This is a genomic window from Corallococcus caeni (genome assembly GCF_036245865.1).
Classification (GTDB): Bacteria; Myxococcota; Myxococcia; order Myxococcales; family Myxococcaceae; genus Corallococcus; species Corallococcus caeni.
In genome coordinates this window covers 1,543,965-1,601,635 of sequence record NZ_BTTW01000001.1, presented here as the reverse complement: position 1 = coordinate 1,601,635, position 57,671 = coordinate 1,543,965, and the positions used below count along the sequence as shown (strand labels likewise).

Below are 57,671 nucleotides of genomic sequence, written 5' to 3'. Positions count from 1 at the left end.
GGTGAGCGCGGTGGCCGGGCGCGGCTCGATGAGCGACAGCCCGAAGCCCGCGAGGCTGCCGATGAGGAAGCCCGCCAGCGACGTGTGCAGCGTGGGCAGCAGCACGCGGGCAATCACCTGCTTCTGGAGCATCTTCACCGCCAGCAGCGTGGGCACCAGGTAGCCGAAGCCGAACAGGTCCGTGACCTTCAGGCCCGGGATGCGGGCGCCCATGGCCCAGCCCACGGTCCACTTCACGAGGAAGCCCAGGCAGAAGACGAGCACCGTCTTGCGAGGGCCCTCCAGGTTGAGCGTGCGCAGCCCCGGCACCGACAGCACCGCCTTCGCGGCCAGCACCAGCAGCAGCACCTCCGCCATCGTGGCCACGAGCTTCAGGGGCTCCAGCCACGTGAGCGCCAGCAGCGCGGGCACGAGGATGCCGTTGAAGTCCCAGCCGTACTTGAGGTTGAAGCGCGCGGCGAGGAACGCCGTCGTCAGCAGGATGATGTAGGCCTTGGGGCTGGACAGGAAGTCCTGCGCCACGTCCTCGTACATCAGCTCCAGGCTGGAGAAGGACAGGTTGGTGCCGGGCAGCAGCACGAAGCGCAGAATCACGTACGTGAGCGCCACCGGCACGAACACCTGCCACAGCCCGCGGCGCAGCTTCAGCTTCCAGAAGGCGTTCGCGGTGAGCGGCACCAGCACCAGGCCGATGCTGTGCAGGCTGCGGTCGACGATGAAGGACGTGCCCCACCGCTCGTCCATCCAGTGGCCCAGGACGGGCAGGAGCCACGTCTCGCTCACCGCGCGCACCACCACGCTGGCCAGCACCACGGCGAAGAAGCGGTCTCGGCCGAAGAACTCGCTCCAGGCCCCCGTGCGGGACAGTCCGCTGGAGAACGCCAGCGCCAGGCCATAGGTGAGCAGCGACTCCGCCACCACCGTGCAGCCCGCCTCCGGGTGGATGACGAACACCGAGGCCAGGTAGCCGGGAACGACGAGGCCCACGAAGACCCACCCGAGCGTCTCCGTGAGGAGCGCCAGGATGAGCACGCCCACGAGCACCGCCACCAGGATGGAGGTGTCGAGGGAGTAAGCCGGAAAGAGTGTCAGGGTCGAAAGGAGCGGCATTGGTGGCCGCTCGAATCTAGGGAGGCGCCCGTCCCCGACCAGGGCCGCCCCTCTCAGCGGGTGAGAAGCGTCCGCTGTCCAACCGATGATCCGGGCCTCCAGTCCCGCTGAATGCCCAGCTGCGGACACTGGAAGTGACCTCTTGGACCGGATCAGCCCGTGCGCTTCACGCGAGGCAAAGCCGGACTGGACCCTGGGTACGGACTGCCTGCGGCGTGCTGCGTCACGGCCCCTACGGACAGTCCTGCGCGGCCACCACGGCCTGACAGCCCAGGCCGGAGCCGGTGAGCGTGCAGGGCACGGTGTCCGCGAGCGCCTGGATGACGGCCTTGGACGACGCGCCGGTGCCGCGCAGCGTGGCGGACTGCTCCAGGTGGACGAAGCGGTCCGAGGCGGCGGCGGCCTCCGTGAAGCACGCGTCCGCGGCGCCGTTGTCGATGCGGCCCTGCACGTTGCTGGTGCCGCACAGGGCGCGGTGCTTGCCCGAGTCCTCCGCCGCGTTGCAGGAGAACGCCTTCTTCGTGCCCACCAGGTGGGTGTTGAGCGCGTCGCGCAGGCGGTTGGAGAGCGCCTGCGGCCGCAGCGCGCTGGTGCCGTCGCTCACCACGGCGGCCTCGGGGCCGTCGCCCGCGTCCATGCCGTGGATGCTGGCGGCGATGGCGTCCGGCCAGGTGGCGCGCAGCGCGCGGTGCGCGGCGGTGAAGAAGGTGTTGCCGTAGTGCGCGGCGTCGGAGATGCGCAGGCCCTTGGTGCCGCACACGCTGGTGGTGCCGCTGCACGGGCTGGCGGTGGTGACGGCGCAGCGGTTGCTGCCGGTGATGAGCAGCGCGCGCGCGCCCAGCGTCACCAGCTGCGTGGCCGTCTGGCGCAGCGTGCCTTCGTCGGAGTCCGCGTGCGGCGCCTCCAGCCACAGGTCGCGCGCGGGGAACAGGTTGATGATGAACGTGCCGCCGCCGCGCGAAAACAGCCCCTGCTCGCGTACCACCAGCCACCCGCCGCCCGTGGCGTTGCGGAAGGTGGACACGCCGTAGCCCATCCCCGCCAGGTCCCGCACCACCTGCGCGGTGGGGCCTTCGGTGAGCAGCGTGCGGAAGGCGCCCTCGAACGCGGCCAGCTCCGTGCCGCCCGGCTCTTTGAAGCCGCCGCTGTTGGCCGCGGTGATGGGCGCCGTCAAAAGCCACTTCGTCAGGTCGCCCGTCAGGCTGGCCAGCGAGCCGAGCGGCGCGCACACGCTCGTCGACGGGTCCGGCGTGCTGGCGACCGGCGTCTCGGCCGCGGGCGTCTCCCCAGGTGTCACCGTGTCGGTGGGCGTCGGCGTGGTGGGCACCTGGCCCACGTCCTCGACGGGGTCGGTGGGCGAGGCGGGTGCCTGGCCCACGCTCCCGGGAGCGCTGATGGAAGAGTTCTCCGCCACGGCATCGCTCGGTCCAGCGACGGCATTGCTGCAAGCGGCTGCGAGGAGCAGGAGGCAGGAAAGGGACGCGCGCAGGGGGGACAAAGACATGGTCCTGTCCCGAACAGCATGCCCTGCGCATGCATTCGCATCCCGTCAATCCGGGATGACAGCCGGAGCGGCGCTCGCACGCCCGTCCGCCCTATGTGCCTGCCTGGCTAGGGCAGGGTCTGCAGCAGGCCCTCCGCGCTCGGCGCGCCCCAGCCGGTGGGGATGTCCCAGCCCGGTCCGGCTTCGTACTGCCGGTCGGTGACCCCCACGGTGATGTCGCGGAAGCTCTTCTGCACGTTCGGCAGCGTGTAGAGCTGCGAGTTGAGCCAGCCCACCGGCGGCTTGGCTTCCTCCGCCCGCGCGCCGTTCACAACCGCGATGAGGCCCGCGAAGATGGGCGACGCGAAGGACGTGCCGGTGTTGGGCGTGGTGACGCCCAGCCACGTGTACCAGTAGCCGGTGTCCGCGTTGAGCGCGACGTCCACCACCGCGCGCTTGGCGGGCAGCGGGACGATGCCCTTCTGCCACTCCGGGGTGGTGAAGGAGCGGCTGATGCCGGAGCCGGAGTAGTACCAGGCCGTCTCGCCCGTCACCGTCATGCCGTTCATCTTCAGTTGCGTGCCGCCCACGGCGGTGACGTAGGGGCTGGAGCCCGGCGTGTCCACGCCCGCGGAGTCGCCGCTCGCGGCGGCCACGGTGATGCCCAGCGCGGCGGCCATCATCCCGGAGGCGCTGTACTGCTCATGCACCGCGCGCGGCTCGGAGTCCTCGCGGTGCGCGAAGGACGTGGTGATGACGGACACCTCGCCGCGGCCAATGGCCTCGTTGAAGGTGTAGAGCATGGACGAGTTGCGCGCGTCCGGGCCCATGTAGACGATGACGTCCGACTTGGGCGCCATCGCCGCGGCCCACTCCACGTCCAGCGTGCCCTCGCGGTAACGCGTGACGGGCGGCTCCATGGTCTGGACGACCTTGGGGTCCTCGCGCTGGATGTCCCACATCTTCCAGAAGGCGCGCACGTCCTTCCACCGGAAGCCGGCGCCAATCACCACGCCCAGCTTCGTGCCCTGGCCGTGGTGGCCCTGCGCGTAGAGCGTGTCCGCGCCGTACGCGCGCGCCACCTGCTGCGGCGTGAGGCCCTTGTTGATGGGGTCCGGCTTGTCCGTGGACGGCTGGCCGAACTCGCCGGGCATCGTGCCCGTCTCCGCCGGCAGGTCCAGCGCGACGATGGCGTGGATGCGCTGCTGCACGAACGTGGGGGCCTTGATGCCCTCCGTGAGGCCGTAGACGTCGTGCGGATCATTGCCGCCCTGCGGCGACTTGCGCTCCAGGACGCGCAGCTTCACGCCGAACGCCTTGTTGAACTGGGCCACCGTCCCCACGAACTGCACCAGGAGGCGGTTGGTGGCGACGTAGGGCACCTGCATGCCCTCGGACTTCAGCCAGTCCGTGACGATGGTGACGTCCTTCTGCGTCGGGGCGTGCTTCGCCATCCACTCGGCCTGCGTCATGTACTTGCGGAAGCCGGAGCCGCCGGGCTTGTAGATGTCGTGGATGCGCTCCTCGAGCGCGTCCTCGTCGCGGATGGGGAAGGACACGAGCCCGCGGATGAGGTCCGTCTCCGGCGCCTCGCCCTTGTCCGTGTAGACGCCGGGCAGCGGCCCGGGGACGCCGTCCGTCGTCGGGATGGGGGTGGGATCCAACACCTCCTCCTCCGGATCCGGCGGCGGCGGGTCCACCACCTCCGGCACCGGTGGTGGCTTGCCGGGCGGCGGCTGGGAGTTTTCGGAGTCGGGAAGGGTGGGCGTGGACTCCACCGGAGTCGGCCCGGGAGGCCGCGGCTTGCCCACCGACGTCAGACGGTCCGAGTCACGGCAACCGCTCAACCACCCTGCCAGCAGCAGAACACCCGTCAGGATGACTCCGCGTTTCATTGCGCCCCCAGCCCGCGGTGACCCGCCTCGGGTCCCCCGCACCCCAGCCGTCCTCCCCCTGTGGAGGACGTCGCCCATTGTGCGCCTGCAAGGTGTGCGCGATTGCCCTGAGAGGCAACTGTCATGGACAGGTAAATCGCGGCTACACTGTTGGCACTTCTTTGCCCATCCCATGCGGCTGCCGACAGCACTCCTGCTCTTCTTCTTCCTGCTGCCGAGCGCTGCGCTGGCGCAGGGAGACACGCGCATCACCTTCCTGGGTCGTCAGTTGGAGAAGGGAAGGGATCCGCGTGCTCGCTCACAAGCCGCGCTCGTGTTGGGGGCCACCGAGGACCCGGAGGCGGTGACGCCGCTCTGCGGCGCCCTCAAGGACCCCAGCGAGCTGGTGCGCGCCGCGGTGGCCAAGGGTCTGGGCGCCCTGCTGGAGCCGGGCGGGCTCGACTGCCTCCAGGCGGTGAAGGGGGAGGCGGACGCCACGGTGCAGGCGGCGGTGGCGGAGTCCATCAAGGCCATCAAGGCGTACCAGGCGCGCCGGCCGCGCTTCTACCTGTCGCTGGACGCGGTGAAGGACAAGACAGGCAGCGTGCCCGCGGACCTGGTGAAGGTGACGGAGGCGCGCCTTCGCTCCAAGCTGGTGCGCCGGGGCGCGCTGATGGCGCCGGAGAAGGAGTCGAAGGCGGCGGCGAAGGGCGCGCTCAAGAAGCTGGGCGTGCACGGCTACCGCATCACGGCGGAGATCCAAGCCACGGACAGCGGAGGGCTGCGGCTGGCCATCCTGTGCATGACGTACCCGGAGCAGTCCCTGATGGGGCAGGTGGAAGTGAACGCCGCGGGGGCTCCGCCCGCGGACCTGTTGAAGGCCCTCATCCCCCGAGCCATCGAGGAAGCCGCCGCGACCTTCGACTGGAGCAGCGAGACATGACGACGACCACGGCCCCGGCCCCGACGACGAAGCGCCGCTGGCGCAACTTCCTGCTCGACGCGCCCTTCCAGCTGAAGCTCACCGCGTACATCGTCGGCGTGTCGCTGGTGCTGGCGGCGCTCTTGGGCATCTTCCTGGTGCGCGCGGCGAACTCGCTGATGCACGAGACGGCGACGGCGGTGGACGCCCGCTCGCGCGCGGCGGAGGTGAGCCGCGAATTGTCCGGGGCCACGCTCTCCAACGAGCTGATGGCCCACATGAACGACCCGGCGTTCGAGAAGCAGTTCCGGGAGCAGGCGCAGGCCATCGACGCCAGCTACGAGGCGGAGCGCACGGCCATCGTCGCGCAGCGCGCGGAGCTGGAGCGCCACCAGCACCTGACGTGGTGGGTGCTGGGCGGCTGCCTGGTGACGTTCATCGTCGTGGTGGCGCTGTCGACCATCGTGGTGACGCACCGGATGGCGGGTCCGCTCTTCCGCATCAAGCGCATGATGCGCGAGGTGGCCGAAGGCCGCCTGCGTCCGCCGCAGCACGGCCTGCGCGAGGGCGACGAGCTGCAGGACGTCTTCGAGGCCGCGCGGGACATGACGCAGCGGCTGCGCACGCAGCAGGAGGAGGACGCGCGCGTGGTGGCGGAGGCCCTGGCCCAGGCGCGCACGAGCGGCGCCACGGGTCCCTGGGTGGATGAACTCAGCGCCCTGGAAGCGCGCTACCGCGAGCGGCTGGCGCGGTAGGGCAGGGCCGGGGGCTCACACCCGCGCGGTGTCGGCGGTGAGCCCCATCTGCATCAGCTCCGAGTGCAAGAGCAGCCGCGCCTGCGCCCACGGCAGCGCGACGACGCGGTAGCCCGCGAGCGCCTGGAGCAACATGGGCCGGTAGCTGGCGTGCCCGGGGTCGGCGACCACGACGATGCCCCGGTCCGTGGTGGAGCGGATGAGCCGCCCGACGCCCTGGCGCAACAGCAGCAACGCGCGCGGCAGCCGGTACTGGAGGAAGCCCAGGTACTCGTTGCCCGCCTTCGCCAGCGGCTCCTCGCGCGCGGCCACCAGCGGCCGTGACGCCGGCTCCAGCGGCAGCTTGTCGATGAAGACACACCCCACGCCGCGCCCGGGGATGTCCACGCCCTGCCAGAAGCTCTTGGTGCCCAGGAGCACCGTGCCCGTGTCGCGCTCCTGCCGCGCCGCCAAGGAGCGCCCGTGCCCGCGCGACTGGCGCAGCACTTCAATGCCGTGCGGCTCCAGCCGCGCCTGCACCTCGCGCGACACGCGCTCCAGCCGCCGCGTGGAGGCGAAAAGGCCCAGCACCCGGCCGCCCATCACCTGCGCCAGCCCGGAGATGCGCCCGGAGGCCCAGTCGATGAACGGCTCCTCGTGCGCGCGCGGCGCGTCGGTGACGAGCACCACCAGCGCCTGCTGTCCCAGGTGGAAGGGCGACGGCGCACGCAGGATGGGCGGCCTCAGCCCCAGCCGCTTCAGCACGAAGGGCACGCCGTCCCCGGTGCCCAGCGTGGCGGACGCCATCACCAGCGCGCGCTTGTTCGCGGCGAAGTCCTTCGCCACGGCCTCGGACACGTCCACCGGCTGCGCGCCCACGCTCCAGCGGCCCTTGCGAGGCTCCGACCGCGCCGAGTAGCAGCGCTTCGCGTCCGGCTCTCCGGCCAGCTCTCCCGCGAGCACCGACAGCTCGCCCAGCTCCGTGGTGGCCCCGGCCAGCTCCCGCTCCAGCGAGGGCTGCTTCACCGCCAGCTCCGGCAGCGCCGCCAGCACGCGCACCGCCAGCAGCGTGTGCACCCGCTGCAGCGCCGTGCGCACCGCCACCAGCCCCTCGCGCACGGGCTCCCAGGCGGGCAGGGCGCGCACCGCGTCCGTCACCCGCAGCTCCGGCGCGTAGGCCGCGTCGTCCGCGTCCTCACCGGGCATCGCGGACGCGGGCTCGCACAGGGCCGTCACCTGCTCGCCCAGCATGCGCGCCTCCTGGAGCAGCGTGCGCAGGGCGTCGTCCACCTCGGACATCAGCACGCGGGACTCATCCCGGCGCGTGGCCGCGAGCGCGCGGCGCAGCTCCGCGAAGAGGCCCCGTCGCCCGTCGCGCCCGTGCAGCCGCTCCGTGAGGCGCAGGAAGGCCAGGTCCGACAGCTCCACCGTGAGCGCGGTGGTGGCCACGTCCTCCAGCTCGTGCGCCTCGTCCAGCACCAGGTGGTCCAGGCGCCCGTAGCGCGCGGGCCACGCGAACGCGAGCGACTGGTTGATGACCAGCACGTCCGCCTCGCGCGCCTGCGCCACCGCCGAGTGGTAGAAGCACTTGTGGTGATGCGGGCAGCGCTCGCCCAGCGTCGTCGCCGCCTCGGAGCGCACCGACGGCACCAGCCCGTGCATCTGCGGGAAGCGCTCGCGGAACCAGTGGCTCAGCCGGTCCAGGTCCCCGTCCAGGCTGCGGCGCAGGTACGCGCGCACGTAGGCCCGGGGCGCTCGCGCCGAATGGTTCATCCCCGGCTCCACGCGCGTGGCCTCCAGAGCGCGGCGGCGGCACAGGTAGTTCGTCTGTCCCTTGAGCAGCGCGTAGCCGAACGCGCCGCCCGTGGCCTGGTGCAGCCGGGGCAGGTCCTTCTCCAGCAACTGGTCCTGGAGCGTCTTCGTGTGCGGCGCCACGCCGACCTTCAGCCCGTTGCGCGCGGCGAACAGCGCCGCGGGCGTGAGGTACGCCAGCGACTTGCCCGTGCCCGTGCCGGCCTCCACCGCCACCTGCCCGCCGTCCGACAGCGTGCGCGCCACCGCCTGCGCCATCTCCAGCTGCGCGGGCCGGGACAGGAACCCGCCCCCACGCTCCAGCGCGCCGCCGGGCCCCAGCACCTGCGACACCTCCTCCGGCCGCACCGGCAGCGGCGTCGCGTCCAGCTCCGGCTCCGGGGGAGGCCTTCCACCGTTCGCGCGCTTGCGCTCCGGCCGCGCGCGAAGGAAGCCACCCGTCGTCTCCAGGCTCAGCGGTACCGGCGAGGCCCGGCACGCCTCCCACAGCCGCGACAGCAGTCCCAGCAGGGGCCGCGCCTCCGCGTCCGCCGCCAGGTCGCGAGCGTCCTCTTCCGAGAGGGCGTCCAGCAGCGGCGTGGGCCCCAGCGCCGCGCGGGCCCTGGGGTCCATCGTGGCCAGCAGGTCCGCCACGTCCTCCGCGCGCCCGTCGCGCACGCAGCCGTCCAGCGCGTGCACCAGCACCGCGTGCACCGCCACGCAGTCATGGAGCGCGCGGTGCGGCTGCTGCGAGCCCAGCTTCGCCCACCGCATCAGCGACTCCAGCGAGTGGCTGGGCAGCTCCGGGTGCAGGTAGTGCATGAGCTCGCATGAGTCGAGCACCGGCACGCCACCGAGCACGTCCGGCAGGAAGCCCTTCTCGAACGGGGCGTTGTGCGCCACCACCGTCCAGCCCTTCAGCCGCTCCCGCAGCTCCGCGCGCTCCGCGTCGAAGCGGGGCTGCCCGGCGAGCTGCGCGTCGGAGAGGCCGGTGAGCCGGCGGATGGTGAGGTTCAGCGGGCGCGACGCGGAGTACAGGCGGGAGAAGCGGTCCACCTCCCGGCCGTCCTCGAAGAAGAGGCAGCCCACCTCGATGACCTCATCCACGCGGGGGTCGAGCCCCGTCGTTTCGAGGTCCAGGAAGACGTGCCGGGTGAAGAGCTCCGAGCTGCCCATGCAGGGCGTCGAGCCTACCCGGCCGGGGGGACATCGCCAGTTAACGGGCGGCTCCCCCCCGCGTGGGCTTCAGTCCACGACGAAGGTGCCGGCAATCATCTTCCCCATCGCGCAGCCGTACTTGAGCGTCCCGGACTGGTTGGGCGTGAAGGTGATGTCCACGGGCGTGTTCAGGGGCAGCTTCGTGTCGATTTTGTACTCGTCCATCACCAGCTCGGTGGCGCACGTCAGGTCCGTCTTGCGCGTCACCACCAGCTTCACCGGCTCGCCCTTCTTGAGCTGCACCGGCGAGGGCTCGAAGCCCTTCTCCGTGACGGCCAGGTCCACCACGTGCACGCCGTTCTCCCGCCGCCCCACCTCCTGTGCACCAGGCGCGCCCGGCTCCTTCGCGGAGGACTCCTTGGAGCATGCCTGCTGCGACGCGCCCGCGAGGACCGCCGCCGCGGTGAGCGCGAGCCAGGGCTTGATGATGCGGGAGAAGAAGGGGCGCATGGATGGGGCTCCTGGAGGAGGAGGGGAAGAACACGGGCGGCCCGCCCGTGAAGGCAGGGGCCGCCCGGAGGTAACAGCACCGCGCGCGGTTTTCAGCTCGCGGCGTCGGGCTTCGAAGCTTCCGAGTCGTCGTCGGAGTCGTCGTCGGCCGGGGCCGGGGGCGCCTCGAAGCGCAGCAGCGCGTGCAGCGGGACGAACAGCTCGTGTCCCGGCTCACCCAGGAGCACGTCGAAGCGGCCCACGCGCAGGAGCGGCGCCTCCACGGTGATGCCGTTGCGCAGCACCAGCTTCACCGTCTGCCCGATGTGCGGCAGGAACGGCCGGGGGTCCGAGTAGGGCCGCTTGTCCGGCTGCCGGGCCACCTGCGCCGGCTTCTGCGTGAGCTTCGCGTCGCGCTCCAGGTTCGGCATCAGCCGCTCCCAGTCACCCCTGCGCGCGATGAGCACCACCTGGAGCTTCTCCAGCCGGCCCGTGCGCTCGAAGGTGAAGGCGATGGCCTCTTCCGCCAGCAGCGTGTCCAGCAGCGACCGCTCCGCCAGCACCACGGACAGCTCGGTCTTCTGCTCGATGAAGGCGCCCAGGAAGTCCGCGACGAGCGCGTTGTCCACCTGTCCGCGCGCCTGCTTGATGGCCGCCTTGCGCTGGCTGCGCTCCTTGCGGGCCATGAACTCCTGCACCGTCAGGCCGCTCTGGAGGATGCCGAACGCGTCTCCCAGCGACAGGCCCGGCGTCTGGCCCATGAGCTCGTAGACCTGGTCGAAGCGCTTCGCCTCCTCGGCGTGCAGCTTGCGCCAGATGCGCGCCTTCATCTTGCCTTCCAGCTCACCCTTGGCGATGCGCGCCGGCACGTGTTCGCGCGTGGCCAGCGCCAGGATCTGCTCCGGCGTGGGCGGCGGACGCGGCGTGCTGGGGCGCGGCCCGAAGCGGCCCGGAGGCCCGCCCGCGCGCGGAGGCCCGCCCATCCCGGGACCCCGGGGAGGCGGACGCGACGCCGCGCCCGGCGTGAAGCCCGGCGCTGGAGGACCCGACGGCCGGGGAGGCGCCGAGGGGGCCGTCGACACCGGACCCGGAGCGCCTACCGCGCCCGGCGTGGGCCGGGGCGTGGGCGAGGCCAGGCCCGCGGGGGCCACGGGGGTGGCCGGCCGGGGAGGCATGGGGGAGAGGCCGCTCGGCTTCGGCGTGGGCGCCACGCCCGGAGTGGGGCGGGGGGCCGGCGTCGGGCGCGGTGCGCCTTCGGCGTGGGTGGGGGCCACCGGGGCGGAGGGCGCCACCGGCGTGGGCCGGGGCGTGGGCCTCGGCGAGGGGGTGGGGGCGGCCGAGGACGGAGTCACCGGGCTGCCGGGCGTCGAGCCCGGTCGCCGGATGACTTCGACTGCGGGCAGCACCCGCCGTGTCTTCCTGTCGTTCACGGTTGTACGTTACCTGATGCGCGGGGTCCGGGCATGCCCGGGCTCACGGCTGGGGGGATGCTGAAAAGTCCACCTTCCACCCGGACGGCTCCCTCACCATCCGGACCTCGCCCGACCTTCCCGCCGAGCGCACGACCAAGGTCGCCATGTCGCCCTCCTGCCGGAGCAGCGAAACCTCCTGAACATCGGGCGGAACGGGAACATTCGCGAAGAACAGCGCCAGCGGCTCCGGCTTCACCATGCCGCCCGAGGCGCTGCTCACCTGCTCGGCCCGCGTCTTCAGGACCTGCTGGGTCGGTTGCGACAACCCCGCGTAGGCCTTGGGCAGCTCACCGCGCTGCACGTGCCGGTGGAACGTCTGGTAGGCCCCCACGGGGGAGTCCGGCTGGAGCCGGCTGCAGCCGCCCAGGGCGAGGAGGGCGAACAGCAGCCAGGTCGTCGTCGCGAGCGGGCGCATGGAGCCTCCGGTTTAGGTCAAACCGTCGCCGTGGGGAAGCGCGAGGTGAGTCACGCCGCATGCTGGTGGACGCGATTGCGCCCCGTCCCCTTGGCTGAATAGAGGCTCGCGTCCGCCGCGCGCAGCAGCGCCTCCGTGCCGGGCAGGTCGTCCGCCGGCACCGTCGCCACGCCCAGCGACGCGGTCAGCTTCACCTCCTGCGACACTCCGTCCGCGGCCTTCCACGTCAGCTCCAGCCGCTCGATGGCCTCGCGCACCCGCTCGCACGCCCGGAGCGCGTCCTGGGGGGCGGCCTCCGGCAAGAGGGCGATGAACTCCTCGCCGCCGTAGCGGGCCAGGAGGTCCACCTCCCGCAGCGTCGCGCGGGCCGTCTGCGCCACCGCGCGCAGCACCTCGTCCCCGAAGGGGTGGCCGAACGTGTCGTTGATGCGCTTGAAGTGGTCGATGTCCAGCATCACCAGCGACAGGGGGGAGCGGTAGCGGCGCGAGCGCATGAACTCCTCGCTCAGCCGCTCCTCGAAGTAGCGCCGGTTGAACAGCCCCGTGAGCGCGTCCGTGCGGCTCAGGGCGAGCAGCTCCTGGCGGCGGCGGTCCAGCTCCCGGTTGGCCCACTCCAGCTCGCGGTTCTTCTCCAGCAGTGCGTCCTGCAGCGCCTTGAGCCGCAGCATGGACTTCACGCGCGCGCCCAGCTCCAGCATGTCGAAGGGCTTCACCAGGTAGTCGTCCGCGCCCAGCTCCAGCCCCTCCACCTTGCCCGCCGCCTGCCGGGCCGTCATCAGGATGACCGGGATGAAGCCGAAGCCGCCCTCGCCCGCGTTCGCCTTGACGATGCGGCACACCTCCACGCCGCCCAGGCCCGGCATCTCCACGTCCATCACGATGAGGTCGGGCCTGCCGGCGCGGATGGCGGACAGCGCCTGGGCTCCGTCCAGTGCTTCCTTGAACACGTAGCCGTGCGGGGCCAGGCCCTCGCGCACGTGCTTCACCTGCGCCGGATCATCGTCCACGATGAGCACGGTGCGCCCGGAGAGGTCGTTCGCGGGTCCGCTCCGGCGTGCGCCCTCGGCCATCCGCTTCCTTTCGGCTTCCGGCATGAAGCGCCCACCCCCCAACAGGCTGCGGTCGTGGCCAACGTCGCGAGTGTCCCCCGGGGCGGGAACCCCGTGGGTGGATTCTCCCCCGGGTGAAGGGCGCTGCCAAGGGCCTCCGCGGCCTCCCGGAGGTGCCGGTGCCCTCCTTGCGTCCAGGGCCTGACAGGCTCCGGACGGACTACGGCGCGGCTTTCACCAGACGTGCGCGGTAGACGGGTTCTCCGGACGCCAGGTAGCGCCGCTCGCGGGTGGAGGGCACCTCCTCCGGGTCGTACGGGTGGAACACGCCCGCGCCCAGCGGGTTGTGGAAGCCCGCGCCCTCCAGGATTTCGAGCATGGCCACCGCGCGGTCCTGCACGTCGGTGCGCATGTCGAAGCGGCCGCCGGGCTTGAGCAGCCCCAGCATCAGCTTCGCGAAGTCCGGCTGCACGACCGCCCGCTTGGCGTGCGAGCGCTTCCACCACGGATCCGGGAACTGGAGGTGGATGACGTCCAGCGACCCGGGGGCGAAGATGCGCGGCACCACGAAGCGCGCGTCGGATTCGATGACGCGCAGGTTCTTCAGGCCCAGCTTCTCCCCGCGCATCTGCGTGTCGCGCGCGTACTTCTTGCGCCACTCGAAGGCCACGAAGCGCACGGCGGGGTTCCTGCGGCAGTACTCCAGCGCATGGCCTCCCGCGCCGGAGCCGATCTCCAGCTCCAGGGGCCCCGTGAACCCGAACTCCGCGTCCCAGTCCGGGGGCGCTTCCAGGGGGACGAACTTGAGGCCGACCGGATCAGGGAGCAGGGCAGGGCGCATGGCGGGGACGGGGGGCCTCTAACCATGGAGCCGCGTGGGTTGGCCAGGGCAAAAGCGCGCGGGGTGGTATAGGGAAGGGCCATGAAGGTCTTCCAGTCCGTGTCCGAGGCGGGCCGCCAGCTTCAGGGGCAGGCCCTCGCGTTGGGCAACTTCGACGGCGTGCACGTGGGCCACCAGGCCCTCTTCGCCGAGGCGCTGCGCCACGCCCCCGCGAACGCGCTCACCTTCCAGCCCCACCCGGGCAAGGTGCTCCAGCCGGACCTGGCGCCCAAGCTCATCACCCTGCTGCCGCGCAAGCTGGAGTTGCTCGCCGCGTGCGGCCTCACCCACGCGGTGGTTCAGCCCTTCAGCCGCGACTACGCGCGCAACACGCCCCAGGACTTCGAGGCCGCCCTCTTCGACAGCCTGGGCGTGGGCCACGTCGTCGTGGGCAGCGACTTCACCTACGGCGCCCAGCGCGCCGGCACCGTCACCACGCTGCGCGAGGCCGCGAGCAGGCGGGGCGCGCAGGTGCACGTCGTGCAGCCGGTGCACGTGGACGGCGTCGTCGCGTCCTCGTCGCGGATCCGCGAGTACATCCTGGAGGGCAGGGTGGGCGCGGCCAGGCGCCTGCTCGGCCGCCCGTTCGACCTGGACGGCACCGTGGTGTCCGGCGCGGGCCGGGGGCGCACCATCGGCTTCCCCACCGCCAACGTGGACACGCAGAACGAGCTGCGGCCCGCGCCCGGCGTGTACGCCATCCGCGTGCGCCTGCTGGCGGAGGAGGGCGGCCCGTGGCGCCCCGGCGCGGCCAACATCGGCGTGAAGCCTACGTTTGGTGGCACGGAGGTCACCATCGAGGCGCACCTGCTGGACTTCTCCGGCGACCTCTACGGCAAGGAGCTGCGGGTGCAGTTCCTGGAGCGGCTGCGGCCCGAGCAGCGCTTCGGCTCCGCCGCGGAGCTGGTGGGTCAAATCAAACGCGACGTGGAGGCCGCCCGCACCGTGGTGGCCCGCGGCGACGGGTAGGACCCCAAGGCTCCGGCGCCGCCTTGACGGCCGCCCCTGCAAAGGGGGCGCCGGACAGCAAGGGAGCACGCCGGGGCGCCTTGACAGGCCGCGCATCGGTTTCCTCTAATCCGGGAGGATCCGTGCCAGGGCTTCAAGCCCCTGTCGCACGGCTTCCTTCCCCCCGCGGGTCCCGCTGACAGCCGGGGCTCTGGCTGTTCCCTCCTCACGCTCAAAGAGGCATCCCAGAAATGTCCGGTCGACTCGGTGAATTGCTGGTGCGCGAGAACCTCATCTCCGTCCAGCAACTCCGCAAGGCGCAGGAGGAGCAGCAGAAGAGTGGCGCGCGCATCGGCACGGCGCTCATCAAGACGGGCGCCATCGAGGAGTCGAAGCTCACCGACTTCCTGTCGAAGCAGTACGGCGTGCCGGCCATCAACCTGAAGGACTTCGACATTGATCCGGACATCATCAAGCTCGTGCCCAAGGAAGTGGCCGAGAAGCACCTGGTGATCCCGGTCAACCGCGCGGGCCCGTCGCTCATCGTGGCCATGTGCGACCCGTCCAACATCTTCGCGGTGGACGACCTGAAGTTCCTCACCGGCTACAACATCGAAGCCGTCGTCGCGTCGGAAATCTCCATCCGCGAGTCCATCGAGCGCTACTACGCGGAGAAGGGCCCCTCGCTGGAGGACATCGTCGGCGACGTGGGCGACGACATCGAGGTCGCCAAGGAGGAGCAGGAGAACCTGGATGAGATGGCCAAGGCCGCGGACGACGCGCCGGTGGTCAAGCTGGTGAACCTCATCCTCATGGACGCCATCAAGAAGCGCGCGTCCGACATCCACATCGAGCCGTACGAGAAGGACTTCCGGGTCCGCTTCCGCATCGACGGCGTGATGTACGAGGTGATGCGCCCGCCCATGAAGCTGCGCAACGCCATCACCAGCCGTCTCAAGATCATGGCGTCGCTGGACATCTCCGAACGGCGCCTGCCGCAGGACGGCCGCATCAAGATCAAGATCGGCGGCGGCAAGGAGATGGACTTCCGCGTGAGCGTGTGCCCCACGCTCTTCGGCGAGAAGGTCGTGATGCGCTTGCTCGACAAGAGCAACCTGCAGCTCGACATGACCAAGCTGGGCTTCGACGCGACGCCCCTGGCCTGGTTCAAGGAGGCCATCGACCGGCCCTACGGCATGGTGCTGGTGACGGGCCCCACGGGCTCCGGCAAGACGACGACGCTGTACTCGGCGCTCTCCAGCCTCAACGACGTGGGCACCAACATCTGCACCGCGGAGGACCCGGTGGAGTTCAACTTCGCCGGCATCAACCAGGTGCAGATGCACGAGGACATCGGCCTGAACTTCGCGGCCGGCCTGCGCTCCTTCCTCCGCCAGGACCCCGACATCATCATGATCGGTGAGATCCGCGACTTCGAGACGGCGGAGATCGGCGTGAAGGCGGCGCTCACGGGCCACCTGGTGCTCTCCACGCTGCACACCAACGACGCCCCGGGCACGGTCAGCCGTCTGCTCAACATGGGCATCGAGCCGTTCCTGGTGACGGCGTCGCTCAACCTCATCCTCGCCCAGCGTCTGGCGCGCCGGCTGTGCCCCGCGTGCAAGCGCCCCGCGGAGAAGGTGGACGAGCAGGCCCTCATCGACGCGGGCATCCCGCCGGACAAGATGGGCACCTTCACCATGTACGAGAAGGTCGGCTGCCGCGAGTGCAACGACCGCGGCTACCGCGGCCGCGTGGCCATCTACGAGGTCATGCCCTTCTGGGACGGCCTCAAGGAGCTGGTCATCAACGGCGCCTCCGCCGCGGAGCTCAAGCAGGAGGCCATCCGCCTGGGCATGAGCAGCCTGCGCATGAGCGCGCTCAAGAAGCTCATGGACGGAATGACGACGCTCGAAGAGGTCGTGGGCAACACCGCGCCGGACCGCTTCTAGTCACCCCACCTCCTCTCCACACTTCTTCCTCCGACAGGACACGCATCCGTGGCCAACCTGCACCAGCTCCTCAAGGCGATGGTCGAGAAGGGCTCTTCCGACCTCCACATCACCACCGGCTCGCCGCCGCAGCTGCGCGTGGACGGTGAACTCGTCCCGCTCAAGACGGCGCCGCTCACGCCCGTGGAGACCAAGCAGCTCTGCTACTCCATCCTCACGGACGCCCAGAAGCACAAGTTCGAGGAGGAGAACGAGCTGGACCTGTCGTTCGGCGTGAAGGGCCTGTCACGCTTCCGCGCGAACATCTTCATGCAGCGCGGCGCCGTCGCCGGTGCGTTCCGCACCATTCCGTTCAAGATCCTGACGTTCCAGGAGCTGGGCCTGCCGCCGGTGGTGGCGGAGCTGGTGAAGAAGCCGCGCGGCCTCATCCTGGTGACGGGCCCCACGGGCTCCGGCAAGTCCACCACGCTGGCCTCGATGATCGACAAGATCAACACCGAGCGTCATGAGCACATCATGACCATCGAGGACCCCATCGAGTACCTGCACCCGCACAAGAACTGCCTGGTCAACCAGCGCGAGGTCGGTGCGGACACGCGCAACTTCAAGACGGCCCTCAAGTACATCCTCCGCCAGGACCCGGACATCGTGCTGGTGGGTGAGCTCCGCGACCTGGAGACCATCGAGGCGGCGCTCACCATCGCGGAGACGGGCCACATCTGCTACGCGACGCTGCACACCAACAGCGCGGTGCAGACCATCAACCGCGTGCTGGACGTGTTCCCGCCGTACCAGCAGCCCCAGGTGCGCGCCCAGCTGTCCTTCGTGCTGGAGGGCGTGATGAGCCAGGCGCTCGTCGCCAAGGCCGGCGGTCCGGGCCGCGTGCTGGCCCTGGAGGTCATGGTGCCCAACCCCGCCATCCGGAACCTCATCCGCGAGGACAAGGTCCACCAGATCTACTCCTCCATGCAGGTGGGCCAGGCGAAGTACGGCATGCAGACGTTCAACCAGGCGCTGGCCGCCCTCCTGGCGCGCCGGCTCATCTCCCAGGACGAGGCCTTCGGCCGTTCCTCCGACCCGGAGGAGCTGCGCAACATCCTCGCCACGGGCGGCGCGCCGGGTGGAGCCCAGCGGCCGGCCGGGGGAGCGGGTGCCCGTTAGTTTTCCGACGTGAATTTCGCGGGTTAGACTCGCGCCCTCCCCGGAGGTCCAGGTATGGCAGCACCAGCGGTCCAGCAGAAGGCGACAGCGTCCAAGAAGAACACGGCCCAGTTCCTCTGGGAGGCGAAGACCAAGAGCGGGGAGAACAAGAAGGGCGAGATGGAGGCCTCGGACATCGAGGCCGTCAACGCGCGCCTGAAGTCCCTGGGCCTCAACCCGACGAAGGTGCGCAAGAAGGGCACCTTCGACATGGAGCTGTCCCTGCCCGGGAGCGTGACGGGCAAGGACATCCTCATCTTCACCCGCCAGTTCGCGACGATGATCGACGCGGGCCTGCCGCTGGTGCAGTGTCTGGACATCCTCGCCAGCCAGATGGACAACCCCGCCTTCAAGAAGGTGGTGTTCGCCATCAAGGGCAAGGTGGAGCAGGGCAGCACCTTCGCGGACGCGCTGAAGGAGCACCCGAAGGTCTTCGACGAGCTCTACGTGCAGCTGTGCGCCGCGGGCGAGGTGGGCGGTATCCTCGACACCATCCTCAACCGGCTCGCCGCCTACCGCGAGAAGAACGAGAAGCTCAAGGCCAAGGTCAAGGGCGCCATGACCTACCCCACCATCGTCATCCTGGTGGCCATCGGCGTGACGGCGCTCCTGCTGCTCAAGGTGACGCCCGTGTTCGAGAAGATGTTCTCGGACTTCGGCTCGAAGCTGCCGGGCCCCACGCAGGTCGTCGTGGACATGTCGAAGTTCGCGCAGGAGTACTTCCTCCACACCGTCATCGGCATCGCCGTGCTCGTCTTCTCCTTCACCTGGAGCTACCGCCAGCCCCGGGGCCGCAAGTTCTGGGACAAGACGTTCCTCAAGCTGCCCCTGTTCGGCGACGTGCTCCGCAAGGTCGCGGTGGCGCGCTTCACGCGCACGCTGGGCACGATGATCTCCTCCGGCGTGCCCATCCTGGACGCGCTGGACGTGACGGCCAAGACGGCCGGCAACCGCACGGTGGAGGAGGCCATCTACTACGTGCGCGGGAAGATCGCCGAGGGCAAGAACATCGCGGGGCCGCTCTTGGAGACCAAGGTGTTCCCGTCCATGGTGGTACAGATGATTGGCGTCGGTGAGGCGACGGGCGCCATGGACACCATGCTCAACAAGATCGCCGACTTCTACGACGACGAAGTGGACACGGCCATTGGCGCGCTGACGTCGATGATCGAACCGCTGCTGATGGTGTTCCTCGGCGGCGTGGTGGGTGGCTTCCTCATCGCCATGTACCTGCCCATCTTCAGCCTTGCCGGCGCGATCAAGTAGCGCGCGTCAGGGGAGCTCCGCGTCGGGCGCGGCCCCGGGCCTGGGGCCCCGCCTGGTGTGGCTGGTGTTGTTCCGCACCGTCGCGGCGAGCCTGTCGCTCGTGGTGACGGTGGCGAGGCTCCTGACGCAGCCCGCGCAGGAGCCCAGCCGGGCGGACTCGCTGTCGTTCGCGGTCATCGCGGGCGCCTACGTCCTCACGGTGGTGACGGGCCTGCGGCTGCGCCGGGGCACCGCGGGGCGGCTGGACGCCACGGTGACGGTGGTGGGCGACGTGCTCATCGCCACCGGGCTCGTCTACCTGAGCGGCGGCGCGGACTCGCCGCTGACGTTCCTCTACAGCCTGGCCGTGATTGGCGCGGCGGTGGTGCTGGACTGGCGCGGCGCGCTGGTGGCCGCGGCCGTGTCCACGTTCGCGTTCACGATGCTGCTGCTCATCACCCGGCTCACCACGCCGGTGGACGCGGTGGCGGTGCCCGCGGCGCGCGTGCTCTTCGTGCTGGGCAGCAACGCGCTGGCGCTGGTGCTCATCGCCGTGCTGTCCGGCTACCTGTCGCGCCAGCTGTCCGCGACGGGCGGCGCGCTGTCCCAGAGCGAGGCGGACCTGCGCCGGCTGGGGCGGCTGCAGCAGCTCATCCTGTCCTCCATGCCGTCGGGGCTGGTCACCTGCGACGCCCAGCGGCACGTCACCTTCGTCAACTCGGCGGCCCACGCCATCCTCCACGTGGAGGACGACGCCACCGTGGTGGGGCTGCCCCTGGAGAACCTGCTGCCGGGCGTGTCCACGCTGGCGCCGCGCTCCACCCGGGGGGAGCTGCGCGTGCGGACGCCCGGCGGCAACCGGGTGCTGGGGCTGTCGGTGTCGCCGCTGGAGGGCGAGGCGGGCGCGCTGCTCATCGTCTTCCAGGACCTCACGGAGCTGCGCCGCATGGAGGAGGACCTGAAGCGCACGGACCGGCTGGCCAGCCTGGGCGCGCTGTCCGCGCAGCTGGCGCATGAAATCCGCAACCCGCTCGCGGCCATGCGCGGCTCCGCGCAGCTCCTGGCCCAGGAGCAGTCCGGCGACGCGGTGGTGACCAAGCTCACCGGCATCCTCACGCGGGAGGCGGACCGGCTGGCGCGGCTGGTGGAGGACTTCCTGCGCTTCGCGCGCCCGCCGGAGCCCCAGCGCCGGCCGGTGGCGCTGGACGCGCTCCTGTCGGAGACGGTGGACATGCTGCGCGCGGACCCCCTGGCCCGCGAGGTCCAGATGGAGGTGCGGGCCCCGGAGGCGCTGACGGCGCCGGTGGATCCGGATCAGCTGCGCCAGGTGCTCATCAACCTGCTGCGCAACGGCTTCCAGGCGGCGGGCCCCCAGGGGACCGTCCGGGTGGCGCTGGCGCGGGCGGAGAAGGAAGCGCAGATTCGCGTGTGGGACTCGGCCGGCAGCATCACGGAGGAGATGATGGGACACCTGTTCGAGCCGTTCTTCACCACCCGCAGCGGCGGCACCGGCCTGGGGCTGTCCACGGCGCACTCCATCATCCGCGCGCACGGCGGCAGCATCCGCGTGACGTCCCACCCGGCCGAAGGCACCGAGTTCCTCGTGGGGCTGCCGCTGTGACGGCGCTCCCCCATGAGGGAGGTCCGCGTGGCCACGTGCTGGTGGTGGACGACGAGCTGTCCATGCGCGAGTACCTGGAGATATTGCTCGTGCGCGAGGGCTACGCGGTGACGAGCGTGCCCGGCGTGGAGCCCGCCCGCGCGGTGCTGGAGAAGGACCAGGTGGACCTGGTCATCTCCGACATGAAGCTGGGCCCGGCGGGCAGCGGCCTGGACGTGCTTCGGACGGCGCGCTCGCGCAAGGAGCCGCCGGAGGTGGTGCTCATCACCGCCTTCGGCACGCCGTCCTCCGCGGTGGAGGCCATGCGCGAGGGCGCGTACGACTACATCTGCAAGCCCTTCGACAACGAGGAGCTGCGGCTCTTGGTGCACAAGGCGCTGGAGAAGCGCGCCCTGCGCCAGGAGAACAGCACGCTGAAGGCGCGGCTCTTGCCCGGGCTGGGCGGGCTGCTCGTGGGGACCAGCCCCCGCATGCGCGCGCTGTGGCAGCTGGTGGAGAAGGTGGCGCCAGGGCGCAGCACGGTGCTGGTGACGGGGGAGAGCGGCACCGGCAAGGAGCTGGTGGCCAGGGCCGTCCACCTGCGGGGCCACCGCGCCGCGCAGCCCTTCCTGCCCTTCAACTGCGCGGCCCTCAACGAGGGCGTGCTGGAGAGCGAGCTCTTCGGGCACATGCGCGGTGCCTTCACGGGCGCCACGCACGAGCGGCCGGGCCTGCTCGTCTCCGCGGGCGAGGGCACGGTGATGCTGGACGAGGTGGGGGAGATGCCCCTCTCCACGCAGGTGAAGCTGTTGCGCGTGCTGCAGGAGCGCAAGGTGAAGCCGGTGGGCAGCGCGGCGGAGATTCCCTTCCAGGCGCGCGTCATCGCGGCCACCAACCGCCGGCTGGAGGCGGAGGTGAAGGCGGGCCGCTTCCGCGAGGACCTCTTCTACCGGCTCAACGTCATCACGCTGGAGCTGCCCCCCTTGCGCGAGCGCTCGGAGGACATCCCGCCCCTGGCGACGCACTTCCTGTCGCGGCTGGCGGAGGAGCTGGGGCGCCCGGGCCTGCGCTTCGCGCCGGAGACGCTGGCGCTGATGGAGCGCTACGCCTTTCCGGGCAACGTGCGCCAGCTGCAGAACATGGTGGAGCGCGCGGCCACGCTGTCGGACTCGGACGTGCTGGGCCCCGGGACGCTGCCGCCCTCCGTGCGCGGCGAGGCGGAGCCCCAGGCCCGCGCGGGCGACGGGGGAGAGCCGGTGCTGGGCCAGGGCTTCAACCTGGAGCGGCACCTGGACGACCATGAGCGCCGGCACCTGCTGGCCGCGCTCAAGCAGGCGCAAGGGGTGAAGACGCGCGCCGCGGAGCTCCTGGGCCTGTCCTTCCGCTCCTTCCGCTACCGGCTGGCGAAGCACGGCCTCACGGACGAGCTGGAAGAGCCCGGCGGGACGCGTGTCGGCTGAGACGACGGACGCCACGCCGGTCTCGCCAGGGCTCGGGCCCTCCTGGGGAGGAGTCCTCCTCCTCTGCGCCGGGCTGATCCTGCTGGGCGCCTGGGGCTGGCTCGCGCCGGAGTACCTGATGGCCCGCGGCTTCCCGCTGGACGATGCGTGGATCCACGCCGTCTACGCGCGCAGCCTCGCGGCAGGGCAGGGGCTGGCGTACAACCCGGGCATCCCCGCGACGGGTGAGACGTCTCCACTGTGGGCCTGGGTGCTGGTTCCATCGCATTGGCTGAGCCAGGACGTGGCGACCCGCGTGCTGCTCACCAAGCTCACGGGCTTCCTCCTCCACGTGATGGCTTCGGGCGCCGCCTTCCTGGCGCTGGGCGGACGACGCGGGGACCGCTGGGCCCTGGGGGGCGCGCTGCTCATGCTGCTCCACCCGGACCTTGTCGCCGCCAGCGTCAGCGGGATGGAGGTCCCCCTGGCCAGCCTGTGCATCTGGGGGCTGGTGCTCGCGCTGAAGGCGCGCTCGGTGCTCGCGCTGGGCCTGCTCGCCGCCGCCGCGCCGCTCTGCCGGCCGGAGCTTCCCGTGGTGACGTGGACCCTGCCTGTGTTGTTCCTCCTGGGGAGGGAGCCGCTCCGCGAGTTCGCACGCGTCCTGGGGGCCATCGCCGTGGGGACGGCGGTGTCCTTCGGAGGCATGGGCCTCTGGTATCTCGCCGCGTCGGGCCGGCCGCTGCCGGCCACCTTCTACGCGAAGGTGGGCGGTGGGGGCCCGGGCCTCTGGGCGTCGCTCATGCGCGGATTCACGGAGCTGTTGCCCGGCCTGTCCTTCACGGCGCTGCCCGTGCTGGGCGTGCTGGTGCTGCTGGTGGCGGAGCGGCGGGGACGCCCCGGGCCCTCCGAGGGATGGCGCCTGGCGGCGGCCCTGGTGGGCGCGGGACTGGCGTTCTGCTGCGTGTCCTTCGCGCTCATCCACCCGCTGGACCCCGCGGCCTTCTACCACCAGCGCTACCTGCTTCCGGCCCTGTCGCTGCTGGTCGTGCCGTTCGTTCCGTTGGCGGGCGGTCGGCTCCAGGCCCGGGTGCCTCTCCCGGGGCACCGCCTGTGGGTGGTGCTCGCGCTCCTGCCGGCCGGGGTGTGTGCGCTGCGATTGCCCGCGCGGCTGGAGCGCCTCACCAACGACGCCCGCAACATCGACGACGTGCAGGTGTCCGTGGGACGGATGCTCTCCGGTGCTCCGCCCGAGGCCGTGGTCTGGGCCACCGATGCGGGCGCCGTGCGCTACTTCGGGCAAGCTTTCGTCGTGGACATGCTCGGCTTGAACACACCTCAAATGCTGGGGGCCGACGCCCAGGCATACCTCGACGCGCATGCCCCCGCGTACCTGGAGACGGTGCCGACCTGGTCCCGCCTCGTCGATCCGGATCGCTCCTGGCCCACTCCCCGCATCTTCCGTCCGTCGACGGAGTACACGGTGACGCGCATCATCCAGATGAGGCTCCACGCCCTGGTGTTCTGCGCGCAAGGCACCGGAACCTACGACATCCGGGGGCGCACCTTCGCCTTCCGCTGCGCGCCCCTGGGCCCGCCCTTCCCGGGCCCGCCCTGAGCGGGGACTCGCGAGCTTCTCTCAGGGCGTCGCAGCCGTGTCCGGAGTCGCGGCCGGGCGGGTCGGCTCCGCCGGGGGCAGGGCGGTGCGGTAGAGGCGCCACCGTCCCTGCTGCGTCACGGCCCGCACGGGCATGGTGGCCTCGAACTGCGCGTGCATCTCCTCCGGGAGGCCTACCAGCAGGTAGTCGAAATGGCGGAAGTCCCGCTCCGGTTTGAGCATCCGCGTGTCCCACTCCACGCCCCAACTCCACGGGGGCGCCCGGCGCTTTCGGAACACCACCGGGTTGGGGGCGAACCAGGCGAAGGAGAAGTTGTTCCGTGCGCCGAGCAGCACATGGCTCCATGCGAAGAGCTGGAGGTAGGGGCGTCCGCGGACCAGCGAGCTGGAGACCAGATAGTCCAGGCCCATGACGCGGCTGCCCTCGGGCGTGGCCTCGAGCGAGGCCTCGAACCCGGACAGGTCCTGTTCCTCGTAGGTGCGCCAGACCAGCGAGGTGAAGCCGGACAGCAGCAGCAGCAGCGCGGCGGACCAGGCATGGAGAGCGCGCGCGGGCAGCCGGGGCGTGGGGAGCGCGAGCACCACCAACGCGAGGCCGAAGGGCATCCACCGCTCCGCCATGAGGATGGTGTTCTGGGCGATGTCGGGCAACGCCAGGGCCAGGGCCACCATCAGCAGTCCCGGCGGCAGCAGCGCTCCATCCACCTCACGCCGCAGCGCTCCGCGGTGCTGCCACAGCCCCAGCGCCACCCACAGCACGACGAGCAGGACGAGCGGCCCCTCCACGGAGTCGCGAAGGCCGCCCAGCGCCGCGGCGGTGAAGCCCGAGGGTGACAGCCGGTTGCCCAGGTCGCGCAGGTACGCCGTGCGCGAGGTGAATCCCCGCTGCGACAGTTGTGAGAACCACACCAATGCCAGCACACCGACGGGGACCACCGCCGCGCCCTGGAGGAGCACGGTCCGCCAGCCCGGGCGGGTGCGCGCCCAGTGCAGCACCAGCGTGAGCATGCCCAGGGCGAACCAGAGCGCGTGGAACCAGTACAGCAACGCCGCGCCCACGAAGAGCAGGAGGCCCCGGCGCGGGGAGATGCGCGGGGCCTGGATGATCAGCAGCCACGCCCCATATACCGGCCAGCCCGCCAGCAGCGGGATGAATCCCCAGTAGAGCACCTGGCTGAAGAAGAAGAGGGTGGCCAGCACCGCGGTGTCCACCGAGCGTCCGCGCCGCCATGCCAGCACGTGGACCGTCGCGGTCCACAACATGCCAAGCGCCAGCACCGCCGCGCTGCCAACCCACTCGAGGGGCAGGGCCAGCCACAGCGGGAGGAGCACCACGTGGGCGCCCCAGTACGGCGTCAGCGGTTGGATGCGGTAGGGGCTGTTCGGATCATGGAGCGCCTCCAGCAGCAGCCGCACCTGGCCCAGGTGCTGGGGCAGGTCCGTGATGGGAGGGAACTTCACTCCCAGGCAAGGCAGGGCGACGCCCACCACGCAGAGCAGCAGCAGCGGCAGACGGAGACGGAAGGGGCTGGGGACCGGGTCACTCATGTCGGACGGTCCGCGCGCCCGGAAGGCCCGCGGTGATGCCGGCACCATAGTCCGGGTGTGCCGGATGCAGGAGCCGGTGAATCGTCCCGGCGGGCACCTGGCGGGCAGGAGACCGTGCGGCGCGGCGCTTCCGGTTACCACGAGGGGTGGGGGCGTGGGCCCGTGGTAGCTTCAAAGGCCACCTCCGATGCTGCCGCCTTCCTCGCGTCCCCCCCTCCCGCGTCCCGCCGTCCAGTACGCCCTGGTGGCGCTGGCCGCGCTGCTCGTGTTCGCCGGCACGCTGGCGAACGGCTTCGTCTACGACGACAACCAGCTCGTGCTGGAGAACCCGTGGCCCCGCTCCCTGGCGGGGGTGCAAGAGGCCTTCGGCCAGCCGCTGTTCGGCTTCCTGGAGTCCTCCACCGCGCAGGACCCGCGGCACCACTACTACCGGCCGCTGATGCACGTGTTCGTCTTCGTGCTGCGGCAGGGCTTCGGGCTCCAGGCGTGGGCCTATCACCTGGCGCTGATGCTCGGGCACGCCGCGGTGTCGGTGCTGGTCCTCTGGCTCTTGCGCGCGTGCCTGTCCCCCGCGCGCTCCACGTCCGGCGAGGGCGCGGGGGCGGGCACGTGGGCCGCGCTGGGCGGCGCGCTGCTCTTCGCCCTGCACCCCGTGCACACGGAGGCGGTGGCGTGGGTGAGCGGCGCCATGGACGTGGGCATGACGCTGGCGGTGCTGGTGGCGGCGCGGCTGTGGCTGCCAGCCCCCGCGACGGCGCCCCGGGCGCTGGGGGCCGCTGCCGTGTGGCTGGTGGGGCTGCTCTTCAAGGAGACCGCCTTCGTCCTGCCCGCGCTCTTGTGGGCGCTGGAGCGCGCCACGGCCTCCGCGCAGGCGCGGGGCGGCTGGGGCGCGCAGGCGCGGCGCTTCGGCCTGCTGGGGCTGGGCGGGGCGGCGTACGGAGTACTCCGGCTCGCGGCCATGGGGGGCGCGCTCCCCGGCCACAGCGCACCGCCGACGGCGGCGGGGCTCGCGAGTGTGTTCGCGTTCCCGGCGGACCTGGGGGGCAAGCTCGTGTGGCCCGTGCCGCTGGCGGTGCTGTCGCCCGGCGGGCTGGTGGAGTCCTGGGCGGATCCGCGCGTGCCGGCGGGGGCGCTGCTCGTGGCGGCACTGCTGGCGCTGGCCGTGTGGGCCTGGCGCCGGGAGCAGCGGGTGGCCCAGGCCGGCCTCTTCTGGCTGGGCCTGCCCGCGGCGCCAGCGCTGGCGCTCCAGGCGCGGGGCGTGGACGCCTACGCCGAGCGCTACCTGTACCTGCCTTCCATCGGCTTCGTGCTCTGCGTGGCCCTGGCGCTGCGCGCGGGGCTCCTGCGCTGGCCCGACCGCGCCCGCATGCTGGGGCTCGTGTCCGGGGGCGTGCTCGCGGCCTTCGCGCTGCTGACGCTGGTGTACGTGCCGGTCTGGCGCGACGACCTGACGCTCTGGACCTACGTGGAGGAGACGGTGGTGGAGCAGCCGCTCATCCACTCCAGCCTGGGCAACCTGCACCTCAACGCCGGGCGCGTGGACGAAGCCATCCCCCACCTGGAGGTCGCCGCCCGGGGCCTCCCCCGTGAGTTCCGCGTCCACAACAACCTGGCCGTGGCGTACGCGAAGACGGGCCGGTTCGGCGACGCCAGGCGGGAGCTGGAGCGCACGGCGCGCCTCATGCCGGACAACCCCGTCGCGTGGCACAACCTGGGGCTCGTGTCGCGAAGGGAAGGGGACCTGGAGAAGGCCATCGCGTACTTCCGTGACGCGCTCCGGCTGGCGCCCCGGCGCGTGGATTCGCTGCTGGAGCTGGGCCGCACGCTGCTGCGGGCCGGCCGCACGGCGGAGGCCGTCGCCCCGCTGGAAGAGGCCCTCCGGCTGGAGCCGGGCCTCGAGCCCGCGCGCAAGGCCCTGGCGGAAGCCCGGGCCGCGGCATCCCCGCCACCGCGCTGAAGGGCAGTCCGCTATGGTCGGGCGCGGCGGGCCAGACGGCCAGGGAGCGCGATGAGCGACCAGGAGCGCGGGGCAGCGGTCGGGCGGTGGGGCTGGGTCGCGGTGGCCGCGCTGCTGTGGGGCCTCTTCTTCTTCCGGGCGTTCTCCACGTCCGGCGTCTTCATGGGCGGAGACACGCTGCGGGATTTCTATCCCATGCGGCACTACTGGGCCTCGCGCGTCCTGGCGTTCGAGTTCCCCGACTGGCTCCCCTACGACGGCCTGGGCCAGTCCTTCCCCGGCATCTTCATCACCGGGACGTTCCACCCGATGCTGTGGCTGCACCTCGTGCTGCCGCTCGGGCTCGCCGCCAAGGTGACGCTCCTCACGTGCTTCCCCCTGGCGCTGGGCGGCACGTACGCCCTGGTCCGCGCGTGGGAGGTCCCCCGCGCCGGCGCGCTCTTCGCCGGCGTGACGTTCGCGTTCTGCGGCTACCTCGTCTGCAGCACCGGCAACCCCAAGTACCTCCAGGCGGCGAGCACGCTGCCCGGCGCGCTCTGGCTCGCGCTGCGCTTCCTGCGTCAGCCGGGGCTGCCGCGGCTGACGCTCGCGGGCATGGGGCTGGCCCTGCTGGCGTTCGCCGGGGACGCCCAGGCCTTCGTCATGGCCAATGCCCTCGTCGTGTGCGTGGCGGCCCTGGACCCGCACGCGGGGCCGTGGCGCCGGCGCGCGGGGGCGTGCGCGCTGCTCATCCTGGCGGGAGGCCTGCTGGCCGCGCCCCAGCTGCTGCCCGCCGCAGCGCTCACCGCGGCCTCGGAGCCGGGCGCGCGCTCGCTCGGGGAGGCGCAGCGCTTCTCGCTCCACCCGCTGCGGCTCTGGGAGCTCTTCCTGGGGCCCTTCCTCGCGGACGCGGAGGGCACGCAGGGCATCCCCTATGCCGTGGTGACGCACCTGGTCCCCTCCGGCGGGTTCGGCCGCGCCTGGGTGGACTCGGTGTACCTGGGCGTGCCCGCCTGCGTGCTGGCGCTCGCGGGCGGGGTCGCTTCGGTCCGGCGGTGGCGCACGTGGGCGTTCGTGGCGCTCTGGGCGCTGCTGCTCGCGCTCTGCCTGGGGGACGCGTTGCCGGTGTACGGCTGGGCCTATCACCTGGTCCCGTTCTGGAGGCCCTTCCGCTACCCGGAGAAGCTGGTGCCGCTCGTCTCCCTGGGGCTGGCGGTCGCCGCCGGCCTGGGGTGGAAGCGGTGCCTGGGCGAAGGCGGAGCGGTCCGCGCCGTCGTCGGGGTGGGGCTGCTCGTGGCGCTGCCGTGCGCGGGGCTCGCGCTGGCGGAGGGAGGCCGCCAGTGGTGGAGCGAGCACTGGCTGCGCCCCCGCTGGCCGGACGTCCCCGGGCCCGTGCTCCAGGGGTTGTCCGACAACGTCGTCGCCACCGCGGCCACGGCGGCGCTGCTCGCGTTCGCCTGCGCGGCGCTGGCCCTCCTGCGCGAGCGCCCCGTCCCGCGCGGCGCGCTGCTCGTGGCCCTCCAGTGGGGCGCGCTCATGAGGGCCAACGAGCCGCTCTACCAGCTGTCCCCGGCGGAGCTGCTGAGCACGCCGCCGCCCTTCGTCGAGCACATCCGCGCGGCAGTCCCCCCGGGAGAGCGCGTCCGGGTGGCCTCGTCGCTGCGCGAGACCGCTCCGCCGCGCCTTCCCGGCCTCAGCTACAACGACAGCCTGCACCTGACGCTGCTGTCCGCCCTGGCCCCGGACATGGTGGCGCTGTGGGGCCTGGACAGCGCGAACGAGTACCTGCCCGGGGTCAGCTCCCGCGTGCGCCAGCTCAAGGTGGACCGGATGCAATGGTTCACGCGGCTCGCGCCCCGCCTGGGCACCCGGTTCCTCGCCTGCGCCACGTCGGAGTACGCGGCCCTGGCCCCCCGGCTGTCCGCGCGAAGCACCATCGCGGAGCCCGTGCTGGGCCTGACGCTGGTGGAGTACGCGGACTCCATGCCGCGCGTCTACCTGGCCCGTCCCGAGTGCGTCGCGGACCGGGACGCGGCCGCGCGGCGGATGCTGTCCGCCACGCTCCCGCCGCCGGACGTCGCCATCGTGGAGTGCACGGCCCCGCTGCCCGCCGCGCCGGAAGGGCCCCTGGGGCCGGTGCGCGTCGCCCCGGGCACCCCGGAGCACCTCACCCTGGAGGTGGAGGCGCGCGCCCCCGCCGTCCTCGTCGTCAACGACGCCCTCCAGCCCGGCTGGCGCGCGACGGTGGACGGGCAGGACGTGCCCATCCTGCCCGCCAACGTGGCGGTCCGCGCGGTGGCGGTCCCCGCCGGCCGTCACGTGGTGGAGCTCCACTACCGCACGCCCGGCCTGACGGCGGGGCTCGTCGTGGGCGCGGCGGCGTGGCTGGGGCTCCTGCTGGCCTGCCTGGGGACGCGCTTCGTCCCCAGGCGGCGGCAGGCGGCGCCCTAGCGGAAGTCGCGCCGCTCGAAGATGGTGATGGCCAGGGTGATCAGCACCAGCGTCCACGCCAGGCTGTAGCCCACGCCGGAGAAGAACGTGGACGCGTCCACCTGCAGCGCGTACGTGGCCTGGGGCCGGAAGTTCACCCGCTCCAGGTTGGGCAGCAGGTAGTACAGCGTCTTTCCAATCGCCTGGACCGCGCCGCTCTCCGAGCGGTTGGCGAGCGTGTACAGGTCCCCCGTCAGGTGCCCGGTGAAGTACATGCCCGTGGTCGCGATGGCGGACACGGCCGGCCCGGCGAAGCTGGAGAAGAGGATGCCCACGCTGCTGAGGATGAGCAGCTCGAACCACAGCCCCGCGCTCGCCAGCAGCTGCGTGGAGGTGATGTTCGCGCCGAAGAGCAGCAGCTCCAGCAGGAAGATGAGCGTCATCGCCACCAGCAGCACGCCCAGCGTCAGCATGTTGCCCGCCAGCCGCGCCAGCAGGAACTGACGGCGCGACACGGGCTTGCTCACCACCAGGAAGATGGTGCGCCGTTCAATCTCCCGGCTGAGCAGGCTGCTGGACAGGAAGATGGTGAGGAAGACGAGGATCATGCTCATCATCCCCAGGCCGAAGTCCGTCAGCACGCGGTCGAACGTCGCGACCGTCACCTCCGTCACCAGCGTGGAGGACAGCAGCACCACCGCGGCGAACACGCCCACCACCACCGTCACCCGGTTGCGGCGCGCCTCGCGAAAGCCATTCCACATCATCGCGCTGAAGGCGCTCACGTGTTGATCTCCCCGCCCACGCTGGTCGCGCGGCCTGACTCCTTCAGCGCGTTCATGAACAGCTGCTCCAGCGAGAAGCGCGCCGGCTGCATCCGGTTCACCCGTCCGCCCGCGCCCAGCACGCCCCCCAGCAGCCGCTGGCTGTCCACGTCCGCCACCTGCAACATCACGCGGCCGTCCAGGGCCTGCACCGACTCCAGCGGAATGCCCAGGCCCCGGACCTGCTCGGAGTTCATCCCCTCCACCACCACCTCCATGGATGAGGCCTGCGCGGACACCAGCTCCTGCACGCTGCCCTCGCGCACCCGCCGGCCGCCCACCAGCACCGCCAGCCGGTCGCAGAGCGACTCCACGTCCGGGATGATGTGGCTGCAGAAGAGCACCGTGGTGCCCTTGGCCCGCTCGGCCAGGATGAGGTCGCGCATCTGCCGGCGCCCCAGGGGATCCAGCCCGCTCGTGGGCTCGTCCAGGATGAGCAGCTTCGGCCGGCCCACCAGCGCCTGCGCCAGGGCCACGCGCTGCACCATGCCCTTGGAGTAGCGGCGGATTTGCAGCTTCTCCGCGCCCGCCATCTCCACCGCGCCCATCACCTCCGTGACGCGGCCGTCCAGCTCGTGCCCGGACAGGCCCGCAAGCTGCCCCGCGAGCGTCACGAACTCACGGCCCGTGAGGTATTCGTAGGGGGCGGGGTTCTCCGGCACGAAGCCCACCAGCCTGCGCGTGGCGGCGTCCTCCACGGGGCGCCCGAAGAGCCGCGCGGTGCCGCCGCTGGGGCGCACCAGGTTCATCAGGATCTTGATGGTCGTGGACTTGCCCGCGCCGTTGGGCCCGAGCAGTCCGTAGATCTGCCCGGCATCCACCCGCAGGTCCATGGACTGGAGGGCCCGCACGGTGCGGTTGAACCAGAAGCCGACCTTGTAGGTCTTGTGCAGCCCCTGCGCCTGGATGGGCGGGGCTTCAGGGCTGAGAGGATTCGTCATGGTTCGTGACTCGGGGCTTGGGGACCAGGCGCTCGCCGTCCTCGGTGCGTTCATCCTCGATGAGCTCCATGCGGAAGCGCACGGCGTCGGAATAGGCGCGGCCATCTTCCCCCAGGAAGAACCTGCCACCCAGCGGATCCTCGGGAAGCCGGTCCAGGTCTCCCGAGGAGACCAGCGCGGGCAGGTTGCTGGGGAGGTGGCCCTCGCGCTCGCGGTAGCGGGTGATGGCCTCGTCGACGGTGCGCAGCACCCGCTCCTGGAGGATCTCCTGCACCCGGTGCGCGTAGAACTCGCGCGTCTCGTTGTCCTCCGCGCCGTCGCGCAGGGCCATGCTGAGCGACAGGCCGCTGTCGAAGTCGCCGGACTGCGCGTACAGCCGCGTGGCCAGCGCCAAGTACCAGGGTGGAGCGTCAGGCCGCCGCGACAGCTCCTGGATGATGTCCGCCGCTTCCTTGTACTTCTTCTCGAAGAACATCAGGTTGTACGCCAGCTGGAACGACAGCCGCTGGTTGTCCGGCAGGTGCTTCAGCCCCTTGCGCAGGATGGCGCTCGACTCCGCGGCGTTCAGGTACTCGCCCTTGCCCAGGTGGACCGGCACGGTGATGCCTGAATAGAAGTAGGCCTGCCAGAAGCCGGGATCCAGGTCGGTGACCAGGTCCGCGTAGTCGTAGATCTGCCGGTACTCGGAAGGCTTCGACGCCGCGCCGATGCGGTTGAGCAGGAGGATCCAGAAGTAGTCCGTGACCAGCCCCTGCTGGGCGCGGAAGAGGGTCTTGAGCAGCCCCGGCCGGGGCAGCAGGGGCCCACCGCCCTGCCTGGAGACGGGCCGGGGGGGCGAGGACAGCAGCGCCACCAACAACACGCCCGGGACGAATCGCAGGTACACCTTCACCATGGCTCCACCCAACGAAAATGGGGCGCCCGATATGCCCGGGCGCCCCATGGATTCTGCCATCACCTGTGCGGACCCGTCATGACGGATCTGCGGAGGGATCCGGCCGAACCGCCTGAGCGACTACTCGCAGCTCACGTCGTTGTACGCGTTGCCCGGCTCACCGGCGGAGATGAGCGTGGTGTCCACGCCGCAGGTGCCGGCCAGCGTCGCGCCAGACGGGTTGGAGGTGATGCCCCACGCGTCGCCGGCCGCGTCGTTGTCGACGTTACCGACCGCGTTCGCGCTGAAGGAGCAGTTCGGGCAGCTCGTCACGGCAGGCTGCACGCCCAGGGCCGCGATCGCGTCCTTGGTGCCCGGCGCGGTGACGAACTTCGCCGAGTCCTGGCCGATGCAGCCGGCGGAGGCGGTGCGGGCGGTAACGGCCTGCGCGGCGGCGCAGCCCGTCTTCAGGCCGTAGCTGTAGCGGTTCGCGGGCTCCGGGTCGAAACCGATGACCGTGAAGTCGGTGGAGTACTTGTCCTTCTCACCGAAGTACGACTTCTGCGCCGTGAAGATGGCCTTGAGGTTCGTCTTGGCCTCGGACTGCTTCGACTTCGCCTGGAAGCGGATGAAGTTCGGGATGGCGATGGCGGCCAGGATGCCGATGATGGCGACCACGATCATCAGCTCGATGAGGGTGAAGCCACCCTTCTTCCGGAAGAGACGGTTCATCATGTTTGGGGACTCCGCGGCAGGCAGAGGGGGGTTGAACGACGTGCGAACTCTTAGCACGAAGAGTGCCACGCCGAACAATCCACCCAACCCCCGGGATTCCCAGGGCAGGCGGGCGCAGCGGTGGGTGGATCAGCCGCGAGGCCTGCCAATTTTTGTCACCCGCGCTGACGGTTTTCGTCCTCCATCGCGCAGTCGCCAGCTCCGGAAGCGGCGGGTAGGATTCCGGGCTCCGTGACGTTCACCTACGCGCCGGGCTGGGCCGAGCCCCTCTTCATCCTCTTCCTGTTCATCCTCGGCCTGTGCATCGGCTCCTTCCTCAATGTCGTCATCGCGCGGGTGCCAGAAGGACTGAGCATCGTGCGGCCCGGCTCCCGCTGCCCGAAGTGCGGGCACGTGCTCTCCTGGTACGAGAACATCCCCGTCCTGTCGTGGCTGGGCCTGCGCGGGAAGTGCCGGGGCTGCGGCATGCCCATCTCTCCGCGCTACGTGATGGTGGAGCTGCTCACGGGGCTGTTGTTCCTCGCGTGCCTCAAGCGCTTTGACTGGACGTACGCGCTGGTGCCCGCGCTGGTGCTCGTGTTCCTGCTGGTGCCGCTCACCTTCATCGACCTGGAACACTGGATCCTCCCGTTCTCGCTGACGCTGCCGGGCATCGCGGCGGGCGTGCTGCTGGCCATCCCCCGGGGCGCGGGCGCGGTGGCGCAGGCGGCGCTGGGCGCGGCGGTGGGGTTCCTCGGCTTCCGGTTGATGGAGTACATCGGTTGGCGCGCGTTCAAGCGCGAGGCGCTGGGCGGCGGGGACAAGTTCCTCGTCGCGCTCCTGGGTGCGTTCCTGGGGTGGCACTCGCTGCTGGGCATCCTCTTCTTCTCGTCGCTGCAGGGCTCCATCGTGGGCGTGGCGCTGCTCGCCCTCACGGGCAGGGCGGGGCCGCGCGGCGCTCCCCAGCAGTCCGCCGGGGAGCCTGGGGCCGCCGCACCCCCGCCGGAGGAGGCCGTGGGCGGCGGCGCGGCGCCCCCGCATCCACCTCAGGGCCCGGAGGCCGACGCGGCACTCACCCCGGCTCCGGAGGCTCCGGCGGAGGAAGAAGCGCCCGAGCCCACGATGACGTGGGACTTCACGAAGCCCGGCCTGCCCCTGTGGAAGCGGGTGGTGCTCGTCCCCTGGTGCCTGCTCTTCCAGCCCATCCCGGACGCGGAGCTGGACGAGGCGGGGGAGGAGGAGGAGTGGGTCCCCGGTCCCACCAACATCCCTTTCGGCCCGTGGCTGGCGCTGGCGGGGCTGGAGGTGATGCTGCTGGGGCCGTGGCTCATGCGCGTGCTGCCGGTGGAGGTGGCGCTGATGCTGGGGGGGACGCGGTGAGGGGGCTCGGGCCGGTGCCGGGATGAAGTGGCGCATCGCCAGCGTGGCGTTCCTCCTGGGGTCGCTGTCCACGGGCCTGTCGTGGCTGACGCTGCAGCCGGTGTTGATCCGCCTCCTGGACACGGCGCGCAGGCTGGCGCTGCCGGGGTCGCTGGACATGGAGGGCCTGGCGCGGATCCGCGCCTTCCTGCCGCTGGCGCTGGGGCTGGACCTGCTGGTGCTGACGGTCCTGGCCTACGGCGTGCTGTACCTGGCGGTGGGGCGCCCGCTGCGCGCCATGGAGAAGTCCGTGGAGCAACTGGGACGGCTGCAACTGGACGTGCCGCTCTCCGGGCAGGGCGGGCCGTTCCTGTCGCGCATCCAGGGCGAGCTGCGGCGCATGGCGGAGGCGCTGCGCCAGGAGCAGGCCCTCACGCGCTCGCAGCTGGAGGCGCTGCGCGAGGCGAACGCCCGGCTCGCGCGGGCGCAGACGGAGCTGGTCGCCTCCGAGCGGCTGGCCACGGTGGGGAAGCTGGCCGCGGGCGTGGCGCACGAGGTGGGCAACCCGCTGGCGGGCATCCTGGGCTACCTCTCCCTGGCGCGCTCCCGGGCGCAGGGGCCGGAGCTGAAGGACTTCCTGGAGCGCATCGACCACGAGGTGCTCCGCATCGACCGCATCGTGCGGGGGCTGCTGGACCTGGGCCGTCCGGCCAGCACCCAGCCCGGGCCGGTGGACGTGGGGCAGGTGGTGGAGACGTGCGTGCGGCTGGTGCGCGCCGGGCCGGAGCTGGACCGGGTGGACGTCACCCTGGAGGTGACACCCGGGCTGCTGGCCCGCGCCGACAGCGGCCCCCTGTCGCAGATCCTCATCAACCTGCTGCTCAACGCCGCCCAGGCCATGGGAGGCGAGGGCCACGTGCGCGTCTCCACCCGGCGCGAGGACGCGCTCGTCCTGGTGGAGGTGCGGGACAGCGGCCCGGGCCTGTCGCCGGAGGTGCGCGCGCACCTCTTCGAGCCGTTCTTCACCACCAAGGGGCGCCAGGGCACGGGCCTGGGGCTCGCGGTGTCGCTGAACCTGGCCCAGGGCATGGGCGGCCGGCTGGACGCGCGCGACGACGCGGGCGGCGGCGCGTGCTTCCGGCTGTCCCTGCCAGCGGCCTGACGGCGGCGGACCGGCGTATGATGGGGGGCACCCCATGCCCCTCTTCCGCACCGTCCTCGTCGCCGACGACGAGCCGTCCATCCGCCACATCCTCACCCTGGTGCTGACCGACAAGGGCTACGACGTGCGCGCCGTCGCCGACGGAGACGAGGCCCTGCGCGAGCTGTCCGCCCGCGCCTACGACGTCCTGCTGACGGACGTGCGCATGCCGAAGCGCGACGGGCTGTCGGTGCTCAAGGCCGCGCTCGCGGAGCAGCCCGGCCTCACCGTGGTGGTGATGAGCGCGTACGGCTCCCAGGAGCAGGCGCTGGAGGCGGTGCAGGCGGGCGCCTACGACTACGTCCAGAAGCCCTTCAAGCCGGAGGAGATCGTCCTCGTCCTGCGCAAGGCGGAGGAGCGCGAGCGGCTGGTGCGCGAGAACCGCCGGCTGCACGAGGCGCAGCTGCCCGGCGCGTCCGGGGGCCACATCCTGGGGCAGAGCGCCGCGCTCCAGGCGGTGCTCAAGCAGCTCGCGCGCGTCGCGCCCGTGGACACCACGGTGCTCATCTCCGGGGAGAGCGGCACCGGCAAGGAGCTCATCGCGCGCGAGCTGCACGGCCAGAGCCGCCGCGCCGCCATGCCCTTCGTCGCCGTCAACTGCGGCGCCATCCCCCACGGCCTGCTGGAGAGCGAGCTGTTCGGCCACGCGAAGGGCGCCTTCACCGACGCGCGCACCGCCCGCCGGGGCCTGTTCGCGGAGGCCGACGGCGGCACGCTCTTCCTCGACGAGGTGGGCGAGCTGCCCCTGGGCGCGCAGGTGAAGCTCCTGCGCGTGCTGCAGGAGGGTGAAATCAGGCCGGTGGGCGAAAGCCGCGTGGAGCGCGTGGACGTGCGCGTCGTGGCCGCCACGCTGCGCGACCTGGGCAAGCTGGTGGAGAAGGGCGACTTCCGCGAGGACCTCTACTACCGCCTCAACGTCGTGAACCTCACCCTGCCGCCCCTGCGCGAGCGTCGCGAGGACATCCCGCTGCTCGCCCGCGCCTTCCTCCACCGCTTCAACCGCGAGCTCAACCGGGATCCACCGGTGGAGGGCTTCACCCCGGAAGCGGAGGCGCTGATGACGGCCTACGGCTGGCCGGGCAACGTGCGCGAGCTGGAGAACGCCATGGAGCGCGCGGTGCTGCTCGCGGAGGGCACCCACGTCGCGCCTGGCAGCCTGCCGGAGAAGCTGTGGGCGGCTTCCGCACCCGCTCCGGCCGGGACGGCCGCGCCGCTACAGGCCGCAGCCGACCTGTCGCTCAAGCGCGCCATCCGGGAGCTGGAGGAGTCCTACATCCGGGCGGCGCTGCGGCGCACGAAGGGCAACCGCACCCGGGCGGCGGAGGTGCTGGACATCAGCCACCGGGCGCTCCTCTACAAGATCAAGGAGTACGGCATCGATCCGGACGCGGAAGGCACCCGGACCTGAGGGCAGGGGAGCGGCCCGGCCGCCGACCTTTCAAGAATCCTCCGGCAGGAATCCTCCGGCGCCATTTGACGGAACGCGTCCGGGGCCGGAAAATCGGGCCTCCGCGAAGGTGGGTCGGGGGCGCGGTCGTGGTTGGCTTTCACGGCGCTCTCCCGTCCGCAGGGCGGCCGGGCGCCACGCACTTTTTAGGAGGGGTATCAAGCCGGTGCTACGCTGGCCCCCTCTCCGATGGAGTTACGCATGGCGAAGGGCAAACTGGCACTCGGGCTGGATATCGGGTCGACGTCGATCAAGATGATCATGCTCAAGGAGCAGCGCAAGCGCGGCGAAGTCGGCTACGCGCTCCAGAGCTTCGGAATGAAGCCACTGCCCCCGGAAGCCATCGTGGACGGCGCGCTGATGAACTCCACGGCCATCGTCCAGGCGGTCCAGGAGCTGATGTCCGAACTGAAGGTCAAGGGCAAGGACGTCGCCATCGGCGTGTCCGGCCACTCGGTCATCATCAAGAAGATCCAGATGCCCCGCATGAGCCAGGAAGAGCTCGAGGAGAGCATCCAGTGGGAGGCGGAGCAGTACATCCCCTTCGACGTGAAGGACGTGAACATCGACACGCAGATCCTCGACGGCGGCGGCAACGACGCCACCGGTCAGATGGACGTGCTGCTGGTGGCCGCGAAGAAGGACATGATCAACGACTACACCACCGTGGTCTCCGAGGCGGGCCTCGCGCCGGTGGTGGTGGACGTGGACGCGTTCGCCGTCCAGAACATGTTCTCCACGAACTACGAGCTGCCGGACAAGGAGACCGTCGTCCTCATCAACGCCGGCGCCTCCGTGGTGAACATCAACATCATCGCCAACGGCGTCACCGTCTTCACCCGTGACGTGACCATCGGCGGCAACCAGTTCACCGAAGAGATCCAGAAGCAGCTCAACGTCTCCTACGAGGAGGCGGAGGCGCTGAAGATCGGCGGCAACCGCGCGGACGCGGACGCCGTCGTTCCCCAGGACGTGGAGCGCGTCCTCTCCAGCGTGGCGGAGCAGGTGGCCGGCGAAATCCAGCGCTCGCTGGACTTCTACGCGGGCACCGCCGCGGACTCGAACTTCACCAAGGTCTACCTCTCCGGCGGCACCGCGAAGATCCCCGCCCTGTTCAAGACCATCGAGGCGCGGACCGGCGTGCCGGTGGAGATCCTCAACCCGTTCCGGAAGATTGAAGTGGACAACCGCAAGTTCGACCCCGCGTTCATCATGGACGTGGCGCCCATGGCCGCGGTGGCAGTGGGACTGGCGCTCCGGCGCCCGGGCGACAAGCTGGGCTGATACCGCTCTGACCTTGAGGAACTGAACGCACATGATGATCCGAATCAACCTGCTGCCCGTCCGGGCGGTGAAGAAGCGGGAGATGGGCCGGCAGGTGCTGGCCCTCTACGCCGCGGTCCTGATCGCCGCGGTGGTGGGCAACTACTTCTGGTACGCGGACCGCGACGGCGAGCTGCAGCGGGCCAACCAGGGCATCGCCCAGACGCGCGCGAAGATCGCGGAGCTGGAGAAGGTCATCGGCGAGGTGACCAACATCAACGCCCGCAAGGCGGAGGTGGAGAAGAAGCTCGCGGTGCTGGACACGCTGCGCAAGGGCCGCAACGGGCCGGTCCGCATGCTGGACGCGCTGTCCTCCGCCATGCCCAAGAAGGTCTGGCTCAAGGACTTCGTGGAGGCCTCCAACAGCGTCACCATCAACGGCTCCGCCGTCAGCCATGACGAGGTCGCCGAGCTGATGCGTGGCCTGGGCGGCATGGTGTGGACGCCCAAGGGCATGGGGCGCCTGGTGGATCAGGGCCGCGGCGCCAGCAAGACGGCGCGCGTGGAGCTCTTCAACACGGAGACCGCCAACGTGGAGGAGTTCTCCTCCGGCGACATCAAGCCCTTCTTCGGGAACATCGAACTGACCAACGCCGTGCAGACCCGGCCCAGCACGGCCGGCGCCGCGTCCTACGTCGAGTTCAAGCTCACCCTCACCGCCAACTACGCCATCTGATTGGCGGCGAAGGACCCCTGTCATGGAAAAATACCTGGATCAACTCGCGAAGGCCCCTCCCGCGGCGAAGTTCGGCGGGCTCGCGGCCCTCGTCGTCCTGCTGACCGTGGGCAACTTCTTCTCCTTCATCCAGCCCACGGAAGAGGACATCGCCCGCCGCCAGTCCGAGCGCCGGACGCTGGACCTGGAGCTCGCGGAGAAGAGCGAGATCGCCCAGAACCTCAACGAGCGCCGTCGTGAGATGGACGTGCTCGAGCAGAAGCTGGCGGAGGCCCTCACGGAGCTGCCCGAGCGGCGCGACATGGAAGAGCTGCTCGCGCAGATCAACGACATCGGCAAGAAGTCCGGCCTGGAGATCTCCCGCGTGGAGCCCGACAAGGAGTACGTCGAGGGCAGCGAGTTCTTCGCGCGCATCCCCATCAAGATGACGGTGAGCGGCAACTACCACGAGATCGCCATGTTCCTTCAGGAGATGGCGAACATGCGCCGCATCGTCAACGTCAACAACATCAAGCTCGATAACGCGACCCTGAAGAACGAGAAGGTGGTCCTCCAGAGCAGCTTCCTGGCGACGACGTTCCGGTTCATCGAGACGAAGAGCAACTAGAAACTTGATCCGCCTGGCAACTGGGGCGACAAGGGATGACGCGGATGAAGACGTTCAAGTCCACGATGACCGCTGCGGTGATGGCGCTGACCCTGTCCGCTTGTGAGGACACGCCACCAGCTCCGCCACCTGCTCCCCCCCAGGCCGCCGCCCCCGCGCCGGCCCCGGTGGAAGAGAAGACCGAGGCGTCGGCGGCGCCAGCGTTCGTCTACACCTACAGTCCGGTGGGCAAGCGGGATCCGTTCCGCAGTCCGCTGGAAGAGCTCGGGCCGGTGGCGCGTGACGCACCGGAGCGAGCCTGCAACGAACCCCTGTGCGTGTTCGACCTCGACCAGCTCAAGCTGGTGGCGGTCGTCACGGGGGATTCCAGCCCGCTGGCGATGGTCGAGGACCCCCTGGGTCGCGGCCACATCGTCCGGCGCAACACCCGCGTGGGGCGCCAGGGCGGCAAGGTGACACAGATTCTAAGGGACTCGGTCACCGTCACCGAGGTCTTCACGGGTGCCAAGGGCGAGCTCATCAGCAACCCGGTGAGTCTCCAGCTCAAGGCGGATGGCGTGAAGGACCCCGCATACAACCTGATGACGGGCAAGAACTGGGAGTAGCGCCCCACGGCGCGCCCGCGGGCAGTCGTCGCCCGCTTCCAACTTGTTGAGGGGACGCATGCTCGAGCAGAGCGCTGTGACGAGGGGCAAGTGGATCATGGCGGCCGCATGGGCGGTCGTCCTGGCAAGCGCCAAGGTGTACGGCGCGGATCTCAATACGCTGCGGGACCTGCAGGTGTCCCGGACGGGAGCCGGTGCCCAGGTCGTGGTGACCGGGACCCGGCCGCCCACCTTCACCGTCTTCCGGCTCAGTGGGCCGGAGCGGCTGGTGGTGGACCTGTCGTCCGCGGACGCCACCGGCATCAAGGGGCACCATGACGGCACCGGTCCGGTGTCCGGCGTGGTGGCCGCCCAGTTCTCCGACGCGCGCGCCAGCGTGGGCCGCGTGCTGGTGGCGCTCGACCAGGCCTCCCAGTACGACGTCCGCGCGGAGGGCAACCGCGTGGTCATCTCCGTGGACGGTTCGCCGGTGGCCCCCGCCGCCGCGACCGCCCAGGCTCCCGCGGAGGTGAAGCCGGCGGAGCCCGCCGCGCCGAAGGCCGCCGCCGCCCAGGCGGTCGCCGCCGCGCCGGTGAAGGCCGCGCCCGCTCCGGCGGCCGCGCCCGCGCCGGTGGAGGCCATGGTGGCGGTGGTGCCGGAGGAGGGGACCTCCTCCAAGTCCGCGCCGTCGCAGGCGCCGGGCCGTGAGAACGTCGTCGCCACGGAGGCGGATGAGCGCGAGGTGGCCCACCCGGCCCAGCGCATCACCCAGCTGTCCATGAACGGCGAGGCGCTGCGCGTCGCCGCCGACGGCGACATCGCCCGCTACGAGGTCCTGGAGCTGGTGGATCCGCCTCGCCTGGCCGTGGACGTGTACGGCGTGGGCCTGAGCGCGAAGGCGCCCAAGGTGAAGGGCAACCTGCTCAAGGACGTGCGCGTGGGCGCCCACGAGGACAAGGTCCGCTTGGTGCTCGTGGCCAAGGGCGACATGCCCGCGTACCGCGTGGACCGCGCCGAGCGCGGCCTGGAGGTGGTGCTGGGAAGCGCGGTGGCGCGCAAGCCCAAGCCGTCCCAGCCCCGCGACGCGGTGGCGGAGACCGAGCCCCTGCGCCCGCAGCCCGTGCAGGAAGCCGCGAAGCCGCAGCCCGCCGTGGCGCAGGCCGCGCCGCAGCCGGCGGTGGTGGAGGTCAAGGACCTGTCCTTCGACGAGAGCCCCTCGGGCGGCCGCGTGCAGCTGAAGCTGTCCGGCGCGACGGCGTGGAAGGTGGACCGCCCGGATCCGCGCAGCGCGGTGCTGACGCTGGAGAACGCGCGCCTGCCCAAGAAGCTGGAGCGCAGCCTGGATACCAGCGCGCTGGACACGCCGGTGAAGATGATCAGCGCCTTCAGCGTCCCCGGTGAGGGCCGCAAGGTGCGCCTGGTGGTCGCCGCGGACGGCGCCATCGAGGAGAACGTCACCCAGGGCGCCAACAGCCTGAGCTGGCGGCTGGACGTGCAGGGCGTGAAGACGGAGGAGGTCGCCGTCACCCAGCGCACCGCCGGCTTCACGGCGGAGGCCCCGGCGTACGCGGCGGAGGGCGCGCCCCAGCAGGCCCGCTACCGCGGCAAGCGCGTGTCCTTCGAGTTCAAGGACATCGACATCCAGAACCTGCTGCGCGTCATCGCGGAGATCTCCAAGCGCAACATCGTGGTGGCCGACGACGTCGGTGGCCGCGTGACCATCCGCCTGCGCAACGTGCCCTGGGACCAGGCGCTGGACCTCATCCTGCGCACCAAGCAGCTGGGCCAGGAGCAGGTGGGCAACATCATCCGCATCGCGCCGCTGAAGACCCTGGAAGAGGAGGCGCGGCTGCGCCAGGAGCGCAAGAAGTCGCTGCAGCAGCAGGAGGACCTGCTGGTCAGCCTGGTGCCTGTGAACTACGCGGTGGCCGGTGAGATGTCGTCGCGCGTGAAGGACGTGCTCAGCGACCGCGGCTCGGTGACGGTGGACACGCGCACCAACGTGCTCATCATCAAGGACATCCGCTCCAACACGGAGAAGGCGCGCGCCCTGGTGCGCAGCCTGGACACGCAGACGCCGCAGGTCCTCATCGAGAGCCGCATCGTGGAGGCGAGCACCACCTTCAGCCGCAACCTGGGCGTGCAGTGGGGCGGCCAGACGCGCCTGTCCACCGCGACGGGCAACCCCACCGGCCTCATCTTCCCCAGCACCGTCGGCGTCACGGGCGGCGCGGGCGGCGCGGCGCCGGGTGTCCCCACCCAGCCCAACTTCGCGGTGAACCTGCCGGCGGCGGTGGGTGAGGGCCTCGGTGGCGCCATGGGCTTCGCCTTCGGCTCCGCGGGCGGCGCCGTGCAGCTCAACCTGCGCCTGTCCGCGGCGGAGACGGAGGGCACCGTGAAGACCATCTCCTCGCCCAAGGTCACCACGCTGGACAACAACACGGCCCGCATCAGCCAGGGTCTGTCCATCCCGTTCAGCCAGACGTCGGCCGGCGGCGTGAACACGACCTTCGTGGAAGCGCGCCTGTCGCTGGAAGTCACGCCGCACATCACCCAGGACGGCAGCATCCTCATGTCCATCGCGGCGCAGAACAACCAGCCGGACCCGTCCAACACCGGCGCCAACGGCCAGCCCTCCATCCAGCGCAAGGAGGCCAACACCCAGGTCCTGGTGAAGGACGGCGACACGACGGTCATCGGCGGCATCTACGTGCGCCGGGGCAGCACCCGGACCAACTCGGTGCCCTTCCTGTCGAAGATCCCCGTGCTCGGCTTCTTTTTCCGGAACACCAACGACACGGACGAGCGGCAGGAGCTGCTCATCTTCATCACGCCCCGCATCCTCAACCGGCAGACCATCGCGCAGAGCCTCTAATGGCATCGCGCCCTGATTGGGAGAGACCATTCCAATGAAGCCCTTCTTCATCGCGGCGGCCCTGTCGCTCGGGCTCTGCTCGTGCTCAGAGAGTGCACCCGTCGTCCAGATCCTCCAGACCAAGCTGCCCAACGCGGCCTGTGTTGTCGCCGCAGACAGCGCCGGGCTCGCGAGCGGTTCGCTCAACCTCGCGTACGGGGACCGCTACCTCCTGGCGTTCGTGGTGAACAACAGCTACGCCTCCACGCCCATCGAAGTCGGAGACGTCCCCCTGGAGCCGGACAGCACTTCCGGTGGGGCCGGCACCGCCATCGTCGACACGCTCAAGCTGTCCTACGAGTCGACGCCGAGCCTCTCCATCCCCGACGGAGAGGTGCCCTACACGGCGGGGCTGGCTCCCGCCTCCGAGGGCAACACGCTCGTGGCCGACCTGCTCACGACGGAGGCCGCGCAGGCCCTGTCGCAGGCGGTCGCGTCGGGAGGGACGGTCCAGGTGCGCGTCACCGTCCAGTTCGCCGGCAAGTTCGCTTCGGGCGGCAAGAGCTTCGAGACGAACGAGGTCGTCTACGCCATCGACGCCTACTCGGCGACCCGCCCCATCCCGGCCTGCACCCCGGGGCAGGTCATCCAGCCCGTCATCCCGTGCAACTCGACGGGTGGCCAGGACGGCAACTACCCCGAGTGCGTCTGAACCGGGCCCACGCCCCCCGGCCCTGGGAGAACCATGTCTTTTCGCACGCACCTTGAAGCGGTGGTGAACCAGGTGGACGGGGCCCTCGCGTGCAGCGTGATGGGCTTCGACGGCATCTCCGTGGACACGTTCCAGAAGGACGAGGCCACGGAGCTGGACGTCTCCGGTACCTGGGTGGAGTACGCCAACCTGCTCACGCAGCTGAAGAACGCGGCCGAGTCGCTGAAGACGGGCACCGTCACCGAGGTGTCCGTCAACAGCGAGAAGGTCCTCACCGTGATGCGCCTGCTGACGCCGGAGTACTTCCTGGTGCTGGCCCTGCGCGCGGACGGGAATTTCGGCAAGGGGCGCTATGTCCTGCGCGTCACCGCGCCGCAGGTGAAGGCGGAGTTGTAGTCACGCACGTCCGCTCGGGCAGGGGCTTGTCGGGCCTGCCCGGCGACGCAGCGTGCCGCCGCTTTCCCCTTTGCAGGAAACAGGGCATGGGCTAGACACCCCGGGCTTTCGTCTTTACGTCAGTCTGGTCAGGCTGAAGGAGTCGGTCCCCATGGCCGGTTTTGTCGACACCTCTGAATTTCGCAATGGTTTGAAGATCGAGATCGACGGCGAACCGTTCGTGATCGAGTACTTCCAGCACGTCAAGCCGGGCAAGGGCTCCGCCTTCGTGCGGACCAAGATTCGCAGCCTGCTCAGCGGTCGCATGCTGGAGCCCACCATGAAGTCCGGTGACAAGGTGGGCGTCCCCGACATCGAGCAGAAGGACATGGAGTACCTCTACTCGTCCGGCGACGAGTACTACTTCATGGAGAAGAAGACCTTCGAGCAGACCTTCATCACGGAGAAGGTGCTGGGCGAGGCGAAGAACTTCCTGAAGGAAAACACCCCGGTGGAGGTCCTCTACTGGAACGGCAAGGCCATCTCCGTCGGTCTGCCGAACTCCGTGGACCTCAAGGTCGTCAAGTGCGACCCCGGCGTGCGCGGCGACACCGTGTCCGGCGCGATGAAGCCCGCGACGCTGGAGACCGGCTTCACCGTCAACGTGCCCCTGTTCATCAACGAGGGTGACGTGCTGAAGATCGACACGCGTGAAGGTGGCAAGTACCTCACCCGCGTGGCGACCGCGGGCTAGGGCGTCTTCCCTTCACCTGGCGACCCGGAGGGGTCTGAATGGCAACGAAGCGCAAGGCAACCCGGCCGGCCGAGTCCTCGGGCGCGGCTTCCGGGCGGGATGCGGGCACCACGTCCCTGGACGTGGACGCCCTCCGGCAGATTGTCGAAATCCTGGAGGCCTCCGACGTCACCCGGCTGGTGTGGACGCGGGGTCCGGAGAAGCTCTACATCCGCCGCGGTCACGCGCCGGAGACGACCATCGTCCACCACACGGCGCCGTCGGGCCCCGGGGTGACGGTGTCGCCGCCGGTGGACTACGCCGCTCCGGCCGCGCCTCGTGCGGCCCCTGCCGCGGCCCCCGCCGCCGCGCCGGCGCCGGAGAAGCCCGCGGAGAAGCCGGGCCACCTGGTGACCAGCCCCTTTGTGGGGACGTTCTACCGGACCCCCGCGCCGGACCAGCCCCCGTTCGTGGACGTGGGCACGGTGGTGCGCAAGGGCCAGGTGCTCTGCATCGTGGAAGCGATGAAGTTGATGAACGAAATCGAGTCCGAGGTCTCCGGCCGCGTCGCCGAGGTCCTCGTGGAGAACGGTCGCCCGGTGGAGTTCGGCCAGGCGCTGTTCCGCATCGAGCCGGCCTGAGTCTCACTTTGTCAGGCGCGTCCGGCCCAGTTCCGGGCGGGACGCGCCTCAAGGCCCTCGCGAAGGAGCACGGCCGTGTTCAAGAAGGTCCTGGTCGCCAACCGCGGGGAGATTGCCCTGCGGGTCATCCGCGCATGCCGTGAACTGGGCATCGCCACCGTGGCGGTGCACTCCACCGCCGACGCCCACGCGCTGCACGTGCGCTTCGCGGACGAGGCCGTCTGCATCGGGCCGCCTCCGTCCAAGGAGAGCTACCTCAACGTGCCGCAGCTGCTCTCCGCGGCGGAGATCACCCGCGCGGACGCCATCCACCCGGGCTACGGCTTCCTGTCGGAGAACGCCGAGTTCGCGGAGGTCTGCGAGAACTGCAAGATCCGCTTCATTGGCCCGCGTCCGGAGATGCTGCGGCTGATGGGCAACAAGGTGCGCGCGCGCGCCGCGGCCCGCGAGGCCGGCATGCCGCTGCTCCCGGGCAGCCCTGGCGTGGTGAAGGATCCGCGCGAGGCGGAGGCGTTCGCGAAGGAGATCGGTTTCCCGGTCATCCTGAAGGCGGCGGCGGGCGGCGGCGGCAAGGGCATGAAGATCGTCCGCGAGCCGGGTGTGCTCGCGCAGGCGTTCTCCACCGCGCAGGCGGAGGCCCTGGCCAGTTTCAACAACGGCGACCTCTACATCGAGCGGTACGTGGAGAAGCCGCGCCACATCGAGATTCAAATCGTCGCGGACGAGCACGGGAACATCATCCACCTCAACGAGCGTGAGTGCTCCGTGCAGCGGCGGCACCAGAAGCTCATCGAGGAGAGCCCGTCCCCCGCGCTGACGCCGGAGCTGCGCCAGCGCATGGGCGAGGTGTCCGTCGCCGCGATGAAGAAGCTGCGCTACAACAACGTGGGCACCATCGAGTACCTGCTCGACGAGCGCGGCGAGTTCTACTTCATGGAGATGAACACGCGCATCCAGGTGGAGCACCCCGTGACGGAGCTGGTCATGGGCGTGGACCTGGTCCGTGAGCAGATCCGCATGGCCTACGGGCACCCCCTGCGCTTCAAGCAGGAGGACGTGCAGATCCGCGGGCACGCCATCGAGTGCCGCGTGAACGCGGAGGACCCCGTCACGTTCGCGCCGTGGCCGGGAAAGATCACCGGCTACAGCGTGCCGGGCGGCTACGGCGTGCGCGTGGACTCCGCCGCGTACGAGAACTACACGGTGCTGCCGTACTACGACAGCCTGCTGTCGAAGCTCATCGTGCACGCGGAGGACCGCGAGACGGCCATCCGCCGCATGCAGCGCGCGCTCTCCGAGTACGTGGTGGAGGGCATCCGCACGAACATCCCGTTCCACCGGGCCGCACTGGCGGAGGAGTCCTTCCAGGAGGGCAACTACGACACCCGCTTCGTGGAGCGCCTGCTGGCGAGCGAGACGGGTTCGCGCCGGCTCAAGAAGGCCGTGGAAGAGACGCCGTAGCGCGCACCGCAAGGACGTGGAAAACCCGCCGGGCGGACGAGCGTCCAGGCGGGTGATCCAGCCCCGGGGGATGGAAGGCTGTTTCTTGACCCGCGTCGGAGGATTCCGTTAGCCTCCGACGCTCCCCCCCAGAGAAGGACTGAAACCCGCGAAGTTCCTCGGGGTTTCTGCCTGTCGGAAGCGCACGCTCGATGGACAAGAACAAGATCATCGAAGCCGCCGCGAAGCTGGTCGCGAAGGGCGCGTACGACAAAGCCATCAAGGAGTACCAGAAGGTCCTGGAGGTCGACCCGAAGGACATCCGGGTCCTCCAGAAGATGGGGGAGCTGTACCAGAAGAAGAACGACAACGCGCAGGCGGCGCACTTCTTCACCAAGGTCGCGGAGAGCTACTCCTCGGACGGCTTCTTCCTCAAGGCCGTCGCCCTCTACAAGCAGGTCCTCAAGCTCAACCCGAACCTGCTGGAGGTGAACCTCAAGCTGGCGGAGCTGCACCAGCAGCTGGGGTTGATGTCGGAGGCGATGGCGTACTTCCAGATCGTCGCCAACCACTACGACAAGGCGGGCGACACCAAGTCGAGCCTCGACACCCTCAAGAAGATGGTGGATCTCGACCCGGAGAACGTGGCGTCGAAGATCAAGCTCGCGGAGCTGTACGCGCGCGAGAACATGACGAAGGAAGCGGCGCAGGAGTTCAAGCGCGCCGCGGAGTACCTCAAGCGCAACGCCCGCGCGGATGACTGGCTTCGCGTCGCCGAGCGCCTCTCCGCGCTGGAGCCGGACAACCTCCCGCTCGCGAAGGAGCTGGCCGCGTCGTACCTGCAGCGCGGCGACCAGAAGCGCGCGCTCGCCAAGCTCCAGGTCTGCTTCAAGGCGGATGGCCGCGACGTGGAGACGCTGACGCTCCTGGCCCAGGCGTTCCAGGGGCTGGGCCAGGTCTCCAAGACGGTGTCCGTCTACAAGGAGCTCGCGAAGATCCACCAGGAGCGCGGCCGCACCGCCGAGTCCGACGGCGTGTGGACGCAGATTGAGCTGTTGGATCCGCAGGACCCGGACCTGCTCGCGCGCCGGGGCCCCGTCGCGGAACCCGAGCCGGAGCCCGCGCCCGCCGCGCACCACCACGCCGAGGAGGCCGCGCCCGCATGGAGCGCTCCCGCCGCCGCGGCGCCTGCGTCCCGTCCCGCGCCCGCCGCGCCGCCCGCGGCCGTGGTGCCGCCTCCGCCCGCGGGGATGAGCCGCGAGCAGCTGGCCAAGCTGCTGACGGAGACGGACGTCTACGTGAAGTACGGGCTCCACGACAAAGCGCTGGAGCACCTGCGCAAGGTCTTCTCCGTGGATCCGGAGAACCTGGACGCGCACGAGAAGGCGTACCACATCTACGTGGCGGCCAATAACGGCGCGCAGGCGTCGGAGCAGCTGCTCAACGTGCTGCGCCTGTGCACGCGCCGCGCGGACGTGCAGCGCGCGCAGCCGTACCTGGCGACCATCCTCCAGGAGAACCCGGCGCATCCCGAGGTGCCCGCCTTCCTGTCCGTGCTCCGCGCGGAAGGGGGCTTCGTGGCGCCGGTGGCGACGCCGGGCGTGGAGTCGCTGGAGGAGGACGCCATCCTGGTGGACTCCAACGACGACGAGGTCCTCGTCGCGGATCCGCCGGAGGACGCGCTCGCGCAGCCGGAGGGCGACGAGCTGGCGCTCGCGGCGCTGAGCCACGGGTCGGACTCGGATGAGATCGTCGACGACGAGGTCGCGGAGACCACGTTGAGCGGCGAGGAAGCGGTGATGGGCGAGCCCATCAGCTCCGCCGAGAACGCCGTCTACGACGACCTGCCGCCGCAGGACGACCTGGTGATGGGGTCCGACGAGGACTCGCTGGTGCTCGCGGACGAGCCGGGCCTGGGCGGAGACGCTTCCGGCGGCCTGGACGACGAGCCGCTGGTCGCTTCGGACGACGCGCTGGCGTACGCGGAGGACTCGTTCGCGGACGTGGGCGGGGATGAGCCCATGGTGCTCGCGGACGACGCGGGCGGCATGTCGCTGGGCGACGAGGAGGAGGCTCCGCCCACGCGCATCCTGTCCCCGTCGCGCGCGCTGCTGGAGGAGGCCGCGCCGGACACGCGCCAGCTGCCGACGCTGGACGACGGCGACGACGAAGCGCTGGTCGACCCCGGCATGTCGCTGGGCGAGGACGACGACGCGCCCACGCGCGTGGGGCTCGCGCCCCTGGACGCCTCCGCGCTGGACGACGCCGGCCTGGACGAGAGCTTCGCCGCGCCCGCGGAAGAGCCCGCGTACACGGGCGGCATGTCGCTGGGCGACGAGGACGACGACGAGCCCACCGCCGCGCACATGGTGCTCGCGCCGATGGAGGAGCTGTCCTACGACGAGCCCCAGGCCGAGGCGCTCGAGGACACGCCGGAGCCTGAACCGGAGCCCGAGGCCCTGGCGGATGCGCCGGAGCCCGAGCCCGAGGAGGAGCCTGCCTCCGAGGAGTGCGACGAGGCGTCGTTCTTCCTGGACCAGGGCCTGCTGGAAGAGGCGCGCGAGATCCTGGAGACGGTGGCCATCGCGTTCCCGGGCCACGTGCGCGCCGGGGAGCTGATGGCGCGGCTGGAGGAGCTGGAGGCCGGCGGTGGCGCGGCCCCCGAGGAGGAGGCCCCCTCCGAGCCCGTGCACGTGCCCTCCGTGCAGCCGGTGACGGAGGCGTCGCTCGACGACGGCGGCGGTGGTGGCGACGCGTTCGACCTGGCGGCGCAGCTGGCCGGTGAGCTGGACGACCTGGGCGGTGAGTCGCTGGCGGCGGTGCCCCCGGCGGACGAGGACTTCCAGTACTCGGTGGACGAGGTTTTCGCCGAGTTCAAGAAGGGCCTGGCCAAGGTGGTGAAGCCCGAGGACGTGGACACGCACTACGACCTGGGCATCGCCTACAAGGAAATGGGCCTGCTGGACGACGCCGTCCACGAGTTCGAGGTGGCCCGCCAGGGCTGCATGGGCACCCCGCGCGAGCTGGACTGCCTGACGATGATTGGCATGCTGCACACGCTGCGCGGCAAGCCGGAAGAGTCCGTGCAGGTGTTCAAGGAAGGCCTTTCCAACGTGCTCGCGACGGGCGAGGTGGCCAAGGCGCTGGGCTTCGAGCTGGCGAGCGCCTACGACGCGCTCAACGAGCAGGGCAAGGCGCTCTTCCACTTCCAGCGCGTGGCCGCGATGGACGCGAAGTACCGCGACGTGGGGTCGCAGGTGACGCGGCTGTCCGCGCTGACCGCGCCCGAGGAGGACCCGCTGCCCCGCGCTGGCAAGGGGCCCGCGACGCCGGCACCGGTTCAAGCGGCGGGCGCGCCGAAGGCTCGTAAAGTAGGGTACGTGTAGCGCGTCCCCACGAGGCCCGGCGAGAGATGACGACCTACCTCGATTTCTTCGAACTCACCCAGGAGCCGTTCTCCAACGCTCCGGTGAGCCGCTTCTATTACAACTCCGCGCAGCACTCGCAGGCCCTCACCCGGCTGATGCACGCCGTGGGCTACATGAAGGGTCTGTCCATCCTCGTGGGCGACATCGGCGCGGGGAAGACGACGCTCGCCCGGCGCATGCTCGACTCGCTTCCGGAGTCCGAGTACGAGGCCGCGCTGCTCGTCATCATCCACTCGGGCATCACCGCCCAGTGGCTCCTGCGCCGCATCGCGCTCCAACTGGGCGTGGAGAACCCCGCGCAGGAGAAGCTGGCGCTCCTGTCGCAGCTCTACCAGCGCCTCCTGCAAATCTACGAGTCCGGCAAGAAGGCCGTCGTCCTCATCGACGAGGCGCAGATGCTGGAGACGCGGGAGATCATGGAGGAGTTCCGGGGGCTGCTGAACCTGGAAGTGCCGGAGCGCAAGCTCATCTCCTTCGTCTTCTTCGGCCTGCCGGAGATCGAGAAGAACCTGAAGCTGGACCCGCCGCTCGCCCAGCGCGTGGCGCTCCGCTACAAGCTGGAGCCCTTCACGGCGGAGTCCACCGAGGCGTACGTGAAGCACCGGCTGCGGCTCGCCGGCTGCCCGCGCATGCCCTTCACGCCGGAGGCGCTGCTCGCCGTGCACGAGCACTCCGGCGGCACCCCGCGCGTCATCAACACCCTGTGCGACAACGCCCTCTTCGAGGCGTTCCTGGCGCGCTCGGAGACCATCAGCGCGGAGCTGGTGCACCGCATCGGGACGAACCTGGGACTCCAGGGCGGCTCGGCTGCTGCCCAGGCAGGCGAGCGGGCGAGCGCTCCCGCCACGTCGCTGCCCCGGACGGCGAACACCAAAATCGACCTGGCGGAGATCGACCGCTACCTCGAGGGACTCGGTAAGCTCTAGCGGCTTGTCCCTCCCCAGCCGCAACAGTGCTGCGCGCAAGGCGCTCTTGTGGGTGCTCCTCGTGGTGTCGGGGAGCATCCTGCTGTTGCGCCAGCCGTTCACCTGGGACGCGGCCTGCACCGTGGCGCGCAGGCACCTGCCGGACCTGCTGGGCGTGGACGTGGGCATCGGCCGGTGTGAGCTGGATCCGCTGGGCTCGCGCGTGGTGCTGCACGGCGTGTCGGTGTTCGCGCGCGGCACGGACACGCCGCTGTTCGCCGCGGACGAGGCGGAGGTGGCGCTGGGCTTCCTGTCGCCCCTGTCGCGCCGCCTCATGCTGGGCCAGGTGCGCGTGCGCCATCCGCGCGTGGCGTTGGATTTGTCCCGGCCCGCGTCCAGCCCGCCTTCCTCCGACGGCACGTGCCCGCTCACGCCGCTGACGCGCGTGGGCGTGGGGCGCCTGGACATCACCGGCGCGGAGGTGCGCCTCGCGCTGCCGGACGGGCGCGGCGTGGAGGTGGAGAACCTGGACGTGGGGTGGGTGGAGCACTGGGGCGTGATGGAGCTGGAGGTCGGCGCGCGGCGCGGCCTGGTGCGCCTGGGCGCGGGCGGTGGCGAGCTGACGCTGGGCCAGCTGGGCTTCACCGGCGCGCTGGACCCCGACGAGGGGCTGCTGGACGTGGAGCGCGCGGAGGTGACGCTCGACGACATCACCGCCACGGTGTCCGGCCGCGTGGAGACGCTGTGCCACCCGGTGCTCGCGCTGGACGCGCAGGTGTTCCTGCCGCTGCGCACGCTGTCGCAGGCGAAGCTGCTGCCGCGTCCGGCCACCGGGCACCTGTGGACGCGCCTGTCCGTCACCGGGAAGCCGTCCGCGCTCGCGGTGGGCGCGGACCTGTCCGCGAGCAACCTGGCCTATGAGCAGTACGGCCCGGTGAGCCTCAACGCGCGCCTGTCGTACGCGGGGGACCGCGTGCGCGTGGAGTCGCTGGAGGCTCCGCTGGGGAGCGGCAAGGTGAAGCTGTCGGGCGCGCTCCAGCTCACGCCGGAGCTGCCGGTGGACGTGACGCTCCAGACGGAGGACGCGTCGTTCGGGCGCATCCTGGAGCGCGCGGGCGTGGCGGGCTCCTGGGTGGACTTCCCCGCGACGGCGAACGCGCACCTCACCGGGACGCTCTTGCCCCGGCCGTCGCTGTCCGGCCCGTTGGACCTGCGCAGCGGCCGCTTCACGCTGGCCACGCGCGCGTTCGACGCGCCGCCGAACTCTGGCAAGACGCTGCTCACCTTCGAGCGGGGCCGCGCGCAGACGACCGTGAAGCTGACGGGCGACCGCGTGTCCTTCACCCGCCTCACGGTGGAGTCCGGCCGCTCGCGCGTGCACGGCGACGTGACGCTCTACTTCGACACCACGCGCGGCCTGGACATCCAGGGCAACGGCGAGCTGGAGCTGTCGGACTTCGGCCACATCGCGGAGCTGCCGTGGTCCGGGAAGGGCTCCGCGAACTACTCCGTCGTGGGGCCGTACTCGGACGTGAAGGTGGACGCGAGCCTGTCCCTGCGCGACTTCACCTTCTGGGGCTTCGGCCTGGGCGTGACGCAGGCGAAGCTGTCGTATTCCGACGGGCTCCTGTCCTTCCCGTCGCTCACCGGCCAGAAGGGGCGCACGCAGTACTTCGGCAAGGCGGCGCTCACCTTCGCGCGCCTGCTGCACCTGCGCCTGGACGTCACGGTGCCGCAGGGGCGCACCGAGGACCTGGTGGACCTGGTGGCGGGCCTGAGTCCGTCCATCGCGGTGATTCAGGGCCAGTTCGCCGGCGCGGCTTCCGGACGCGTGGAAATCGACAGCCCGCTGGAGAAGCTGGAGGGGCTGGTGGCCTTCGACCTGCGCGACACCACGTACCTGGGGCGCCGGCTGGGCGCGGGCTCCGCGCGGCTGCGCTTCGTGGACGGCAAGGCGATGGTGCTGGAGCGCACCGTGCTGGACGGCCGGCTGGGGCGCACCTGGGTGGAGGGCTCCTTCGGCTTCACGGGGGGCGCGCTGGACTACCGCTTCGGCGGCGAGAACCTGTCGCTGGCGGAGGCCGTGGGCCCGGAGACCGCGGAGGAGATGGGCATCCAGGGCACGCTCGCGCTCGCGGGCACCGTGGCGGGCACGGCGGACAAGCCGGACATCCAGGCCACGCTGAAGGGGCCGCGCATCACCTTCGCGTCGCGCGACCTGGGCGCCATGGACCTGTCGCTGCACCAGGAGGGCAAGCAGCTGCGCATCACCGGGCGCCCCTTCCGCGACGCGCAGGGCTTCCTGAACATGACGGTGAAGGAGCCCTACCTCTTCGACTCCACCGTCGACCTGCTGCTGCCGGAAATCAAGCCGCTGCTGCCCCAGGTGCCGGCGCTCGCGGGCGTCACCGGCATGCTCGCGGGCCGCGTGACGGTGCAGGGCCCGCTGTTGCAGCCGGAGGGCTACCAGGTGGCGGCCACGGTGCGCGAGCTGTCGCTGGCGCGGGGCGACCTGCGCGGGCGCAACCAGGGACCCCTGGTGCTGACGTACATCAACGGGCGGCTGGACGTGCAGCCCTTCCGCTTCAGCGGCGCGTCGGTGGACGTCACGCTGGGCGGCTGGATGAGCAAGCGCGCCATGAACATGAGCCTGCGCGAGGGGCGCATGGACGTGCGCCTCCTGGAGCCGCTGCTGCCGGGCATGGAGCGCGTGGGCGGCCAGCTGCGCGTGGACGCGGAGGCGACGGGTTCCCTGGACGCGCCGTCGGTGGTGGGCACCGCGGAGCTGTCCGACGTGCGGCTGTCCATGCGCGACCTGCCGCTCACCGTGCGCGGCATGTCCGGCCGGCTGGAGCTGACGGGCCAGCGCGTGCTGCTGGAGCACCTGCAGGCCCAGGTCAACGAGGGCCAGGTGTCCGCGCGCGGCGACATCCGGCTGGAGCGCTTCGTGCCCAAGCGGCTGGCGCTGACGCTGCAACTGGATGCAGTGCCGTACCGGATGACGGAGGACCTGCCGCTCACCGTGTCCGGCCTGTTGCAGGTGGTCGGGCCTCCCACGGGGCCCACCGTCACGGGCGGGCTGGACATCGTCAAGCTGCGCTACCAGAAGCCGCTCGACATCGAGTCGCTGCTCAAGACGATGCAGAAGAAGCCGCAGCTCGCGGTGGGCGGCGGGGGCGAGCGCGCGAGGGACCCCTTCTTCACCTGGGACGTCAACGTGCACTTCGGCGACGTGCGCGTGGACAACAACCTGGCGAAGGCGCGGCTCCTGGGCGACGTGCGGCTCACCGGCACGGACGTGAAGCCGGGGCTCCTGGGCCGCGTGGAGGCGGCCGAGGGCAGCCAGGCGTTCTTCCGCAACAACCTCTTCACCATCGAGCAGGGGCAGCTGGAGTTCCGCGACGCGTCCGGCATCGACCCGGTGTTCGAGGTGCAGGCGCAGACGTCCGTGCGCGAGTTCGTGGTGAAGCTGCACGCCTTCGGCCGGCCGGCCAACCCGCTGGTGGTGCTTTCGTCGGAGCCGGTGCTCACGGAGGGTGACATCCTGTCGCTGCTGACACTGGGCGTGACGAGCGCGGACAAGGACACGGCCGCGTCGGCGAGCTACGGTCTGGCGGCGGAGGCCCTCTTCAACGTGTCGGGACTGGACCGGCAGGTGCGCCGGTTCCTGCCCAGCAATCCCGTCCTCAGGGACCTGTCCCTTCAAATCTCCACCACCTACAACGACGCCACCCGGCAAGCGGAGCCCACCGCACAACTGGAGTCGAAGTTCCTGTCCGAGCAGCTTAAAATCGGGATGACCCAGCCAGTGAGTGGGCGAGGCACCCGGGCACGCGCTGAGTACCGCTTCGACGACCGTCTTTCCGCACAGGCCCAGTGGGACAACGAGAACAGCCAGGCGTCGTTCGGAAACCTCGGGCTCGAGCTGAAGCTGGGCTGGGAGGTCGAGTAGCCGCGCTGACCGCGGTGCTGCTCCTCGTGTGCGCGCTGCCCGCCTTCGCGGCGCCCGCGGGCCACGACGACGAAGCGCCGGCAGTGGTCGCCGTGGAGCTGCACCTGCCGGAGGGCATGGCGCCGGACGGGCTGTCGGGGCTCGTCACGCTGCGCAAGGGCCAGGCGCTGACGCCCGGCGCGGTGCGCAAGTCGGTGGAGCGGCTGTTCGCCACGGGGCGCTTCGCGGACGTGGTGGCGCTCACCCAGGACGTGCCGGGTGGGGTGCGGCTGGTGTTCCAGCTCATGCCGCTGCCGCTGCTGTCGCACGTGGCGGTGCGGGGCAACCACGTCCTCACGTCCGGGGAGCTGCTGGACGCGAGCGGGCTGCTCCAGGGCGGGCCCCTGGACCCGGAGGAACTGGACACCGCGGCGGACTCCGTGCGCGAGGCCTACCAGCGCAAGGGCTACGACGCCGTCGACATCCAGGTGGAGGAGCGGCCGGTGCCCGCGGGCGGCGTCGCGGTGACGCTGGTGGTGGAGGAGGGCAAGCCCACGCGCGTGCGGCAGGTGACCTTCTCCGGCAGCCCCGCGCTGCCGCTGCCGCGCCTGGTGGACGCGCTGGGGATGAAGCCCGGCCAGGTGTTCGACCGGGCGAAGCTGGACGGCGGGCTGGAGCGGCTGCGGGCGCTCCTGCGCGAGGGCCAGCACTGGCGGGCCTGGGTGGGCACGCCCACCGTCGTCGTGGAGGACAGCGAGGCGTCCGTGGCGGTGCCGGTGTCGGCGGGCCCCGCGTTCCACCTGCGCTTCACGGGCAACCGCCGCTTCCCCGGCTCGCTGCTGGCGCGCGTGGTGGCCTACGACGGCGAGGAGGCGATGGACGAGGCCGTGGCGGCGCGGCTCGCGCGGCGGCTGGAGGCGTTCTACCGGCGGCGCGGCTTCCACGACGCGCGCGTGCGGCCGCTGGAGCTCTTGCGGCCGGACGGGGACGCGGCGGTGCTGGGCTTCCAGGTGGAGGAGGGCGCCCCGCTGCGCGTGACGGACGTGCGCTTCCGCGGCAACGCGGCGCTGTCGTCGGACCTGCTGCGCTCCATGCTCACCAACCAGGTGGCGGCGCAGGAGACGTGGCCGGAGCTGGACCTGCCCATGCGCGAGGACCCGCTGGAGACCGAAGGGCGCGAGCGGCGCCAGGACGCGAGCGGGGGGGCCCCGCCGGACCCCTCCACGGTCTACGTGGAGGAGGCGTGGCTGGAGGCCGCGGACGCCATGACGACGACCTACCGCGAGCAGGGCTTCGCGTCCGCGCAGGTGACCTTCCGCGGCCTCACGGTGGACGCGGTCCACCACACGGCGGAGGCGGACTTCGACGTGGAGGAGGGGCCCCAGGCGCTGATCCGCGCGCCCATCTTCCTGGGCATGCCGCTGGAGGTGGACCCCGTCTGGGTGACGCTGCTGCTGCCCGCGGGGACGCCGCTGAGCTTCGAGAAGGTGGACCAGGCGCAGGCCGCGCTGGAGCGGGGGCTGGGCCGCGAGGGCTACCTCTTCGCGCGCGTGAGCAACTCCGTGTCGGTGGAGGAGAACGGCACTTCCGCGCAGGTGACCTACCGCACGGACCCTGGGCCTCGCGTGCGCGTGGGGCAGGTGCTGCTCCAGGGGCTGACGCGCTCGGATCCGGACGTGGTGCTGGCGCAGCTGGACCTGAAGCCCGGACAGCCGCTGTCGGTGGAGGCGCTGGCGGAGGCCCAGCGCCGGCTGTCGCGGCTGGGGCTGTTCCGGCAGGCGGAGGTGTCGCTGGCGGACCCCAACCGCCGTGAGGCCTCCAAGGACGTGCTGGTGACGGTGCAGGAGCGCCCGCGCATCGACGGCGAGGTGTCCGGCGGCTACTTCCTGGTGGACGGTCCGCGCATCACGCTGGATACAGCCTGGCGCAACCTGGACGGCCGGGGGTTGAACCTGCTGGCGCGCGGCAAGGTGAACTACGCGGGCGCGAGCGCGGAGGCGCTGTCGTCGTCGCGGCTGCCGGCCGGGTGCTCCACCGGAGAGCTGTCCGGCGAGGCGTGTCAGTCCGACCTGGACGGCTTCAGCGGCCTGGGCGGGCGCGGCAACCTGGCGCTGTCCCAGCCCCGGCTGTCCTTCCTGGCGCCGCAGGAGATTGGCGCGCGGTTGGACCTGATTGGCGAGCGCGTGCACCGGCCGTCGTACCTGTCCACGCGGTTCGCGGCGGTGCTGGGCGCGGACTGGGCGCTGGCGTCGTGGGTGAACGTGTCGCTCCAGTACGAACTGGAGAACAACCGGCTGCGCTCGCGCGCGGGCGTGCTGGAGCTGGTCAACCGCGCGGACCAGGAGCGCCTGCGCTACCCGTACGGCGACTTCGCGCTGCACTCGCTGCGCCCGTCCATGACGCTGGACTTCCGCGACGACCCGGCGAACCCGCGCCGGGGCATGGTGCTCAGCAGCAGCGTGGAGTTCATGCGCGGCATCAGCGTCCATCCCACGGACGTCGCGGGCAACCGCGTGCCGGAGTTCCCCATCGACGGCGTGAAGCTGTCCGGCAGCGTGAGCGCGTACGCGCCGCTGGGCCGCCGCGCGAGCGTGGCGGTGAGCGCGCGCGCGGGCACCATCGTCCCGCTGACGCAGGGGGCGCAGAACATCGGGTCCAAGCTGTTCTACCTGGGCGGCTCCTCCAGCCTCCGGGGCTTCCGCGAGGACGGCGTGCTGCCGCAGGACGTGCGCGAGGCGCTGCACCAGCGGCTGGCCGCGTGCCGCGCGGTCATCACGCCCGCGGGCTGCCCGGATGACCTGAAGGCGGTGCT

Annotated in this window: 42 protein-coding genes (2 of these 42 cut by a window edge); 28 read left to right on the top strand and 14 right to left on the bottom strand. The window is 71.0% G+C overall.

Annotated elements, in window-relative coordinates:
• The 3 genes from AABA78_RS06410 to AABA78_RS06400 form a co-directional block, all read right to left on the bottom strand.
• Positions 1-1,110, bottom strand: partial view of a poly-gamma-glutamate biosynthesis protein PgsC/CapC gene (locus AABA78_RS06410; protein WP_338262084.1) — the 5' end (the start) only. Its footprint begins 2,073 nt before the window's first position; the window shows 1,110 of its 3,183 coding nt (coding positions 1-1,110); it begins with the start codon at positions 1,108-1,110; the stop codon falls past the left edge of the window.
• Positions 1,111-1,342: 232 nt separating this feature from the next.
• Positions 1,343-2,524 (bottom strand): hypothetical protein, encoded by a 1,182-nt coding sequence (locus AABA78_RS06405; protein WP_338262083.1) that lies wholly within the window; start codon positions 2,522-2,524, stop codon positions 1,343-1,345.
• Positions 2,525-2,721: 197 nt separating this feature from the next.
• Entirely contained in the window at positions 2,722-4,488 is a 1,767-nt protein-coding gene (locus tag AABA78_RS06400; protein ID WP_338262082.1) for a S53 family peptidase, read from the bottom strand.
• 172 nt (positions 4,489-4,660) lie between these two features.
• Here AABA78_RS06400 and AABA78_RS06395 point away from each other — a divergent pair, with 172 nt between their 5' ends.
• Both AABA78_RS06395 and AABA78_RS06390 read left to right on the top strand, forming a co-directional pair.
• Entirely contained in the window at positions 4,661-5,410 is a 750-nt protein-coding gene (locus AABA78_RS06395) for a HEAT repeat domain-containing protein (RefSeq protein ID WP_338262081.1), read from the top strand.
• Positions 5,407-6,144 (top strand): signal protein, encoded by a 738-nt coding sequence (locus AABA78_RS06390; protein WP_338262080.1) that lies wholly within the window; start codon positions 5,407-5,409, stop codon positions 6,142-6,144. The genes AABA78_RS06395 and AABA78_RS06390 overlap by 4 nt, the downstream gene beginning before the upstream one ends.
• A 15-nt stretch (positions 6,145-6,159) precedes the next feature.
• Here AABA78_RS06390 and AABA78_RS06385 read toward each other — a convergent pair whose 3' ends face one another.
• From AABA78_RS06385 to trmB, 6 genes are all read right to left on the bottom strand, one after another.
• A complete protein-coding gene (locus AABA78_RS06385) occupies positions 6,160-9,090 on the bottom strand; it encodes a helicase C-terminal domain-containing protein (protein ID WP_338262079.1) in 2,931 nt (976 codons plus the stop codon).
• 69 nt (positions 9,091-9,159) lie between these two features.
• Positions 9,160-9,582 (bottom strand): cupredoxin domain-containing protein, encoded by a 423-nt coding sequence (locus AABA78_RS06380; RefSeq protein WP_338262078.1) that lies wholly within the window; start codon positions 9,580-9,582, stop codon positions 9,160-9,162.
• Positions 9,583-9,674: 92 nt separating this feature from the next.
• On the bottom strand, positions 9,675-10,967 hold the full coding sequence (locus tag AABA78_RS06375) for a hypothetical protein (protein WP_338262077.1): 1,293 nt from the start codon (positions 10,965-10,967) through the stop codon (positions 9,675-9,677).
• A 67-nt stretch (positions 10,968-11,034) separates the two neighbouring features.
• The gene (locus tag AABA78_RS06370; RefSeq protein ID WP_171419449.1) at positions 11,035-11,448 is read right to left on the bottom strand and encodes a hypothetical protein; all 414 of its coding nucleotides are present in this window, start codon (positions 11,446-11,448) and stop codon (positions 11,035-11,037) included.
• Positions 11,449-11,498: 50 nt separating this feature from the next.
• Positions 11,499-12,542 carry a diguanylate cyclase gene (locus tag AABA78_RS06365; RefSeq protein ID WP_338262076.1) on the bottom strand — a complete coding sequence of 348 codons (1,044 nt, stop codon included), beginning with the start codon at positions 12,540-12,542 and terminating at the stop codon, positions 11,499-11,501.
• Positions 12,543-12,717: 175 nt separating this feature from the next.
• Entirely contained in the window at positions 12,718-13,338 is a 621-nt protein-coding gene (gene trmB / locus AABA78_RS06360) for a tRNA (guanine(46)-N(7))-methyltransferase TrmB (protein ID WP_338262075.1), read from the bottom strand.
• A gap of 81 nt (positions 13,339-13,419) precedes the next feature.
• On the opposite strand from trmB, the gene AABA78_RS06355 reads away from it, so the two are divergent.
• From AABA78_RS06355 to AABA78_RS06325, 7 genes are all read left to right on the top strand, one after another.
• Positions 13,420-14,346, top strand: coding sequence for a bifunctional riboflavin kinase/FAD synthetase (locus AABA78_RS06355; RefSeq protein ID WP_338262073.1), 927 nt, complete (start codon positions 13,420-13,422; stop codon positions 14,344-14,346).
• Positions 14,347-14,576: 230 nt separating this feature from the next.
• A complete protein-coding gene (pilB, locus tag AABA78_RS06350) occupies positions 14,577-16,277 on the top strand; it encodes a type IV-A pilus assembly ATPase PilB (protein ID WP_171419457.1) in 1,701 nt (566 codons plus the stop codon).
• 48 nt (positions 16,278-16,325) lie between these two features.
• Positions 16,326-17,438: a type IV pilus twitching motility protein PilT gene (locus tag AABA78_RS06345; RefSeq protein WP_338262072.1), complete on the top strand. Its 1,113-nt coding sequence runs from the start codon at positions 16,326-16,328 to the stop codon at positions 17,436-17,438.
• Between the two features lie 54 nt (positions 17,439-17,492).
• The gene (gene pilC, locus AABA78_RS06340; RefSeq protein ID WP_338262071.1) at positions 17,493-18,743 is read left to right on the top strand and encodes a type IV pilus assembly protein PilC; all 1,251 of its coding nucleotides are present in this window, start codon (positions 17,493-17,495) and stop codon (positions 18,741-18,743) included.
• A gap of 61 nt (positions 18,744-18,804) precedes the next feature.
• Positions 18,805-20,343: a two-component system sensor histidine kinase NtrB gene (locus tag AABA78_RS06335; protein WP_338262380.1), complete on the top strand. Its 1,539-nt coding sequence runs from the start codon at positions 18,805-18,807 to the stop codon at positions 20,341-20,343.
• Positions 20,340-21,782: a sigma-54-dependent transcriptional regulator gene (locus AABA78_RS06330; RefSeq protein WP_338262070.1), complete on the top strand. Its 1,443-nt coding sequence runs from the start codon at positions 20,340-20,342 to the stop codon at positions 21,780-21,782. The genes AABA78_RS06335 and AABA78_RS06330 overlap by 4 nt, the downstream gene beginning before the upstream one ends.
• Positions 21,772-23,376: a DUF8728 domain-containing protein gene (locus tag AABA78_RS06325; RefSeq protein WP_338262069.1), complete on the top strand. Its 1,605-nt coding sequence runs from the start codon at positions 21,772-21,774 to the stop codon at positions 23,374-23,376. The genes AABA78_RS06330 and AABA78_RS06325 overlap by 11 nt, the downstream gene beginning before the upstream one ends.
• Positions 23,377-23,397: 21 nt before the next feature.
• Here the strand turns inward: AABA78_RS06325 and AABA78_RS06320 are convergent, their stop codons facing one another.
• The gene (locus AABA78_RS06320; protein WP_338262068.1) at positions 23,398-24,924 is read right to left on the bottom strand and encodes a hypothetical protein; all 1,527 of its coding nucleotides are present in this window, start codon (positions 24,922-24,924) and stop codon (positions 23,398-23,400) included.
• 187 nt (positions 24,925-25,111) lie between these two features.
• Between AABA78_RS06320 and AABA78_RS06315 the strand changes: the two genes are divergently transcribed.
• Together AABA78_RS06315 and AABA78_RS06310 are read left to right on the top strand one after the other, a co-directional pair.
• On the top strand, positions 25,112-26,881 hold the full coding sequence (locus AABA78_RS06315; protein ID WP_338262067.1) for a tetratricopeptide repeat protein: 1,770 nt from the start codon (positions 25,112-25,114) through the stop codon (positions 26,879-26,881).
• 51 nt (positions 26,882-26,932) lie between these two features.
• A complete protein-coding gene (locus AABA78_RS06310; RefSeq protein ID WP_338262066.1) occupies positions 26,933-29,311 on the top strand; it encodes a YfhO family protein in 2,379 nt (792 codons plus the stop codon).
• Here AABA78_RS06310 and AABA78_RS06305 read toward each other — a convergent pair.
• The 4 genes from AABA78_RS06305 to AABA78_RS06290 all read right to left on the bottom strand — a co-directional run bounded on the left by AABA78_RS06305 (position 29,308) and on the right by AABA78_RS06290 (position 32,664).
• Complete coding sequence (locus AABA78_RS06305) at positions 29,308-30,075, bottom strand: ABC transporter permease (protein ID WP_338262065.1); 768 nt, start codon at positions 30,073-30,075, stop codon at positions 29,308-29,310. The two genes, AABA78_RS06310 and AABA78_RS06305, sit on opposite strands and share 4 nt — an antisense overlap.
• Complete coding sequence (locus AABA78_RS06300; RefSeq protein WP_338262064.1) at positions 30,072-31,055, bottom strand: ABC transporter ATP-binding protein; 984 nt, start codon at positions 31,053-31,055, stop codon at positions 30,072-30,074. The genes AABA78_RS06305 and AABA78_RS06300 overlap by 4 nt, the downstream gene beginning before the upstream one ends.
• A complete protein-coding gene (locus AABA78_RS06295; protein ID WP_338262063.1) occupies positions 31,033-31,950 on the bottom strand; it encodes a tetratricopeptide repeat protein in 918 nt (305 codons plus the stop codon). The genes AABA78_RS06300 and AABA78_RS06295 overlap by 23 nt, the downstream gene beginning before the upstream one ends.
• Positions 31,951-32,070: 120 nt before the next feature.
• Positions 32,071-32,664, bottom strand: coding sequence for a type IV pilin protein (locus AABA78_RS06290; protein ID WP_338262062.1), 594 nt, complete (start codon positions 32,662-32,664; stop codon positions 32,071-32,073).
• A gap of 231 nt (positions 32,665-32,895) precedes the next feature.
• On the opposite strand from AABA78_RS06290, the gene AABA78_RS06285 reads away from it, so the two are divergent.
• From AABA78_RS06285 to AABA78_RS06205, 17 genes are all read left to right on the top strand, one after another.
• Entirely contained in the window at positions 32,896-34,023 is a 1,128-nt protein-coding gene (locus tag AABA78_RS06285) for a prepilin peptidase (protein ID WP_338262061.1), read from the top strand.
• A gap of 22 nt (positions 34,024-34,045) precedes the next feature.
• On the top strand, positions 34,046-35,164 hold the full coding sequence (locus AABA78_RS06280) for a sensor histidine kinase (RefSeq protein ID WP_338262060.1): 1,119 nt from the start codon (positions 34,046-34,048) through the stop codon (positions 35,162-35,164).
• 34 nt (positions 35,165-35,198) lie between these two features.
• On the top strand, positions 35,199-36,611 hold the full coding sequence (locus AABA78_RS06275; protein ID WP_338262059.1) for a sigma-54-dependent transcriptional regulator: 1,413 nt from the start codon (positions 35,199-35,201) through the stop codon (positions 36,609-36,611).
• A gap of 240 nt (positions 36,612-36,851) precedes the next feature.
• Positions 36,852-37,934: a type IV pilus assembly protein PilM gene (gene pilM / locus AABA78_RS06270; protein WP_014399064.1), complete on the top strand. Its 1,083-nt coding sequence runs from the start codon at positions 36,852-36,854 to the stop codon at positions 37,932-37,934.
• A 31-nt stretch (positions 37,935-37,965) separates the two neighbouring features.
• On the top strand, positions 37,966-38,649 hold the full coding sequence (locus AABA78_RS06265; protein ID WP_338262058.1) for a PilN domain-containing protein: 684 nt from the start codon (positions 37,966-37,968) through the stop codon (positions 38,647-38,649).
• Between the two features lie 22 nt (positions 38,650-38,671).
• Entirely contained in the window at positions 38,672-39,256 is a 585-nt protein-coding gene (locus AABA78_RS06260; RefSeq protein ID WP_338262057.1) for a type IV pilus inner membrane component PilO, read from the top strand.
• A gap of 44 nt (positions 39,257-39,300) precedes the next feature.
• Complete coding sequence (locus tag AABA78_RS06255) at positions 39,301-39,861, top strand: pilus assembly protein PilP (RefSeq protein ID WP_338262056.1); 561 nt, start codon at positions 39,301-39,303, stop codon at positions 39,859-39,861.
• 58 nt (positions 39,862-39,919) lie between these two features.
• Positions 39,920-42,715, top strand: a complete 2,796-nt coding sequence (locus AABA78_RS06250) for a type IV pilus secretin PilQ (RefSeq protein WP_338262055.1) — start codon at positions 39,920-39,922, stop codon at positions 42,713-42,715.
• A 34-nt stretch (positions 42,716-42,749) separates the two neighbouring features.
• On the top strand, positions 42,750-43,406 hold the full coding sequence (locus AABA78_RS06245) for a hypothetical protein (protein WP_338262054.1): 657 nt from the start codon (positions 42,750-42,752) through the stop codon (positions 43,404-43,406).
• Between the two features lie 33 nt (positions 43,407-43,439).
• A complete protein-coding gene (locus tag AABA78_RS06240) occupies positions 43,440-43,802 on the top strand; it encodes a roadblock/LC7 domain-containing protein (RefSeq protein WP_120525949.1) in 363 nt (120 codons plus the stop codon).
• Between the two features lie 151 nt (positions 43,803-43,953).
• Positions 43,954-44,535 carry an elongation factor P gene (gene efp / locus AABA78_RS06235; protein ID WP_171414747.1) on the top strand — a complete coding sequence of 194 codons (582 nt, stop codon included), beginning with the start codon at positions 43,954-43,956 and terminating at the stop codon, positions 44,533-44,535.
• Positions 44,536-44,573: 38 nt separating this feature from the next.
• The gene (gene accB, locus AABA78_RS06230) at positions 44,574-45,155 is read left to right on the top strand and encodes an acetyl-CoA carboxylase biotin carboxyl carrier protein (RefSeq protein WP_338262053.1); all 582 of its coding nucleotides are present in this window, start codon (positions 44,574-44,576) and stop codon (positions 45,153-45,155) included.
• Between the two features lie 75 nt (positions 45,156-45,230).
• Positions 45,231-46,616 carry an acetyl-CoA carboxylase biotin carboxylase subunit gene (accC, locus tag AABA78_RS06225; protein WP_120525952.1) on the top strand — a complete coding sequence of 462 codons (1,386 nt, stop codon included), beginning with the start codon at positions 45,231-45,233 and terminating at the stop codon, positions 46,614-46,616.
• 191 nt (positions 46,617-46,807) lie between these two features.
• Positions 46,808-49,981, top strand: coding sequence for a type IV pili formation protein SgmX (gene sgmX / locus AABA78_RS06220; protein ID WP_338262052.1), 3,174 nt, complete (start codon positions 46,808-46,810; stop codon positions 49,979-49,981).
• Positions 49,982-50,007: 26 nt separating this feature from the next.
• Positions 50,008-50,949, top strand: a complete 942-nt coding sequence (locus AABA78_RS06215; protein ID WP_171433757.1) for an ExeA family protein — start codon at positions 50,008-50,010, stop codon at positions 50,947-50,949.
• A 4-nt stretch (positions 50,950-50,953) separates the two neighbouring features.
• A complete protein-coding gene (locus AABA78_RS06210; RefSeq protein WP_338262051.1) occupies positions 50,954-54,880 on the top strand; it encodes a translocation/assembly module TamB domain-containing protein in 3,927 nt (1,308 codons plus the stop codon).
• 14 nt (positions 54,881-54,894) lie between these two features.
• Positions 54,895-57,671, top strand: the 5' portion of a protein-coding gene (locus AABA78_RS06205) for a BamA/OMP85 family outer membrane protein (protein WP_338262050.1). Its footprint extends 292 nt past the window's final position; the window shows 2,777 of its 3,069 coding nt (coding positions 1-2,777); it begins with the start codon at positions 54,895-54,897; its stop codon lies beyond the right edge, outside the window.

Coding starts and splice junctions, on each gene's coding strand:
- AABA78_RS06385 (WP_338262079.1), bottom strand. CDS start 9,090: ATGGGCAGCTCGGAGCTCTTCACCCGGCACGTCTTCCTGGACCTCGAA.
- AABA78_RS06310 (WP_338262066.1), top strand. CDS start 26,933: ATGAGCGACCAGGAGCGCGGGGCAGCGGTCGGGCGGTGGGGCTGGGTC.
- AABA78_RS06295 (WP_338262063.1), bottom strand. CDS start 31,950: ATGGTGAAGGTGTACCTGCGATTCGTCCCGGGCGTGTTGTTGGTGGCG.
- AABA78_RS06245 (WP_338262054.1), top strand. CDS start 42,750: ATGAAGCCCTTCTTCATCGCGGCGGCCCTGTCGCTCGGGCTCTGCTCG.
- trmB (WP_338262075.1), bottom strand. CDS start 13,338: ATGCGCCCTGCCCTGCTCCCTGATCCGGTCGGCCTCAAGTTCGTCCCC.
- AABA78_RS06320 (WP_338262068.1), bottom strand. CDS start 24,924: ATGAGTGACCCGGTCCCCAGCCCCTTCCGTCTCCGTCTGCCGCTGCTG.
- AABA78_RS06390 (WP_338262080.1), top strand. CDS start 5,407: ATGACGACGACCACGGCCCCGGCCCCGACGACGAAGCGCCGCTGGCGC.
- pilM (WP_014399064.1), top strand. CDS start 36,852: ATGGCGAAGGGCAAACTGGCACTCGGGCTGGATATCGGGTCGACGTCG.
- AABA78_RS06215 (WP_171433757.1), top strand. CDS start 50,008: ATGACGACCTACCTCGATTTCTTCGAACTCACCCAGGAGCCGTTCTCC.
- AABA78_RS06280 (WP_338262060.1), top strand. CDS start 34,046: ATGAAGTGGCGCATCGCCAGCGTGGCGTTCCTCCTGGGGTCGCTGTCC.
- efp (WP_171414747.1), top strand. CDS start 43,954: ATGGCCGGTTTTGTCGACACCTCTGAATTTCGCAATGGTTTGAAGATC.
- AABA78_RS06300 (WP_338262064.1), bottom strand. CDS start 31,055: ATGACGAATCCTCTCAGCCCTGAAGCCCCGCCCATCCAGGCGCAGGGG.
- pilC (WP_338262071.1), top strand. CDS start 17,493: ATGGCAGCACCAGCGGTCCAGCAGAAGGCGACAGCGTCCAAGAAGAAC.
- AABA78_RS06380 (WP_338262078.1), bottom strand. CDS start 9,582: ATGCGCCCCTTCTTCTCCCGCATCATCAAGCCCTGGCTCGCGCTCACC.
- AABA78_RS06275 (WP_338262059.1), top strand. CDS start 35,199: ATGCCCCTCTTCCGCACCGTCCTCGTCGCCGACGACGAGCCGTCCATC.
- AABA78_RS06260 (WP_338262057.1), top strand. CDS start 38,672: ATGGAAAAATACCTGGATCAACTCGCGAAGGCCCCTCCCGCGGCGAAG.
- pilB (WP_171419457.1), top strand. CDS start 14,577: ATGTCCGGTCGACTCGGTGAATTGCTGGTGCGCGAGAACCTCATCTCC.
- accB (WP_338262053.1), top strand. CDS start 44,574: ATGGCAACGAAGCGCAAGGCAACCCGGCCGGCCGAGTCCTCGGGCGCG.
- sgmX (WP_338262052.1), top strand. CDS start 46,808: ATGGACAAGAACAAGATCATCGAAGCCGCCGCGAAGCTGGTCGCGAAG.
- AABA78_RS06365 (WP_338262076.1), bottom strand. CDS start 12,542: ATGCCGGAAGCCGAAAGGAAGCGGATGGCCGAGGGCGCACGCCGGAGC.
- AABA78_RS06315 (WP_338262067.1), top strand. CDS start 25,112: ATGCTGCCGCCTTCCTCGCGTCCCCCCCTCCCGCGTCCCGCCGTCCAG.
- AABA78_RS06265 (WP_338262058.1), top strand. CDS start 37,966: ATGATGATCCGAATCAACCTGCTGCCCGTCCGGGCGGTGAAGAAGCGG.
- AABA78_RS06400 (WP_338262082.1), bottom strand. CDS start 4,488: ATGAAACGCGGAGTCATCCTGACGGGTGTTCTGCTGCTGGCAGGGTGG.
- AABA78_RS06250 (WP_338262055.1), top strand. CDS start 39,920: ATGCTCGAGCAGAGCGCTGTGACGAGGGGCAAGTGGATCATGGCGGCC.
- AABA78_RS06290 (WP_338262062.1), bottom strand. CDS start 32,664: ATGATGAACCGTCTCTTCCGGAAGAAGGGTGGCTTCACCCTCATCGAG.
- AABA78_RS06355 (WP_338262073.1), top strand. CDS start 13,420: ATGAAGGTCTTCCAGTCCGTGTCCGAGGCGGGCCGCCAGCTTCAGGGG.
- AABA78_RS06370 (WP_171419449.1), bottom strand. CDS start 11,448: ATGCGCCCGCTCGCGACGACGACCTGGCTGCTGTTCGCCCTCCTCGCC.
- AABA78_RS06255 (WP_338262056.1), top strand. CDS start 39,301: ATGAAGACGTTCAAGTCCACGATGACCGCTGCGGTGATGGCGCTGACC.
- AABA78_RS06395 (WP_338262081.1), top strand. CDS start 4,661: ATGCGGCTGCCGACAGCACTCCTGCTCTTCTTCTTCCTGCTGCCGAGC.
- AABA78_RS06240 (WP_120525949.1), top strand. CDS start 43,440: ATGTCTTTTCGCACGCACCTTGAAGCGGTGGTGAACCAGGTGGACGGG.